This window comes from Mesorhizobium sp. B2-7-1, assembly GCF_006440735.1.
Taxonomy (GTDB): Bacteria; Pseudomonadota; Alphaproteobacteria; order Rhizobiales; family Rhizobiaceae; genus Mesorhizobium.
On record NZ_VFUA01000010.1, the window covers coordinates 56,818 to 108,736 of the forward strand.

General features: G+C 64.9%; 53 protein-coding genes (1 of these 53 cut by a window edge). 44 read left to right on the forward strand and 9 right to left on the reverse strand.

The window, feature by feature from the left end:
- The 7 genes from FJ471_RS06430 to FJ471_RS06460 all read left to right on the forward strand — a co-directional run.
- Positions 1 to 69: the end of a hypothetical protein gene (locus FJ471_RS06430; RefSeq protein WP_140802318.1), read on the forward strand. The gene continues 546 nt to the left of window position 1, outside the view; 69 of the gene's 615 nt are visible here — the last part of the coding sequence; its start codon lies off the left edge, out of view; its stop codon occupies positions 67 to 69.
- Positions 41 to 916, forward strand: coding sequence for an N-acyl homoserine lactonase family protein (locus FJ471_RS06435; protein WP_140802320.1), 876 nt, complete (start codon positions 41 to 43; stop codon positions 914 to 916). The genes FJ471_RS06430 and FJ471_RS06435 overlap by 29 nt, the downstream gene beginning before the upstream one ends.
- Complete coding sequence (locus FJ471_RS06440) at positions 916 to 1,854, forward strand: 3-hydroxyacyl-CoA dehydrogenase (RefSeq protein ID WP_140802321.1); 939 nt, start codon at positions 916 to 918, stop codon at positions 1,852 to 1,854. The genes FJ471_RS06435 and FJ471_RS06440 overlap by 1 nt, the downstream gene beginning before the upstream one ends.
- 13 nt (positions 1,855 to 1,867) lie before the next feature.
- On the forward strand, positions 1,868 to 2,617 hold the full coding sequence (locus FJ471_RS06445) for an SDR family oxidoreductase (protein ID WP_140802323.1): 750 nt from the start codon (positions 1,868 to 1,870) through the stop codon (positions 2,615 to 2,617).
- Positions 2,618 to 2,657: 40 nt separating this feature from the next.
- Positions 2,658 to 3,662 carry a 4-hydroxythreonine-4-phosphate dehydrogenase PdxA gene (pdxA, locus tag FJ471_RS06450; protein WP_140802327.1) on the forward strand — a complete coding sequence of 335 codons (1,005 nt, stop codon included), beginning with the start codon at positions 2,658 to 2,660 and terminating at the stop codon, positions 3,660 to 3,662.
- Positions 3,659 to 4,771: a four-carbon acid sugar kinase family protein gene (locus FJ471_RS06455; RefSeq protein ID WP_140802330.1), complete on the forward strand. Its 1,113-nt coding sequence runs from the start codon at positions 3,659 to 3,661 to the stop codon at positions 4,769 to 4,771. The genes pdxA and FJ471_RS06455 overlap by 4 nt, the downstream gene beginning before the upstream one ends.
- Positions 4,772 to 5,004: 233 nt before the next feature.
- Positions 5,005 to 5,361: a hypothetical protein gene (locus FJ471_RS06460; RefSeq protein ID WP_246684629.1), complete on the forward strand. Its 357-nt coding sequence runs from the start codon at positions 5,005 to 5,007 to the stop codon at positions 5,359 to 5,361.
- A 13-nt stretch (positions 5,362 to 5,374) separates the two neighbouring features.
- On the opposite strand, the gene FJ471_RS06465 is transcribed toward FJ471_RS06460, so the two are convergent.
- A complete protein-coding gene (locus FJ471_RS06465) occupies positions 5,375 to 6,487 on the reverse strand; it encodes a lactonase family protein (protein WP_140802334.1) in 1,113 nt (370 codons plus the stop codon).
- 306 nt (positions 6,488 to 6,793) lie between these two features.
- On the opposite strand from FJ471_RS06465, the gene FJ471_RS06470 reads away from it, so the two are divergent.
- Genes FJ471_RS06470 through FJ471_RS06505 form a run of 8 tightly spaced genes read left to right on the forward strand, consistent with a single transcriptional unit; the run spans position 6,794 to position 14,302 of the window.
- A complete protein-coding gene (locus FJ471_RS06470; protein ID WP_140802337.1) occupies positions 6,794 to 7,345 on the forward strand; it encodes a MaoC family dehydratase in 552 nt (183 codons plus the stop codon).
- 3 nt (positions 7,346 to 7,348) lie between these two features.
- A complete protein-coding gene (locus FJ471_RS06475) occupies positions 7,349 to 8,509 on the forward strand; it encodes a CaiB/BaiF CoA-transferase family protein (RefSeq protein WP_140802339.1) in 1,161 nt (386 codons plus the stop codon).
- Positions 8,510 to 8,529: 20 nt separating this feature from the next.
- The gene (locus FJ471_RS06480; RefSeq protein ID WP_181179208.1) at positions 8,530 to 9,657 is read left to right on the forward strand and encodes an extracellular solute-binding protein; all 1,128 of its coding nucleotides are present in this window, start codon (positions 8,530 to 8,532) and stop codon (positions 9,655 to 9,657) included.
- Positions 9,658 to 9,682: 25 nt separating this feature from the next.
- Positions 9,683 to 10,867 (forward strand): substrate-binding domain-containing protein, encoded by a 1,185-nt coding sequence (locus FJ471_RS06485; RefSeq protein WP_140802341.1) that lies wholly within the window; start codon positions 9,683 to 9,685, stop codon positions 10,865 to 10,867.
- A gap of 58 nt (positions 10,868 to 10,925) precedes the next feature.
- Positions 10,926 to 11,663 carry an ATP-binding cassette domain-containing protein gene (locus FJ471_RS06490; RefSeq protein ID WP_140802342.1) on the forward strand — a complete coding sequence of 246 codons (738 nt, stop codon included), beginning with the start codon at positions 10,926 to 10,928 and terminating at the stop codon, positions 11,661 to 11,663.
- Complete coding sequence (locus FJ471_RS06495; RefSeq protein ID WP_140802343.1) at positions 11,656 to 12,393, forward strand: ATP-binding cassette domain-containing protein; 738 nt, start codon at positions 11,656 to 11,658, stop codon at positions 12,391 to 12,393. Before FJ471_RS06490 ends, FJ471_RS06495 begins: the two co-directional genes overlap by 8 nt.
- On the forward strand, positions 12,390 to 13,331 hold the full coding sequence (locus FJ471_RS06500) for an ABC transporter permease (protein ID WP_140802344.1): 942 nt from the start codon (positions 12,390 to 12,392) through the stop codon (positions 13,329 to 13,331). Before FJ471_RS06495 ends, FJ471_RS06500 begins: the two co-directional genes overlap by 4 nt.
- A 5-nt stretch (positions 13,332 to 13,336) precedes the next feature.
- Complete coding sequence (locus FJ471_RS06505) at positions 13,337 to 14,302, forward strand: ABC transporter permease (protein WP_140802345.1); 966 nt, start codon at positions 13,337 to 13,339, stop codon at positions 14,300 to 14,302.
- Here the strand turns inward: FJ471_RS06505 and FJ471_RS06510 are convergent.
- Together FJ471_RS06510 and FJ471_RS06515 are read right to left on the reverse strand one after the other, a co-directional pair.
- A complete protein-coding gene (locus FJ471_RS06510; protein WP_140802346.1) occupies positions 14,299 to 15,141 on the reverse strand; it encodes an amidohydrolase in 843 nt (280 codons plus the stop codon). The genes FJ471_RS06505 and FJ471_RS06510 overlap by 4 nt on opposite strands.
- 65 nt (positions 15,142 to 15,206) lie before the next feature.
- Entirely contained in the window at positions 15,207 to 15,995 is a 789-nt protein-coding gene (locus tag FJ471_RS06515; protein WP_140802347.1) for an IclR family transcriptional regulator, read from the reverse strand.
- Between the two features lie 167 nt (positions 15,996 to 16,162).
- Here FJ471_RS06515 and FJ471_RS06520 point away from each other — a divergent pair, with 167 nt between their 5' ends.
- The 11 genes from FJ471_RS06520 to FJ471_RS06570 all read left to right on the forward strand — a co-directional run bounded on the left by FJ471_RS06520 (position 16,163) and on the right by FJ471_RS06570 (position 26,264).
- On the forward strand, positions 16,163 to 17,479 hold the full coding sequence (locus FJ471_RS06520; protein WP_140802348.1) for a sugar ABC transporter substrate-binding protein: 1,317 nt from the start codon (positions 16,163 to 16,165) through the stop codon (positions 17,477 to 17,479).
- A gap of 136 nt (positions 17,480 to 17,615) precedes the next feature.
- Positions 17,616 to 18,512: a sugar ABC transporter permease gene (locus FJ471_RS06525; RefSeq protein ID WP_140802384.1), complete on the forward strand. Its 897-nt coding sequence runs from the start codon at positions 17,616 to 17,618 to the stop codon at positions 18,510 to 18,512.
- A gap of 2 nt (positions 18,513 to 18,514) precedes the next feature.
- Positions 18,515 to 19,381 (forward strand): carbohydrate ABC transporter permease, encoded by an 867-nt coding sequence (locus FJ471_RS06530; RefSeq protein WP_140802349.1) that lies wholly within the window; start codon positions 18,515 to 18,517, stop codon positions 19,379 to 19,381.
- 4 nt (positions 19,382 to 19,385) lie between these two features.
- Entirely contained in the window at positions 19,386 to 20,483 is a 1,098-nt protein-coding gene (ugpC, locus tag FJ471_RS06535) for a sn-glycerol-3-phosphate ABC transporter ATP-binding protein UgpC (protein ID WP_140802350.1), read from the forward strand.
- A 1-nt stretch (position 20,484) separates the two neighbouring features.
- Entirely contained in the window at positions 20,485 to 21,597 is a 1,113-nt protein-coding gene (locus FJ471_RS06540; protein ID WP_140802351.1) for a mandelate racemase/muconate lactonizing enzyme family protein, read from the forward strand.
- 10 nt (positions 21,598 to 21,607) lie between these two features.
- Positions 21,608 to 21,937, forward strand: coding sequence for an L-rhamnose mutarotase (locus FJ471_RS06545; RefSeq protein ID WP_140802352.1), 330 nt, complete (start codon positions 21,608 to 21,610; stop codon positions 21,935 to 21,937).
- The gene (locus FJ471_RS06550) at positions 21,930 to 23,003 is read left to right on the forward strand and encodes a Gfo/Idh/MocA family oxidoreductase (protein ID WP_140802353.1); all 1,074 of its coding nucleotides are present in this window, start codon (positions 21,930 to 21,932) and stop codon (positions 23,001 to 23,003) included. The genes FJ471_RS06545 and FJ471_RS06550 overlap by 8 nt, the downstream gene beginning before the upstream one ends.
- 7 nt (positions 23,004 to 23,010) lie before the next feature.
- Complete coding sequence (locus tag FJ471_RS06555) at positions 23,011 to 23,457, forward strand: MaoC/PaaZ C-terminal domain-containing protein (RefSeq protein WP_140802354.1); 447 nt, start codon at positions 23,011 to 23,013, stop codon at positions 23,455 to 23,457.
- A gap of 17 nt (positions 23,458 to 23,474) precedes the next feature.
- Positions 23,475 to 24,206: an SDR family oxidoreductase gene (locus tag FJ471_RS06560; RefSeq protein ID WP_140802355.1), complete on the forward strand. Its 732-nt coding sequence runs from the start codon at positions 23,475 to 23,477 to the stop codon at positions 24,204 to 24,206.
- A gap of 54 nt (positions 24,207 to 24,260) precedes the next feature.
- Positions 24,261 to 25,538 (forward strand): L-fuconate dehydratase, encoded by a 1,278-nt coding sequence (locus FJ471_RS06565; RefSeq protein WP_140802356.1) that lies wholly within the window; start codon positions 24,261 to 24,263, stop codon positions 25,536 to 25,538.
- Between the two features lie 66 nt (positions 25,539 to 25,604).
- Positions 25,605 to 26,264, forward strand: coding sequence for a DUF2161 family putative PD-(D/E)XK-type phosphodiesterase (locus tag FJ471_RS06570; protein WP_140802357.1), 660 nt, complete (start codon positions 25,605 to 25,607; stop codon positions 26,262 to 26,264).
- Between the two features lie 45 nt (positions 26,265 to 26,309).
- Here the strand turns inward: FJ471_RS06570 and dgoD are convergent, their stop codons facing one another.
- Both dgoD and FJ471_RS06580 read right to left on the reverse strand, forming a co-directional pair.
- Positions 26,310 to 27,458 carry a galactonate dehydratase gene (gene dgoD / locus FJ471_RS06575; RefSeq protein ID WP_140802358.1) on the reverse strand — a complete coding sequence of 383 codons (1,149 nt, stop codon included), beginning with the start codon at positions 27,456 to 27,458 and terminating at the stop codon, positions 26,310 to 26,312.
- Positions 27,459 to 27,472: 14 nt separating this feature from the next.
- Entirely contained in the window at positions 27,473 to 28,162 is a 690-nt protein-coding gene (locus FJ471_RS06580; protein ID WP_140802385.1) for a FadR/GntR family transcriptional regulator, read from the reverse strand.
- A 268-nt stretch (positions 28,163 to 28,430) separates the two neighbouring features.
- Between FJ471_RS06580 and FJ471_RS06585 the strand changes: the two genes are divergently transcribed.
- The 6 genes from FJ471_RS06585 to FJ471_RS06610 all read left to right on the forward strand — a co-directional run bounded on the left by FJ471_RS06585 (position 28,431) and on the right by FJ471_RS06610 (position 35,499).
- Complete coding sequence (locus tag FJ471_RS06585) at positions 28,431 to 29,423, forward strand: arabinose ABC transporter substrate-binding protein (RefSeq protein ID WP_140802359.1); 993 nt, start codon at positions 28,431 to 28,433, stop codon at positions 29,421 to 29,423.
- A 69-nt stretch (positions 29,424 to 29,492) separates the two neighbouring features.
- Complete coding sequence (gene araG / locus FJ471_RS06590; RefSeq protein WP_181179210.1) at positions 29,493 to 31,007, forward strand: L-arabinose ABC transporter ATP-binding protein AraG; 1,515 nt, start codon at positions 29,493 to 29,495, stop codon at positions 31,005 to 31,007.
- A gap of 9 nt (positions 31,008 to 31,016) precedes the next feature.
- The gene (gene araH / locus FJ471_RS06595; protein ID WP_140802361.1) at positions 31,017 to 31,967 is read left to right on the forward strand and encodes an L-arabinose ABC transporter permease AraH; all 951 of its coding nucleotides are present in this window, start codon (positions 31,017 to 31,019) and stop codon (positions 31,965 to 31,967) included.
- 103 nt (positions 31,968 to 32,070) lie between these two features.
- Entirely contained in the window at positions 32,071 to 32,850 is a 780-nt protein-coding gene (locus FJ471_RS06600) for an SDR family oxidoreductase (protein ID WP_140802362.1), read from the forward strand.
- Between the two features lie 19 nt (positions 32,851 to 32,869).
- A complete protein-coding gene (gene araD / locus FJ471_RS06605) occupies positions 32,870 to 34,582 on the forward strand; it encodes an L-arabinonate dehydratase (RefSeq protein WP_140802363.1) in 1,713 nt (570 codons plus the stop codon).
- A gap of 11 nt (positions 34,583 to 34,593) precedes the next feature.
- Positions 34,594 to 35,499, forward strand: coding sequence for a dihydrodipicolinate synthase family protein (locus FJ471_RS06610; RefSeq protein ID WP_140802364.1), 906 nt, complete (start codon positions 34,594 to 34,596; stop codon positions 35,497 to 35,499).
- 78 nt (positions 35,500 to 35,577) lie between these two features.
- Here the strand turns inward: FJ471_RS06610 and FJ471_RS06615 are convergent, their stop codons facing one another.
- Complete coding sequence (locus FJ471_RS06615; RefSeq protein ID WP_140802365.1) at positions 35,578 to 36,525, reverse strand: GlxA family transcriptional regulator; 948 nt, start codon at positions 36,523 to 36,525, stop codon at positions 35,578 to 35,580.
- Between the two features lie 86 nt (positions 36,526 to 36,611).
- On the opposite strand from FJ471_RS06615, the gene FJ471_RS06620 reads away from it, so the two are divergent.
- The 11 genes from FJ471_RS06620 (at position 36,612) to FJ471_RS06670 (ending at position 47,622) form a co-directional block, all read left to right on the forward strand.
- Entirely contained in the window at positions 36,612 to 37,316 is a 705-nt protein-coding gene (locus tag FJ471_RS06620) for a DJ-1/PfpI family protein (protein ID WP_140802366.1), read from the forward strand.
- A 122-nt stretch (positions 37,317 to 37,438) separates the two neighbouring features.
- Positions 37,439 to 38,170 carry a FadR/GntR family transcriptional regulator gene (locus tag FJ471_RS06625; RefSeq protein WP_140802367.1) on the forward strand — a complete coding sequence of 244 codons (732 nt, stop codon included), beginning with the start codon at positions 37,439 to 37,441 and terminating at the stop codon, positions 38,168 to 38,170.
- Positions 38,167 to 39,369, forward strand: a complete 1,203-nt coding sequence (locus FJ471_RS06630) for a PLP-dependent transferase (RefSeq protein ID WP_140802368.1) — start codon at positions 38,167 to 38,169, stop codon at positions 39,367 to 39,369. Before FJ471_RS06625 ends, FJ471_RS06630 begins: the two co-directional genes overlap by 4 nt.
- A 25-nt stretch (positions 39,370 to 39,394) precedes the next feature.
- Positions 39,395 to 40,672, forward strand: coding sequence for a sugar ABC transporter substrate-binding protein (locus FJ471_RS06635; RefSeq protein ID WP_140802369.1), 1,278 nt, complete (start codon positions 39,395 to 39,397; stop codon positions 40,670 to 40,672).
- A gap of 231 nt (positions 40,673 to 40,903) precedes the next feature.
- Positions 40,904 to 41,827 (forward strand): sugar ABC transporter permease, encoded by a 924-nt coding sequence (locus FJ471_RS06640; RefSeq protein ID WP_140802370.1) that lies wholly within the window; start codon positions 40,904 to 40,906, stop codon positions 41,825 to 41,827.
- Positions 41,827 to 42,675, forward strand: coding sequence for a carbohydrate ABC transporter permease (locus FJ471_RS06645; protein WP_140802371.1), 849 nt, complete (start codon positions 41,827 to 41,829; stop codon positions 42,673 to 42,675). Before FJ471_RS06640 ends, FJ471_RS06645 begins: the two co-directional genes overlap by 1 nt.
- A gap of 3 nt (positions 42,676 to 42,678) precedes the next feature.
- Entirely contained in the window at positions 42,679 to 43,746 is a 1,068-nt protein-coding gene (gene ugpC / locus FJ471_RS06650; protein ID WP_140802372.1) for a sn-glycerol-3-phosphate ABC transporter ATP-binding protein UgpC, read from the forward strand.
- Between the two features lie 69 nt (positions 43,747 to 43,815).
- Positions 43,816 to 44,301 (forward strand): hypothetical protein, encoded by a 486-nt coding sequence (locus tag FJ471_RS06655; protein WP_140802373.1) that lies wholly within the window; start codon positions 43,816 to 43,818, stop codon positions 44,299 to 44,301.
- A 217-nt stretch (positions 44,302 to 44,518) separates the two neighbouring features.
- A complete protein-coding gene (locus FJ471_RS06660; RefSeq protein ID WP_140802374.1) occupies positions 44,519 to 45,958 on the forward strand; it encodes an aldehyde dehydrogenase family protein in 1,440 nt (479 codons plus the stop codon).
- 19 nt (positions 45,959 to 45,977) lie between these two features.
- Positions 45,978 to 46,553 carry a DUF1349 domain-containing protein gene (locus FJ471_RS06665; RefSeq protein ID WP_140802375.1) on the forward strand — a complete coding sequence of 192 codons (576 nt, stop codon included), beginning with the start codon at positions 45,978 to 45,980 and terminating at the stop codon, positions 46,551 to 46,553.
- Between the two features lie 76 nt (positions 46,554 to 46,629).
- Positions 46,630 to 47,622: a glycosyltransferase family 10 fucosyltransferase gene (locus tag FJ471_RS06670; protein ID WP_140802376.1), complete on the forward strand. Its 993-nt coding sequence runs from the start codon at positions 46,630 to 46,632 to the stop codon at positions 47,620 to 47,622.
- 22 nt (positions 47,623 to 47,644) lie between these two features.
- On the opposite strand, the gene FJ471_RS06675 is transcribed toward FJ471_RS06670, so the two are convergent.
- From FJ471_RS06675 to FJ471_RS06685, 3 genes are all read right to left on the reverse strand, one after another.
- On the reverse strand, positions 47,645 to 49,750 hold the full coding sequence (locus FJ471_RS06675) for a glycosyltransferase (RefSeq protein WP_140802377.1): 2,106 nt from the start codon (positions 49,748 to 49,750) through the stop codon (positions 47,645 to 47,647).
- On the reverse strand, positions 49,747 to 50,412 hold the full coding sequence (locus FJ471_RS06680; protein ID WP_246684630.1) for a bifunctional DNA primase/polymerase: 666 nt from the start codon (positions 50,410 to 50,412) through the stop codon (positions 49,747 to 49,749). Before FJ471_RS06680 ends, FJ471_RS06675 begins: the two co-directional genes overlap by 4 nt.
- Positions 50,413 to 50,554: 142 nt before the next feature.
- Positions 50,555 to 51,334: a helix-turn-helix transcriptional regulator gene (locus FJ471_RS06685; RefSeq protein ID WP_140802378.1), complete on the reverse strand. Its 780-nt coding sequence runs from the start codon at positions 51,332 to 51,334 to the stop codon at positions 50,555 to 50,557.
- A gap of 164 nt (positions 51,335 to 51,498) precedes the next feature.
- Here FJ471_RS06685 and FJ471_RS06690 point away from each other — a divergent pair.
- Positions 51,499 to 51,919: hydantoinase/oxoprolinase N-terminal domain-containing protein (locus FJ471_RS06690; RefSeq protein ID WP_281408507.1), on the forward strand; the 421-nt coding region annotated here is incomplete at its 3' end.

Here is a 51,919-nt window from a genome sequence, read left to right on the forward strand (position 1 = left end):
TGCAGTTGCGCGCAGCGCTGGCGACATCAGGGAGGAAACGATGGGGCAATATTCGATCTGGGTGCTTGAGTACAGCTACGTCACCAACTACCACAAGAGCGGCGTGCTCTACGGCGCCCACAACCAGGGCTACGTCAAGCTTCCCTATTGCTATGCGCTGATCAAGGGCAACGGCCACGTCGCCATGGTCGATGTCGGCTACAACAACAAGGACTACGGCAAGCATCTCGGCGACAAGTTCGGCGTCGAGAACTGGCGCTCGCCCGAGATCGTCCTCGGCGAAATCGGCCTGGCGCCGAAGGATGTCGACACGGTCTTCATCACCCACGCCCATTTCGACCATTTCGGCAATGTCGAGGACTTCCCCAAGGCGACCTTCTACATCCAGGAGAAGGAGATCGCGAAATGGGTCTGGGCGATGTCGCTGCCTGACCGCATGCGCTGGATGAACGTCGCCGTCGACCCGGGCGATATCGTGCGCGGGGTCGATCTTGCCCGCCAGAAGCGGCTGGTGACGCTCGATGGCGCCAGGCAGGACGTGTTGCCGAATGTAGACCTCAATCCCGCCTTCGACAGCCACACCTATGGCTCGATGTGGGTCACCGTGCGCAACGGCAAGGAAGACACCTGGGTGCTGGCGGGCGATCTGGTCTATGTCTTCGACAATATCGAGGGCTCGGGCGCGGCCGTCGATGTCGAGACGCTTTATGTCCCGGTCGGGCTTGCGGTCGGCAGCCAGACCAATCTCGTGCTGGCGACAGAAGAGATGATGAAGCAGGTGAACTACGAGGCGCGCCGCGTCATTCCAATCCATGAAGAACGGCTGAAGGACCGTTTCCCGTCGCGTATCACCAAGGACGGCCTGCGCATCACTGAAATCTGCCTCGCGGACGGCGAGAAGTCGCGGGTGCAGTAATGGAGGCAATCCGCGAGGTCGCTATTGTCGGGGCGGGGCTTGTCGGCCGCGGCTGGGCGATCGTCTTCGCCCGGGCGGGGCATGACGTGGTCATCTACGATGGCAGCGCCGAGATCCGTGCTGCGGTGATCGACAGGATCCGCGCCAGTCTTGCCGACATGCAGGGGGCCGGGCTGGTCGAAGCCATCGATCCCGTCATGCGGCGGCTGTGCGTAGCCGACACGCTGGAGGCCGCGGTCGCCGACGCCGACTATATCCAGGAATCGGTGCTCGAACGGCGTGACGTCAAGCAGGCCGTCTGCCTCGAAATCGACCGCGCCATGCGGCCGGACGCGGTCGTGGGCAGTTCGAGCTCGGGCATTCCCGCCTCGGCTTTCACGGAACAATGCGTCAACCGGGCCCGCTTCCTCGTGGCGCATCCCGTCAACCCTCCGCACCTTATCCCGCTGGTCGAGCTTGTTCCGGCACCTTGGACGGACGCCGAAGTCCTGCCCTGGCTGCGGGCGCAGATGGAACAGGCGGGCCAGGCCGCCATCGTCGTGCGCAAGGAGGTCGACGGTTTTGTCCTCAACCGGCTGCAGGGGGCCTTGCTCAACGAGGCCTGGGCCTTGTTGGAGGAAGGCGTCGCAAGTGCGGCCGACATCGACCTGACCGTGTCGCACGGGCTCGGCTACCGCTGGTCCTTCATGGGACCGTTCGAGACGATCGACCTCAACGCGCCGGGCGGCATCGCGGATTATGCGCGACGCCTGGGACCGCTCTACCACGCGATCGCGCTGGCAAGGCGCGATCCGGCGCCGTGGTCCGAAGCGCTTATCGCCAAGGCCGAAGCCGAGCGTCGCGAAAAGCTAGAGCTATCCCAGCTTGGCGAACGCAGCACCTGGCGCGACCGCAATCTCATGGCGCTGGTCGCCCGCAAGCGACGCACCGGCGTCTGACACGGAGACGGCCATGGCGGCAATGCTGCAAGACAAGGTCGCCCTGGTGACCGGAGGGACCGGCGGTATCGGGGCGCGGATCGTATCCAGGCTGGCGCAGGAAGGGGCCTCGGTCGTCATAGGCTACAACAGCTCGCGGCAGACGGCCGAAGCGCTGGTCTCGACGCTGGCGCCCGGCGATCACATGGTCGCCGAGGCGGCCGTCACCGACAGCGATTGCCTGGCGCGGCTGGCCGGCCAGATCGACAAGAGGTTCGGGCGGCTGGATATCCTGGTCAATTGCGCCGGTATAACCCGCTTCGTCCCGCATCCGGACCTCGACAGCCTGGACGATGCGTTGATCGACCGCATCCTCAGCGTCAACGTGCGTGGCGTCATCGCCACGACAAGGGCGATGCGACCGTTGCTCGACCGCACTGGCGACGGCGTCGTCGTCAACATCTCGTCGATCGCGGGCGTAACCGCCATGGGCAGCAACATCGCCTATTGCGCGTCCAAGGCCGCGGTCGACAACCTGACCAAGTCGCTGGCGCGCGCGCTCGCGCCGAAAATCAGGGTCGTGTCGGTCTCGCCCGGCGTCGTCGACACCGATTTCATCAAAGGCCGCGACGAATCCTGGCGCGATGAACAGGCGAGCCGGACGCCGCTCGGGCGATTGGGCACGCCCGACGATGTCGCCGAGGCGGTCCTGGCGGCCGCGGCGCAGCTTCGCTTCGCGACGGGTGTTGTCATTCCGGTCGACGGCGGGCGGCCTTTGGCGTGATTGTGTCTTCAACGCCCGCACGGCCCCTGGAGAGAGCTGAATGACCGCAACCATTGCCATCACCGTCGGCGATCCGGCGGGCGTCGGGCCAGAGATCGCGCTCAAGGCCGGCCGGCATTTCGCGCCGCAACTCGAAACCGGCGCGTTTCGGCTGCGCATAGTCGGGTCGCTGTCGGTGCTGGGCGAGGCGGCGCGGTCGCTCGGTCTGCCGTTGCCCGCCGTCGCGCAAGCTGACGAGCCGCTCGGCATCTGGCCGATCGAGGGTTCCGCTGTCGCAATCGGCCAGGTCTCCGCGGAAGGCGGCAGGCAGGCCTACGAGGCCGTGGCCGAGGGCGTGCGCCGCACGATGGCGGGCGAGGCGTCGGCGATCGTCACCGCGCCGCTCAATAAGGAATCGCTGCACCTGGCGGGTCATCGATTCCCCGGTCACACCGAACTGCTGGCGGCGCTGACCGGGGCGCGCGACAGCGCGATGATGCTCGCGCACGGAGCCTTCCGCGTCAGCCATGTCACGACGCACATTGCCCTGGAGGATGTGCCGAAGCGGGCGACGGAGCCACGCATGCGCCGGGTTCTCGACCTGACGATCGAAGCCTTGAGGCATCTGGGGATCGCCGCCCCCCGCGTCGCGATCGCAGCGCTCAATCCGCATGCCGGCGAAGGCGGCATTTTCGGCACCCACGACATCCGCGTGACGGAGCCGATCGTCGCTGATTACAGGGCACAGGGCCACGATATCCATGGTCCCGTCCCGGGCGACACCGTCTTCGTCAAGATGCGCGGCGGCGCCTATGACGCGGTCGTGGCCATGTATCACGACCAGGGCCATATCCCGGTGAAGCTGCTCGGCTTCCAGATCGACCCGCGGACCGGCGAATGGCTTGGCCTGAGCGGGGTCAACATCACGCTCGGCCTGCCGATCGTGCGAACCTCCGTAGATCACGGCACCGCCTTCGACATAGCCGGCCGCGGCATCGCCCGGGAAAGCAGCCTCATCGAGGCGATCGACTACGCCTTGTCGCTCACCGCGGAGAAGGCTGCGTGAAGCTTGGCCCGACCGGGCGCGGCGCTAGCAAGCAGGATGTGCTGATCGTCGCCGACGACATTACCGGCGCGCTCGACACGGCCGGCTATTTCGCCACGCCCGAAAACCCGATCCAAATCTGGCTCGATCGGCCGCCCGCCATTTCCGGCGGCAATGCGATCGACCTCGACACGCGTGATCTCGACGAGACAACGGCTTGCGGGCGCGTCGCCGAGATTTTTGCCGGCCGCGAGCGGGGCGTGCTCTCATTCAAGAAGATCGACAGCGTCATGCGCGGCCACCCGATCGCGGAGGCAGTCGCCGTCTTTCGCGCCGGGCGGTTCCGGCGGGCGCTTTTTGCCCCTGCTTTTCCGGCGATGGGCAGGGTGACGGTCGACGGGCGGCAGCTTGTGATCTCGCAGGACGGCAAGGTGCAGGTCGGGCCGGCCTTGGTCGATGCACTGTCAAGCCATGGCATCCCGGCGGCGATGCTGGGCAAAGATGCTGTGCCGGGCGGATTTGTCGTCGCCGACGCTTCCAGCGACGCGGAGCTTGCGGATGCCGTCGCGGCGTTCGGGGAAGGCGACGACGATCTCTATATCGGCGCCGGAGGGCTGGCATCGGTGCTTGCCGGGCGCGCATCTGCCAGCCTGTCGCCGCCGACGCTCGATCTGGCGATTTGCGGAACGAACCATCCGGTGACCCTGCGTCAGATCGCGGCTGTTCCGGGGTTGCGGTCGCTCATGATGGACGGCAGCACTATGCAGCCCGAGCCGCCAGTCATGCTGGTTTCTCCCTCGAATGCGGTCTCGGTTCCTGAAGCGCGCGCCATGATCGAGCGTTCGCTCGCGCGGCTCGTGGCCACCGCGCCGCGTCCGCGAGCCGTGCTGGTGACGGGCGGATGGACCTTGCGGTTGCTGCTCCGCATTTGCGCCGCCTCCCATCTTCTTTGCGAGGGACTGTACGAGCCGGGCGTTGCGATGAGCCGGATGGTCGCGGGCACGTGGGACGGAACGGCGATCGTCTCGAAATCCGGCGGGTTTGGCGACGACAACTTGCTCGTTCGATTGTTCGCGCCGGGTGCAAAGGAAAGCGCCCGAGGAAAGCCCTATGCCGGTGGCGGCAACTAGGCTAAGGGCTTCCTGTCAGAGGGATGCTTATGAATATTCCGATTCTGGATGGGAATCAGGTGCGGAGACGGGTTCGATCCGGACTGGGTGCGCGATCAAACAGTCTCCTCGCGATGCTTGGGTTTTCGGCATTCGCGCTCGTTGCCTGCCAATCGACCCCAGACACACGGCCTGTTGCCGACCCGCAACCCGCTCCAGCCGCTGCTCCCGCTCCGGCCTCGTCGAATTCGGCTATGCTGGACCAGACGGTGACGGTCGTTCCGCCCGGCAAGGGCGTTCCGGCCAAATATGCCGCATTCTCCGGCATATGGGCAGGGCAGCTCAACGGCATGTATGACGGCAAGCTGGCGGTCCTGACCGTGTCCTCGGGCGGGCAGGTGACGGCCAGCTATGCATGGGGCGACCTGGCCGACAATAAGCCGGGCGTCGCCGATGGCTCTGGCAGGATTTCCGGCAACACGTTGAAGCTCGGACGCCTGCCGAACGGCGCGGATATCACCGCCACGATGCCGTCGCCGGGAACGCTCAGCGTTACCTATGCGCTTGCCGGCCAGACCTATGCCGGCTCGTTCGCCCGGGTCGGCCAGTGAGAAAAGCCCGTCGCTAAGATTGAAGCGGGTCCCGCGTGATCCGCACGCACATCGGCGTTCCGATCTCGATGGCGTGGCCGGTGTCGGTCAGCCGGCCGCTCTGCTCGTCGCGGGCGAAGATCGAGATGCGGTCGGCGTTCTGGTTGGCCGAAAACAGATGCTTGCCCGACGGCGTCAGCGCGAGGTTGCGCGGTGTCGCGCCACCGCAAGGCGCGAAGTCGACGAGCTCCAGTTTCCCCGATTGCTGGTCGACGGCGAAGATGACGACGCTGTCATGGCCTCTGTTGGAACCGTAGAGGAAGCGCCCATCGGGCGAGATCTGGATGTCGGCGCAGTGATTATGCGCGCGAGCCTCTCCGGGAACCGCCGGCTTGGTGTCGATTGTCTCGAGCCGCCCCGAGGATGGGTCGAGAGCCAAGGAGACGACCGTCGAGCCCAGCTCGTTCATGACGAAGACGAAGCGGCCGTTCGGGTGCAGCGCCACATGACGCGGCCCGGCGCCGGGCGCAAGCGCCGAGGAAGCGAGCTTCACCAGCGCGCCGTCCGGCTCGACCCGGTAGGAAACCAACTGGTCGATGCCGAGATCGGCGACGATGGCGACGCCGCCCTGGATGGTTTCGGTGACGCTGTGGGCATGCGGCCGCTCCTGCCGCTCGGCATTGGGGCCGGTGCCGGAATGCGCCACGCTCGCCAGCGGCGCGGTCAGGCCACCGTCGGCCGCAAAGCCGAACACGGCGACCGCCTTGTCGGGGCCGCCGCTGCCCATGCCGTAATTCGCCACCAGAAGCTTGCTGCCGTCGCGCGTGATCGTGTTGTGCGCCGTGATGCTGCCAAGCGACGGCTGCTTGTTGATATAGGCGAGTGAGTTGGTGGCGCGCTCGAAGCGATAGGCCGAGACCGTTCCCTCGCGCCAGGCAAAGACTTCCGAATTGGCATAGATGCGGGAGCCATCCGGCGTCACCGACAGGAAGGTCGGATTGTCGACATCGTTGGTCTCGGCGAGTTTCTGCACGGCAAGCGTCGCCTCGTCGAAGGCATAGACGCCGAGGCCGATGCCGCGCGCGCCCTGGAAATAGGGCGCCTCGCGGTTGAGGCTGCCGACAAAGACAAGACAGGCGCTTTGCATCGATCTTCCTCCTAGCAGGTTCCGCAAAGTGTCCCACGGTTTTGCGAAGAGAACCCTGCGAAAAACAACAATCCCTGAGCAGGCATTCGTGGGCTTGCCCGCGACTTCCTGCTCACGGCCGGGGGCTCGTCCGCCCGCGCCGGCTCTCCAAAAATTTCGCCGATCATCGCTTGCAAGGCAATCCCATATGTGAAAATAATATTCACAAAAGAAAACTCACAGGAGGAGAGCGATCATGCATCTCGCCATTCGGCATCGTGCCCGGAACCGATCTGCAGGCCGCGCCGGAAGCTCCCGGAGAGGATCATGAGCGCATTCTCGCCGACCGTCGGTGTCGCCTCGACGCATCCGGCCGACATGCCTGAGGCGCATGCCGAAATCCCGGTCTGGAATTCGGAAAACTGGCTCTACGAGGACTGGCAGCCCGGCCACAAAATCCGCTCGCTCCGCCGCACCATCGCCGAGGGCGAAAGCCATATGTTCAATACGCTGGTGCTGGATATCCATCCCTACGTGCAGGACCAGATGTTCGCCGGGAAGGAAGGCATCTTCGGTCGGCGGCTGGTGGCCGGCGCCTTCGTCTTCTCGGCCGGGCTCGGCCTCGTCGCCACCAACTGCATCAACGCCTTTTCCTACGGCTACGATAAGCTGCGCTTCATCAAGCCGGTCTTCATCGGCGACACCATCTATTCGATCCGCACCAACCTCGACAAAAAGCCGCGCTACCAGGACATGGGCCTGATCCGCGCCAGCTACGAAGTCTTCAAGGGTGAAGGAGAGCTGGTGCTCTACTGCGAGCATCTGCAGACGGTGAAATACAAGAACCCGGCCGATTTCGTCGGCAAGACAGAGAAGTGAACCGTGGCCGCTGACACCGAACTTCCGCTGACCGGCCTCGTCGTCGTCGACATGAGCCAGTTCCTGTCGGGACCTTACTGCTCGCTGCGCCTGCTCGACCTCGGTGCGCGCGTCATCAAGATCGAGCGGCCCGACGGCGGCGACCTGTCGCGCCGGCTTTATCTCAGCGACACCGAGATCGGCGGCGATTCCACCATTTTCCACGCCATCAACCGCGGCAAGGAGAGCCTGGCCGTCGACCTCAAGAACGAGGCCGATCTCGCCATGCTGCGCGCGCTGATCGCCAAGGCCGATGTGCTCATCCAGAATTTCAGGCCGGGCGTCATCGAGCGGCTCGGCCTCGACTATGAGCATGTGAGGACGATCAACCCCCGGCTCGTCTACGCCTCGATCAGCGGCTATGGCGAGGACGGTCCCTGGGTGAAGCGCCCGGGGCAGGACCTGCTCGCCCAGGCTCGTTCGGGCGTGATGTGGCTGAACGGCGACGAGGAGCAGGGGCCGGTGCCGTTCGGCCTGGCCATCGCCGACATGCTGGCGGGCGCGGCCTGCGCCCAAGGCATCCTCGCCAAGCTGGTGCGGCGCGGCATCACCGGCGAGGGCGGTCACGTCGAGACCAGCCTGCTCGAGGCGCTGATCGATTTCCAGTTCGAGGTGCTGACCACGCATCTCAACGACGGCCGCCGCCTGCCGAAGCGTTCGTCCTTCCGCAGCGCGCATGCCTATCTCTCGGCGCCTTACGGCGTCTATCCGGCCAAGGACGGCTACTTGGCGATCGCCATGACGCCGATCCCGAAGATTGCCGATCTGCTCGAATTGCCCGGGCTCGATCCGTTCCGCGACAAGCCCGCGACCTGGTTCACCGCCCGCGACGAGATCAAGGCGATCATCGCCAGGCGCATCGCCGAAAAGACCATCGACGAATGGCTGGCCATACTCGAGCCAGCAGATGTCTGGTGCGCCAAGGTGCTGACCTGGCCGGAACTGATGCAAAGCGACGGCTTCAAGACGCTCGACATGCTGCAGACCGTGACGCGCGAGGACAATGTCTCGATCCTCACCACCCGCACGCCGCTGCGCGTCGACGGCGCGCGCGCCAAGGTCGACCGCGCCGCCCCGCGCATCGGCGAGCACAGCGAAAAGATCCGCGCGGAGTTCGGCCTGTGAGCGGCGTTTCGTTGAAGGGCATGACCTGGAGCCATCCGCGCGGCCACGACCCGATGGTGGCGTGCTCGGCGCTTTGGCAGCAAAAGACCGGCGTCTCGATCGAATGGGAAAAGCGCTCGCTGCAGGACTTCGAGTCCTTCCCGGTGGAAGAACTCGCCCGCGCCTATGATCTGATCGTCATCGACCATCCACATGTCGGTCAGATCACCGCCGAGAAATGCCTGGCGCCGCTCGATGTGCCGGGACGCGAAGCGGAACGCGAGGCGCTGGCCAGGGGAAGCGTCGGCCGATCCTATCCGAGCTACACCTGGCAGGGCCGGCAATGGGCTTTCCCGATCGATGCCGCGACCCAGGTGCAGGCCTGGCGGCCCGACCTGATCGGGACCGCGCCGGCGATCTGGACGGAAGTGCTGGCGCTCGCCGAGCAGGGGCGCGTGCTCCTGCCGCTCCGGCCCCCGCATTCGCTGATGTGCTTCTACACTTTGGCGGCCGATCTCGGCCGGCCCTGCACGGTCGACGGCTCGGCCGACCTTGCCGACGGCGAGACCGGCGAAACCGCCTTCGAGATGCTGCGCGAGATCGCGGCGCTCGTCGATCCCGCATGCCTGACGATGGACCCGATCGCCGTCTTCGAAAAAATGGCCGAGCCCGGTTCGCGCATCGCCTGCGCGCCGCTGATCTACGGTTATGTTCCTTACGCGGTAGCGGGTTTCCGGCCGCATCGCCTCGCCTTTGCCGACATGCCGGTCGCCGGCGGCAATGGCCCGGTCGGCTCGGCGCTCGGCGGAACCGGCATCGCCGTCTCCGCCTTTTCCGCCGCGCGCGAGGCGGCGGTCGACTTCGCCTATTGGATCGCCAGCGGCGACGTGCAGCGCGGGTCCTACGCCACTGCCGGCGGCCAACCCGGCCATGCCGCGGCCTGGGAGGACGATGCCGTCAACGCCGCGACCGGCGACTTCTATCGCGACACGCGCGCGACGCTGGAAGGCGCCTGGGTCCGCCCGCGCCATGACGGCTACATGGCGTTCCAGCAGCGGGCCTCGGACCGCATCAATGAAGGTCTTGCCGGCCGGCAGGGCGCCCGCCGCGTCGTCGCCGACATCAATCGCCTGTTCCGGGAGAGTTTCGCGCCGGCCATCGCCGGTTAGTTCCAGTGCACCAAGGGAGGAAAAAATGACCAGCCTGATACGCGGCATGCTCGCCGCAACTGCCATAGTCTCGATCCCGCTCGCGGCCCATGCCGCCGACGTGAAGTCGGTGATTGACGGCCTGCCCGCCGATCTCAAGGCGCAGTATGACGGCGCCCCGCAGAAAGTTCTGCCCTCGGCCTGGGACAATTTCACGCCGCCGCCCAAGCCGTGGAAGTGGTGCCACTCGGAGAGCTACCAGGGCAATCCGTGGCGCGTGTCGGTCACCAAGGAGCTGAAGCGGCTGGTCGACGGGCTCATCGCAGACGGCACGGTGTCGAGCTTCGAGGTCTCGGATTCGAACAACGACCCGAGTCAGCAGATCAACCAGATCCGCGCCTTCATCGACAAGAAGTGCTCGATCATCACCTCGATCCCAGGCTCGGCGACGGCGCTCGACGACGCCGTGGATGCAGCGGCCAAGGCGGGCATTCCCTTCATCACGGCGGCCGGCTCGATCACCAGCCCCAACGCCATCAATGTCGATTCCAACTATGCCCGCTGGGGCTATGACATGATGACTGCGATCGGCAAGGCCAAGCCCGACGCCAGCGTGCTGGTGGTCGAAGGCATCGCCGGCCATCCGATCGTGGTCCAGGAGAAGCAGGGAGCCGACAAGGCGCTGGCCGAGAACAAGGGCCTCAAGGTCGCGCGCACGGTCAACGGCAACTGGACGGCCAACGTCACCAAGACGGTGGTGCTGCAGGCCATCGCCACCAATCCGGCGCCGATCGACGCGGTGTGGACCACCGGCAGCGAAAGCCGCGTCGTCGCCGAGGCCTTCGCCGAAGCCGGTCGGCCGGCGCCGCTGATCACCGGCTCGATCACCGGCGATGCGCTCGGCTACTGGAAAGCCAATCCCGACAAGTACCGCTTCGAGGGCCATGCCGTGCTGCCCGGCTGGACGGCGCAGACGCTGTTTCGCGTCGGCGAGCGCATGCTCGACGGCCAGAAGCCGAAGCTCAACACGCTGCTGATCCCGATCCCGCCGGTGCATGCCGCCGAGCTCGACAAATGGTATAAGGACTGCATGACGCCGGATGCCGTTTCGGTCTTCCCGGTGCCGCCGACGGACCCGATGCCCGAGGACGTGCTCGACGCCTATTTCGCCAATCCCGCGCCGACCAAGGGCTGGGATTATTCCAAGGTGCCGGACGCCTGCGCCAAGTGATGTCACGTGAAGCCGGCTCTCCTTGAGAGCGCCGGCTTCTCTCTTTTTGGAAAGACACATGCTCGAAGTCCAAGGCGTCTCCAAACGCTATGGCGAAACCGTCGCGCTGGCCGAGGGATCAATCGCCTTCCGTCCTGGCACGATCCATACGATCCTGGGCGAGAACGGCTCGGGCAAGAGCACGCTGGTGAAGCTGTTGTCCGGCATCGTGCAGCCGGATGGCGGCGCAATCCTGCTCGACGGCAAGGCGTTCCCCGGCGCGCAGCCCGCCGCCTTTCAGGCCGCCGGCTTCGCCACGGTTTTCCAGGAGGTGCTGGTCGCGCCCGACCGCTCGGTGGCCGACAACATCCTGCTTGGCCTCGACGGGCTTTGGCGCCGAGGCGTCCCGCGCGGCGAGCGACAGGCCCGGGCGCAGGCGGCGCTCGGCCGCTTCGCGGTGACGCCGATCGATCTCGACCGGCCATGCGGCGAGCTGCCGCTTGCCGCAAGGCAGCTTGTCGTGCTCGCCCGCGCCGTCATCCGCAACCCGCGTGTCCTGATCCTCGACGAGGTGACGGCGGCGCTCGATTTCGCCGACCGCGAGTCGGTGTTCGCGCTGATGCGCGCCATGGCCGGGTCGGGCACGCTGATCCTGTTCATCACGCACCGCATGGACGAGGTGATGGCTTTGTCCGACCGCATATCGATCCTGCGCGCCGGCCGCGTCGTTAAGACAGAAGAGCGCGGCGTATCGACCCCGGTCGAGCTTCTGGCGGCGATGGCGCCGCAGACGGCAGCGGAGCTGGCGCATGGCTGAGGCAAAGGCCCTTCGTGTGCGTGAGCTTGTCATCGCGCCCGGCGTCGATCCGATCAGCCAGGCCATCGCGCCAGGCGAGATCGTCGGTCTTGCCGGCCTCGACGGTCATGGCCAGGAACGCTTCCTGCGCGCTCTGGCCGGGCTGGAGCGGCCGGTCGCGGGCGAGATCGCCGTCGACGGCAAGGCAGGATCGATCACCAGCTTCCGCAAGGCCGTCGCCGGCGGCATCGCCTATCTGCCGCGCGACCGTCGCTCGACAGGCATTTTCCCGACGCAGTCGGTGCTCGACAATTTCGCCATCTCCACCGTGTCGAATGACCGCCGTTTTGGCCTCTTGAGCTTCGCTGCGCGGCGTCGTCGCTACGAGGCTTACCGGCAAAGGCTCAGTATCGTCGCGCCGCGTCCCGACGCGGCCATAACGACATTGTCCGGCGGCAATCAGCAGAAGGTGCTGCTCGCGCGGGCCCTTGCGCTGGAGCCGAATTTTCTCCTGCTCAACGATCCGACGCGCGGTGTCGACGTCGCGACCCGGCACGTGCTCTACGACGTCTTCCGCGACCTCGCCGCCGAGGGCATGGCCCTGGTGATCCTGTCCAGCGAGATCGAGGAGATACTGCTTCTCTGCCACCGGGTGCTGGTGTTCCGCGAGCAGCGCGTGTCGGCTGAGTTCTCGGGCGCGCAGATGACCACCGACACGGTGATCGCGGCCATGTTCGGACGCGCCGCATGAGCCCGGTCCTTCGCAAATTGCGCGGCGTCGGCTTTGCCGTGGTGATGCTGGTCGTCCTGCTCGTGCTCAACGTCGCGCTCAATCCGGCGCGCTTTCAGCCCTCGTCCTGGGGCACGCTGCTCGGGCTGGCCGCACCCCTGATCGGCGCGGCCGTCGCCTCGGCGCCGGTCATCCTGGCGGGACGCGGCGGCATCGACATCTCCGTCGGTCCGCTGATGGGCTTCGTCAACGCCCTGGTCATCCAACTGCTGTTCCTCAATCTTGGCATCTCGTCGCCGCTGGTCATCGTTCCGGCCGCACTGCTGGTCGGTGCGGCGGTCGGCGCCGCCAACGGCGTGCTTGCCACGATCGTTCGCATCCAGCCGATCGTGGCGACGCTCGGCACCTATCTGATCCTCACCGGCGTCACGCTCACCATCCTGCCGGCCCCGATCGGTCCGGCGCCGGACTGGCTGAAGGCCATGGCGGGGCCGCTCTCGATCGTGCCGCTGGCGCTGATCGGCCTCTGCTGGCTGCTCATACGCCGCACACCCTATTACGACCTGCTGATGGCCGTCGGCAGCGACGACCGCGCCGCCTACACGGCTGGCGTGCCGGTGACCAAGGTGCGGCTGATTGCCTATGTCCTGACCGGGATCTTCGCCGCCGGCGCCGGGCTGATGCTCACCTCGCTGATCGGCTCGGCCGACCCTAATATCGGCCCGACCTACACGCTGATTGCGATTGCAGCCGTGGCGCTCGGTGGCGTCAGCCTTGCCGGCGGGCGCGGCGGGCTAGGCGGTGCCGCGATCGGCGCCATCGATATCTTCCTGCTGCAGAGCCTGCTCACCACCTTCAACGTCTCGACCTACGTGCTGCAGATCGCCTATGGCCTGATCCTCGTTATCGCCGTGGTGCTGACGGCGGTGCAGGAACGGCTGTCGAGGCGGAAAGGCTGACCGGGATGACAAGCAACTGGTTCCAGTCCACCAATGCCCGCATCGCCGGCGCCTTCGCGATGGCGTTGCTGTTGCAGATCGTCGGCACGCTGCTCATCCCGGGCTATTCGGCACCCTTTGCCATCCGCGCGCTGCTGGTCATCGCCTCGCTGCTGGCGGTCGCCTCGATCGGCCAGACGCTGGTCGTCATCCTCGGCGGCATCGATCTTTCCATCCCCTTCGTCATCGGCTTCGCCAATGTCGTGGCGGCGCAGCTTTACGGCCAGGGCTGGAACTTCACACTTGTCTGCGTTCTCGTCGGCATCCTTGCCATCGCGATCGGCGCGCTCAACGGGCTGATCTCGCGCGGGCTCAATATCCATCCGCTGATCGTCACGCTCGGCATCGGCATGGTCGTCCAGGGCGCCGTGCTGTTGTGGACCGGGGGTTTCCCTTCCGGCTCGGCGCCGCAGGTCGTGTCCAGCTTCGTCTCGATCGGCGGATCGGTCGGTCCTTTGCCCGTGCCGTTGTTGGTGCCATGCCTCGTGGTACTGACGGCGCTGATCGTGCTGGTGCTGGCCCGCACGCCCTACGGGCGCCGCCTCTATGCGGTCGGCAGCAACCCGGAGGCAGCACCTCTGGCGCTGATCGATCCGCTGCGCATGTGGATCGTCACCTATGCGGCGAGCGCCTTCTTCGCGGCGGTCGCCGGCGTGCTTTTGCTCGGCTTCACCGGCTCGGCCTATGGCGATGTCGGCCAGCCCTATCTCTTCCAGACGATCGCTGCCGTCGTGGTCGGCGGCGCAGCACTCGTCGGCGGCCGCGGCAGCTATCTCGGCACCATCGCCGGCGTTCTGGTGCTGACCGAAATCAACACGCTGCTGATCGGGCTAGGCTTCCGGCCGTCGACGGTGCAGGCCGCGCTCGGCCTTGTCATCCTGCTGCTGGTGTCGCTCTACGGTCGCGAGCGCCACGTCCGCACGACGATTTAACCACCTAACCGCCATAGCCGGCGCGCATTGCCCGAAAGCAGGCGCGCCCGCTCCGACTCGCTCGCGCCGGCCAGCAGCGCATGCGTGGCGGCAATCCAGGTCGTCAGCCCGCCGCCCAGCGTGCAGACCGGCCAGTCGCTGCCCCAGATCACCCGGTCCCAGCCGAACGAGCTTATCGTGTGCTCGACATAGGGCTTGAGCGTCTCGACCGTCCAGGTCGCCGGATCGGCATAGGCGACGACACCGGAGATCTTGGCCGTGACGTTGGGCCGCCTGGCGATGGCTTCCATATGCTCGCGCCACGGATGCTCGGCATTGCCGTTGATGTCGGGCACGCCGCAATGGTCGAGGACGAACTGGACGTCGGGCGCAAGGTCGGCAAGCGCCATCGCCTTCGGGATCTGGTGCGGCAGCACCACCAGGTCGAAGGTCAGGCCGGTGCCGGCCAGCCGCTTGATGTTCTGGCGAAACAACGCCCCTTCCGACAGATCCTCGGGCACGACATGCAGCACGCGGCGGAAACCCTTGACGAACGGGTCGGCCTTGACCGTCTCCAGATAGGCCTCGAAACCGGCCTCCTCCGGCCGGCAGGAAGCGATCGCGCCCTTGAGGAGGCTTCCAGCCCGGCCGGCGACCGACTTCACATAGGCGGTCTCGGTGGCGATGTCGGCGGGGTCGACATCGACTTCCATATGCAGCACCGCTTCGATGCCTGAGCGCCGGGCGTCGGCGGCATATTCCTCATAGGAGAAATCGCGGTTCAGCGCCGGCGCGCCGGCCAGCCACGGATAGCGAAGCGCGCTCTGGTCGATGAGATGCAGGTGCGTGTCGATGATCATGGCAGCGTCTCCTCCCGTTGTGCCAGACAATATCCCGCCTAAAAATCCATTATTCAAATAAGAAATTACTGCGATTGCGGAACATCGGATCCGGCAAGCTGCGACAGTCTGGAGGCGGCGCCTTGCAGATGCCTGATCGTCAGCGTGATGTCCGGCGCCGTGGGCGCGTTGACGAGCGTGATATAGGGGATGGTCAGCGCCGCGATGGCCCTGCCGTCCGGGCCTAGCACCGGCGTCGAGAGATTGTAGACGCCGGCGGTCTGCAGCGACGCCATCATCTCGTAACCGCGATCCCGCACCTGGTCGAGCCGGGCGAAGAACTCCGGCGTCAGGTTGAACTGTTCGGTGCTCTGCAGATGCTCGGCGATCATCATCTTGCGCTCTTCCAGCGAGCGGAAGGCGAGCAGCACATGGCCGGAACCGGTGTCGAACAGGCTGATATGCGAGCCGACGCGGATCGAGATGCCCCAGTAGCGCGGCGCTTCCTGCTGCGCGATGACCACGGCGGCGCCGCGGTCGAACACCACCAATTGGTTCGCCTGCCATGAGGTTTCGGCCAGTTCCCGCATGATCGGCGTCGCGTAGGACACCAGCCGCCGCACCGGCGCGTGCAATTGCGCCAGCCCGAACAGCTTGAGCGTCAGCGAATAGCGGTCGCCGTCGATCTTGGTGACATAGCCGCGCCGCACCAGCCGGTCGAGCATCCGGTAGAACTCGTTCGGGCTGCGGTCGAGCCGCTTGGCGATCTCCGCCTGCGTCAGCCCGCCATCGACGCTGGACAAGAGCTCGAGAATGTCGAGGCCCTTGTCGAGCGCCGGCGCGCGGTAGCGGTCCCCATCTTCTTCCTCTGCCATCTGCCCCTCCAGTGAATTTCGATCTGCATATATGCATGAACTTCATTCGGCTGAAAGCATAATCGCCTTGACCCGGGAATGAAAATGCTATTTGCATATGAATGAAACCTGATCGGCGCGGTTCCGCATCCTGCGGGGCCGTCGCCACAGGCTCATGGGAGGAGAACATGACGAGACTGCTTCTGGCCGCTTCGACGGCTTTGGTCGGACTGATGCTGAGCAATGCTGCGTTTTCGGCCGATCTGCCTGGCAAATTTCCGGGCGTGACGATCGACGTGAAGCTGATCGGCGGCCAGCAATATGAGAAGCTCTACGAGCGCATTCCCGAATGGGAGAAGGCGACCGGCGCCAAGGTCAACATCCTGACCAAGAAGAACGGCTTCGACATCGACAAGGAATTGAAGTCCGACATCGCCTCGGGCAGCACCAACTGGTGCGTCGGCTGGAACCATTCGTCCTTCGCGCCGCAATATACCGGTCTCTACACCGATCTCAGCAAGCTCCTGCCGAAGGAAGAGATCGACGCTTTCGTGCCCTCGACGATCAAGGCCGCGACCATCGATGGCAAGCTTGAGATGCTGCCGCGCGCGCAGTTCGACGTCTCGGCGCTCTACTACCAGAAGAGCCTCTACGAGAACGCCGACAACAAGACCAAGTTCAAGGCCAAATACGGCTACGACCTTGCGCCGCCGGACACCTGGAAAGAGGTCACCGACCAGGCCGAGTTCTTCGCCAACCCGCCCAATTTCTACGGCACCCAGTTCGCCGGCAAGGAAGAGGCGATCAACGGCCGCTTCTACGAGATGGTGGTCGCCGAGGGCGGCGAATATCTCGACAAGGACGGCAAGCCCGTCTTCAACTCCGAGGCTGGCATCCGCGCGCTCGACTGGTTCGTCAACCTCTACAAGGCCAAGGCCGTGCCGGCCGGCACCACCAACTACCTCTGGGACGATCTTGGCCAGGGCTTTGCCTCCGGCACCGTGGCGATCAACCTCGACTGGCCGGGCTGGGCCGGTTTCTTCAACGATCCGAAGTCCTCGAAGGTCGCCGGCAATGTCGGCGTCAAGGTCGCGCCGAAGGGATCCTCCGGCAAGCGCACCGGCTGGTCGGGCTTCCACGGCTTCTCGGTGACCGAGAACTGCGCCAACAAGGAAGCCGCCGCTTCGCTGGTGTGGTGGCTGACCAATGAGGACAGCCAGAAGCTCGAAGCCGCCGCCGGCCCGCTGCCGACCCGCACCGCGGTCTGGGACTGGGACCTGAAGCAGGCCGAGAACGATCCGTACAAGAAGGAGGTTCTCGCTGCCTTCCAGGAGGAAGCCAAGCACGCCTTCGCCGTGCCGCAGACGCCTGAATGGATCGAGATATCCAACGCCGTCTACCCCGAGCTGCAGGCGGCGATCCTTGGCGACAAGACGACCAAGCAGGCCCTGGACGAGGCGGCCGCCAAGGCGACGCAGATCCTTCAGGACGCCGGCAAGTTGTAAGCATTGCTGCCAACATCACCTCCCCCATCGCGAATGGGGGAGGTGATGTATGTCGCCGGTTCGGACTTTCCGTTTCCGGTCGGGGCGTCGCCGGTGGGCGGCCCGAAGTTGAATGAAAAAACCTCACAGGATCCTGATGAAGGGCTTCAAGCCATCCGCGCCGTTCCTGCTGCTGCTTCCGGCCATCATCGTGCTGGCGGCGGTCGTGGTGCTGCCGTTGATCCTGTCGCTCTATTCCAGTTTCACCCCGTTCCGGCTGACCCGGCCCGAGACGTTCTTCGTCTTCGTCGGCTTCAGGAACTATCTCTCGATCCTGTCCAATGCCGATTTCTGGTGGGCCTTCGGCCGTACCGTTTTGTTGCTCACCATCGCGCTCAACCTCGAAATGCTGCTCGGCCTCGGCCTGGCGATGCTGGTCGAGAAGGCGACACGCGGCCAGCGCATCCTGCGCACGCTGATGATGTTTCCGATGATGTTCTCGCCGATTCTGGTCGGCTTCCAGTTCAAGTTCATGTTCAACGACAATATCGGCTTGGTGAACAATGCGCTGCAATCGCTAGGGCTCACGCAGGATGCCATCCCGTGGCTGATCGAAGGCCATCTCGCCTTCATCGCCATCTCGATCGCCGAGATCTGGTCGTCGACTTCGATCTTCGCCATCCTGATCCTGGCCGGGCTGCTCGCCATGCCCAAGGAGCCGATCGAGGCGGCGCGTGTCGATGGCTGCACGCCCTGGCAGACCTTCCGCTACGTGGTCTGGCCCTTCGTCATGCCTTTCGCCTACATCGCCATGACCATCCGCTCGCTCGATGTCGCGCGTGCCTATGACATCGTCAAGATCATGACCGATGGCGGCCCCGCCGGCCGCACGGAGCTTTTGTGGACGCTGGTCGGGCGCACCGCCTACAGCGACGCCCGCATGGGTCTCGCCAACGCCATGGCCTATTTCTCGATCCTGCTGTCGATCGCCTTCACCGTCTATTTCTACAACAAGCTCGCCGCGGCGCGCGCGCAGATCGGCGCGGAGTGGTGACAATGGACGAGAACGCCTCCGCCCGCCTCACCCGCCGCGCGCTGACCGTCGCGCATCGCGTCGGCCTGTTTCTTGCCATGCTCCTCATCGGCCTGCCGGGCATCTGGATCGTGCTGTCGTCGCTGCGGCCAACGGTCGAGATCATGGCCAAGCCGCCGGTCTGGATCCCGCAGGAACTGTCCTTCGACGCCTACATCGCCATGTTCAGCGGTATCGGCAAAGGCGGCATTCCGGTGCTCGACTATTTCCGCAATTCGCTGATCATCTCGGTCACGTCGACGGTGATCGCGGTAGCGATCGGCATGGCCGGCGGCTACGCCTTCGCCCGCTACCGCTTCCGCGGCAAGTCGGGCATGTTCCTCGGCCTGATGCTGACGCGCACCGTGCCCGGCATCGCGCTCTCGCTGCCTTTGTTCTTCCTTTATGTGCGGCTGGGCATCATCGACACCCATATCGGCATGATCCTGGCCTATGTCGCGCTCAACGTGCCCTTCACCATCTGGCTGATCGATGGCTTCTTCCGCCAGGTGCCGAAGGACTTGGCCGAAGCCGCGCAGATCGACGGCTGCACCCGCTGGCAGGCCTTCTGGCAGGTCGAATTCCCGCTGGCGCGACCCGGCATCGCATCGGCCGCGATCTTCGCCTTCCTCACCTGCTGGAACGAGTTCGCGCTGGCCTCGCAGCTTACCCGCTCCGTCAATTCCAAGACGCTGCCCGTCGGGCTGCTCGACTACACGGCCGAGTTCACCATCGACTGGCGCGGCATGTGCGCGCTGGCCGTGGTGATGATCATCCCGGCGCTGACCCTCACCTACATCGTCCAGAAACACCTCGTCGGCGGTCTCACCTCCGGCGCGGTGAAAGGTTGACTTCATGGCAACGGTTTCGCTGAAAAAGCTCTCCAAGCGCTACGGCAATATGGAGATCGTGCACGGCATCGATCTCGAGATCGCCGACCGCGAGTTTATCGCGCTGGTCGGTCCGTCCGGCTGCGGCAAGTCGACGACGCTGCGCATGATCGCTGGGCTGGAGGATATCACTGGCGGCAACATCGATATCGGCGGCCGCATGGTCAACGACCTGCCGCCGCGCTCGCGCAACATCTCCATGGTGTTCCAGTCCTACGCGCTCTACCCGCATATGACGGTGCGCGAGAATCTCGGCTTCTCGCTGAAGATCGCGGGCGTCGCCAAGGGCGATATGGACCGGCGTGTCGCTGAGGCCTCAGCCATCCTCGGCCTCGACGAACTGCTGGAACGCCGTCCCTCGCAGCTCTCCGGCGGCCAGCGCCAGCGCGTCGCCATGGGCCGCGCCATCGTGCGCGATCCGGATGTCTTCCTGTTCGACGAGCCGCTGTCCAACCTCGACGCCAAGCTGCGCACGCAGATGCGCACCGAGATCAAGAAGCTGCATGCCAAGGTGAAGTCGACGGTCATCTACGTCACCCACGACCAGGTCGAGGCGATGACGCTGGCCGACCGCATCGTCATCATGCGTTCAGGCCATATCGAGCAAGTCGGCACGCCGGACGAGGTGTTCAGCCGCCCGGCGACACACTTCGTCGCGGGCTTCATCGGCTCGCCGCCGATGAACCTGCATGAGGCGACGGTGAGCGACGGCAGGCTGGTCTTCAGCGGCGGCGACAGCCTGCCGCTGCCCGGGCAGTTCAAGTCGAAGACGGCGGCCGGCGACAAGGTCGTGTTCGGCATCCGTCCCGATGATTTCTATCCGACCGGCCACGGCCTGAGCTCCGGCGGCGAGACGGAAGTCCACCGCGTCGAGTTGCCGGTCAGCATCACCGAGCCGCTCGGCAACGAAACGCTGGTCTTCGCCGAGTTCAACGGCACCGATTGGGTCTCGCGCATGCTCAATCCCAAGCCGCTGAAGGCCGGCGACAGGATCGGCATGAGCTTCGACCTGAGCCGCGCGCATCTGTTCTCCGCCGAAACCGGCAAATCGCTGAGGAACTGACATGGCAAAAATCGAGAAAATCGAACTGCGCATGGTCGACCTCGTGCCGAAGGTCAAGCGCACGGACGCGATCCAGAGCTTCGTCAGCCAGGAAACCCCGATCGTCACCATCACCGATTCCGACGGCGCGTCGGGCACCGGCTACAGCTATACGATCGGCACCGGCGGCTCGTCGGTGATGCGGCTTCTGGCCGACCATCTCGCGCCGCGCCTGATCGGCCGCGACGCCGACCAGATCGAGGCGATCTGGCACGATCTCGAATTCGCCACCCACGCCACCACCATCGGCGCCATCACCGCGATCGCGCTGGCCGCGATCGACACGGCGCTGTGGGATCTGCGGGCGAGAAAACAGAACCTGCCGCTCTGGAAGCTCGCCGGCGGCGCCAAGGACCGCTGCCCGCTCTACACCACCGAAGGCGGCTGGCTGCATATCGAGACGCAGGCGCTGGTCGATGACGCGCTTGCCGCGAAGGCCAAAGGTTTCACCGGTTCCAAGGTCAAGATCGGCAAGCCGCACGGCTCCGAGGACGTCGCGCGGCTGTCGGCGGTGCGCAAGGCGGTCGGCGACGGCTACGAGATCATGACCGACTGCAACCAGGGCTTTTCCGTCGACGAGGCGATCCGCCGCGCCGAGCGGCTGCGCGAGCTCGACCTCGCCTGGATCGAGGAGCCATTGCCGGCCGACGACATCGACGGCCATGTGCGGCTGTCGAATTCGACCGCGACGCCGATCGCCGTTGGCGAGTCGCTCTATTCGATCAGGCATTTCCGCGAGTACATGCAAAAGGGCGGCGCCAACATCATCCAGGTCGATGTCGGCCGCATCGGCGGCATCACGCCCTGGTTGAAAGTGGCGCATGCGGCGGAAGCCTTCGACATGCCGGTCTGCCCGCATTTCCTTATGGAACTGCATGTCAGCCTCACCTGCGCCATCCAGAACGGCAAATATGTCGAGTATATTCCGCAGCTCGACGAGCTTACTGGTAAGAAGATGCGCATCGAGGATGGCCATGCGCTGGCGCCCAGCGAACCCGGCATCGGCATCGACTGGGACTGGGATGCGGTCAAGGCAAGAAGCATCGCCGAATTCACGACGGCGATCGCGAAATAGGGAGGCGGATATGCAGCGCATGGGAATGGTGCTCGGGCTGAAGCCCGAGAAGGTCGAGGAATATGTCCGGCTTCATGCGGATGTATGGCCGGACGTGCTGACCATGATCTCGGCCTGCAACATCAAGAACTATTCGATCTACCTGAAGCGGCCGGAGAACCTGCTCTTTTCCTATTTCGAATATCACGGCACCGACTACGCAGCCGACATGGCCAAGATGGCGGCCGACCCGAAGACCCAGGAATGGTGGGCGGTCTGCATGCCCTGCCAGGAGCCGCTGCCGACCCGCAAGGAAGGCGAATGGTGGGCGACGATGGACGAGGTCTTCCATCATGACTGATGCCTTCGATGCGGCATCGCTGGCGCAGTCCTGGCCAAAACCTTCGAAGCCGCGCCCGATCGTCACCTTCGGCGCCGGCTCGATCGTCGGCGATGCGCATTTTCCCGCCTACCGCAAGGGCGGTTTTCCAGTTGCCGGTCTTTACGATCCGGACCAGGTCAAGGCGCAAAAACTCGCCGAGACATGGGGCGTGACGGCGTTCCGTTCGGTCGAGGAAGCGGCAGCGGTGAAGGACGCGATCTTCGACCTTGCGACGCCGCCCGGTCGTCACGCCGAGGTGCTGAAGGCTCTGCCCGATGGCGCGGTGGCGCTGATCCAGAAGCCAATGGGCAATTATCTCGGCGAGGCGACGGAAATCCTCGAAATCTGCCGCGCCAAGCGACTGAAGGCCGCAGTCAATTTGCAGCTCCGCTTCGCGCCGATGATGCTGGCGCTGAAGGATGCTATTGCCAAGGGCTGGCTGGGCGAGGTCGTCGATTTCGACGCGCTGCTGGCGCTCGACACGCCCTGGCAGCTGTGGGAGTTCCTGCTCAAGGCGCCGCGCGTCGAGATCGCCATGCATTCGATCCACTATCTCGACCTGATCCGCCAGCTTCTCGGCAATCCGCTGGGCGTGCACGCCAAGACGCTCGGCCATCCCAATCACAAGGTCGCGCAGACCCGCACCAGCGCCATCCTCGACTATGGCGACACGGTGCGTTGCGGGCTTTCGATCAACCACGACCACAAATTCGGGCGCCGCTACCAGGCCTGCGAGTTCCGCATCTGCGGCACCGAGGGCGCTGCCTATGTCAAGCTCGGGCTCAACCTCGACTATCCGCGCGGCGAGCCGGACATCCTGGAAATCCATCCCAAGGGCGGGTCGGACTGGATCAGCGTTCCGCTCGCTGGCGAATGGTTCCCCGATGCCTTCGTCGGGCGCATGGCCAATGTCCAGCGTTTCGCGGCCGGCGAAGACGCGGAACTCGTCAGTTCCGTCGAGGACGCCTGGCACACCATGGCGCTGGTCGAGGCCGCCTATAAATCGAGCGCCGCGCCGGCAACGCCGCTGGCCGCAAAGCCGTAGGCAGGATATGGAACAGACCACCTATTTCGAGGACTACGAGATCGGTTCGTCGCGCCTCACCAGCGGCCGCACCATCACCGAGACGGACTTCGTCGTCCATGCAGGCCACACCGGCGATTTCTTCCCGCATCATATGGACGCCGAGTTCATGAAGACCACGCCCTTCGGCCAGCGCATCGCGCATGGCACGCTGGTCTTCTCGGTCGGCGTCGGCTTGACGGCGAGCGTCATCAATCCCGCCGCCTTCTCCTATGGCTACGACCGGCTGCGCTTCATCAAGCCGGTCTTCATCGGCGACACGATCCGCACGCGCACCACGATCGCGGCCAGGGAAGACGACCCGAAACGGCCAAATGCCGGCCGCGTCATCGAGCGCGTCGAAGTTTTGAACCAGCGCGACGAGGTCGTGCTGGCCGCGGATCACATTTACATCGTCGAGCGACGGCCCGGCTGAAAGACGGAGACAGAAGAATGGCTGACATCACAGGCAAGGTCGTGGTCGTCACGGCGGCCGCGCAAGGCATAGGGCGGGCAAGCGCGCTGGCTTTCGCCAAGGCTGGCGCCGTCGTCCACGCCACCGATATCAACGAGGCGGCGTTGGCCGATCTCGCGAAGACACCCGACATCAAGACGCGAAAACTCGATGTGCTGAACGATGAGGCGGTGAAGGCCGCTTTCGTCGAGATCGGCCGCGTCGACGCGCTGTTCAACTGCGCAGGCTTCGTCCATGCCGGCTCGATCCTGGAGATGAAGGACGAGGATCTCGACTTCGCCATCAATCTCAATGTGCGCGCCATGATCCGCACCATCCGCGCCGTGCTGCCCGGCATGCTGGAGCGCGGCGACGGCTCGATCATCAACATGGCGTCGGTGGCGGGCGCCCCGAAGGGCGTGCCGAACCGTTTTGCTTATGGCGTGACCAAGGCGGCGGTTATCGGCCTGACCAAGTCGATTGCCGCCGACTATGTCGCCAAAGGCATACGCTGCAACGCCATTTGCCCGGGCACCGTCGAGAGCCCCTCGCTTCAGGGCCGCATGCAGGCGCAAGGCGACTATGAGGCCGCCCGCGCGGCCTTCATCGCCCGCCAGCCGATGGGCAGGATCGGCACGCCGGAAGAGATCGCCGATCTCGCCGTCTATCTGGCCGGCGCCACCTACACGACCGGGCAGGCCTATAATATCGACGGCGGCTGGTCGATCTGAGGCGGTTTCGGCCGTCAGCATGAGATAAAGGGCAGGTCAGCTAAGAGGCAGGCAATGACGAAAATCACGGACCTCAGAACCTTCGACCTGCGTTTCCCGACGTCGCAAAGCCTCGACGGCTCGGACGCGATGAATCCGGACCCGGATTATTCGGCCGCCTATGTCATCCTCGACACCGACATTCCCTCGCTGAAAGGCCACGGTCTCACCTTCACCATCGGCCGCGGCAACGAGATCTGCTGCGCGGCGATCGAAGCGCTGCGCCACCTCGTCGTCGGGCTCGATCTCGATTGGGTGAAGGAGGACCCCGGCCGCTTCTGGCATCACGTCACCGGCGACAGCCAGCTGCGCTGGATCGGCCCGGACAAGGGCGCCATGCATCTTGCGGTCGGCGCGGTGGTCAACGCGGTCTGGGACCTGTGGGCCAAGGACGCCGGCAAACCGGTCTGGCGCCTGGTCGCCGAAATGAGCCCGGAAGAAATCGTGCGCATCGTCGACTTCCGCTACCTCACCGACGCCATCACGCCGGCCGAGGCGCTGGCGATCCTGAAGAAGGCCGAGGCCGGCAAAGCCGAGCGCATCGCCACGCTCGAGCGCGAAGGCTATGCCTGCTACACCACCTCGGCCGGCTGGCTTGGCTATCCCGACGACAAATTGCGGCGCCTTTGCCAGGAAGCGGTCGACGACGGCTTCAACCACATCAAGCTGAAGGTTGGCCGCGACCGCGAAGACGATATCCGCCGCCTTAGGATTGCGCGCGAGGTCATCGGCCCGGACCGCTATTTGATGATCGACGCCAACCAGGTCTGGGAAGTCGACCAGGCGATCGACTGGCTGAAGGACCTTGCCTTCGCCAAGCCCTTCTTCATCGAGGAGCCGACCAGCCCCGACGACGTCGCCGGCCACGCCAAGATCCGCAAGGCGGTCGCGCCGATCAAGGTCGCCACCGGCGAGATGTGCCAGAACCGCATCATGTTCAAGCAGTTCATCGCCGGCGGCGCGATCGACGTCGTGCAGATCGATTCCTGTCGCATGGGCGGGCTGAACGAAGTGCTCGCGGTGCTTCTGATCGCGGCCAAGTTCGGCCTGCCGGTCTGGCCGCATGCCGGCGGCGTGGGCCTGTGCGAATATGTCCAGCATCTGTCGATGATCGACTATGTCGCCGTATCCGGCAGCAAGGACGGCCGCGTCATCGAATATGTCGACCACCTGCACGAGCATTTCATCGAACCCTGCGTAATAAGCGACGCTGCCTATATGCCGCCGGCAGCACCCGGCTTTTCGATCGAGATGAAGCCGCAATCGATCGAGGACTACCTGCACCGCGCCTGACATCGGTGCCCGCGACCGCAATGGCGCCGCTGGGCCGACCGGCCGCGAATCGGCTATGCCTGTCGGATGCAGGAAACGTCCCTCTACGAGCCGGTGAAGCGATTCCTCGAGAACATGGATTTCGCCGTCAAGGGCGAGATCGGCGGCTGCGATGTGGTCGGTGTGCGCGCCGGCGAACCGCCGGTGGTCGTCATCTGCGAGCTGAAGCTGCAATTCAACCTCGAGCTCGTCCTGCAGGCCGTCGACCGCGCGGCGGCCTGTGACGAGGTCTGGCTGGCCGCCTATATGTCGGCGCGCGGCAAGGGTCGGGAGCACGACCGCCGCTTCCGCGCGCTCTGCCGCCGTCTCGGCTTCGGCCTGTTGGGCGTCGGCAAGAAAGGCGAGGTGGAGCTGCTGCTCAGTCCCGCCGCCCTGCCGCCGCGCCGCGATCCCAGGCGGCGCTCGCGCCTGGTCGAGGAGCATCACCGCCGCAAGGGCGATCCGTCCGTCGGCGGCAGCACGCGCAAGAAGCCGATCATGACCGCCTACCGCCAGGAGGCGCTTGCCTGCGCCGCGGCCATGGCCGACGGCCCGAAACGGCCGCGCGACCTCAAGATCCTGTCGCCGCGCGCGGCGAGCATCCTGCAACATAATTACTACGGCTGGTTCGCTCGGGCCGAGCGCGGCATCTACGCGCTGACCGAAGCCGGCCTCGCAGCGATCGCACCCGCGGCGGTGGCCCTATAAACTATCGCGTGGCGAAAAATTCGCCGGCTTACCACTTGGCGCCTGTTACCATTCGGCAAACGAGCCGTCCTGGTGGCGCCAGACCGGGTTGCGCCAGCGATGCCCTTCCCTGGCGCGCTCCTTCACATAATCCTCGTCGATCTCGACGCCCAGGCCGGGTCCGTCGGGAATTGCGACATAGCCATCCTCATAGCGGAACACATCCTTGTTGGCGGCGTAGTCGAGCAGGTCGTTGGCGGCATTGTAGTGGATGCCCAGGCTCTGTTCCTGGATGAAGCAATTGTAGCTCACGGCATCGAGTTGCAGGCACGCGGCCAGCGCGATCGGACCGAGCGGACAGTGCGGCGCCACCGCCACGTCATAGGCTTCCGCCATCGCCGCGATCTTGCGGCATTCGGTGATACCGCCGGCATGCGACAGGTCGGGCTGGATGATGTCGACGACAGCTTCCTCGAACACCGGCTTGAAGTCCCAGCGGCTGTAGAGCCGCTCGCCGAGCGCGATCGGCGTCGAGCCGAGCGCTGCGATCTCCTTCAGCGCCTCTCGGTTTTCGGAGAGCACCGGCTCCTCGATGAACATCAGCCGGTAGGGTTCCAACTCCTTGACCAGGATGCGCGCCATCGGCCGGTGCACGCGGCCATGGAAATCCACCGCGATGCCGATATTCGGGCCCACCGCCTCCCGCACCATGGCGACCCGCTCGACCGCGGCATCGATCCTGTCATGGCTGTCGACGATCTGCAGTTCCTCGGTGCCGTTCATCTTGAGCGCCAGGAAGCCGCGCGAAACCATATCCCTGGCGCCGGCCGCGACTTCCGCCGGCCGGTCGCCGCCGATCCAGGAATAGACCTTGATCGTCTCGCGCAGCTTGCCGCCAAGCAGTTCATGCACGGGAACGCCGAGCGCCTTGCCCTTGATGTCCCACAGCGCCTGGTCGATGCCGGCGATCGCGCTCATCAGGATCGGCCCGCCGCGATAGAAGCCGCCGCGATGCATCACCGTCCAATGATCCTCGATCAGACGCGGATCCTTGCCGATCAGATAGTCGGCCAGTTCCTTGATCGCCGCTTCGACCGTCAGCGCCCTGCCTTCGACCACGGGCTCGCCCCAGCCGCTGACGCCGGCATCGGTCTCGATCTTGAGGAAGAGCCAGCGCGGCGGAACGATGTAGGTGGTCAAAGCGGTGATTTTCATGCGGTCGGCCGGTCTCAGTTGTTCTTGAGTTTCTTGGCGCTGACGAGGTCGCGCGCCGCCAGGTCGAGGATTCTGTTTGCCGCGCCGCGCGCCGCTTCGGTGTCGCGCATGCGCAGCGCCTCCACCACTTCACGGTGCGCCGCCACTGCTTCCATGCGCCGGTCGAGCGAAATGGTCGCCGTCGCCTCCAGCGAGAATTTCAGTCCGGTGTCGATCAGATTGCCGATCTGCCGGAAGATCGGGTTGTGGCTGGCGGCATAGAGGATGTGGTGGAAGGCGATGTCGCTGCGCGAGAAGGTGACGAGGTCCTCGCCGGCGCCGGCCATACCGCGCCATGCCGCTTCCAGGTCGGCGATCTCCTGCAGCGTGGCGCGCGCGGCGGCGAGCTCGGCGACGAGCGGCTCGATGGCGCGACGGGTTTCGAGGATCGCGTCGAACAGCTTGTCGTCCAGGGCGTGCGGCGCATGCCAGGCGAGCACTTGCGGATCGATGATGTTCCAGTTGTCCTGGTCGCAGACCACCGTGCCGATGCGCGGCCTGGACAGCACCAGGCCCTTGGCCGCCAGCACTTTCAGCGCCTCGCGGATCACGGTGCGGCTGACGCCATATTCGACGCCAAGGTCGTTCTCGGTCGGCAGTGACGACCCGGCCGGATAGCGGCCGGAGAAGATGTCGGAGGCGAGCGCCTTCGTCACATCCGGCATGACGCGCGGGCGACGCACCGTCTCGCGCTCGTCCGTCGCCTCGTCAGCCTTCTTCGGTGTCTCGTTCACCTCAGCCCCTCCTCCAAGGCAGCGAACCCTGGTTTGCGCGCGCCCGGCCCGGCCTTAGCGGATACCGGTGATTTGCGCCAGCGTTACTGCTCACACTATTTAGATCATTTATCATACCAGATCAATTGACGTGTATGATGAAATTGATTAGAGACGAGAGACCCGGGCTCGGCGCCCGGCCGTTCGCTGGGAGGTAAACATGCGACTTTTGAAAACCGCGCTCGTCGCGGGCGCTCTCGCCGTCTTGTCGGTCACGACAATCGCGTCTGCCTATGCGCAGGACACCAAGATCGGCTTCATCGTCAAACAGCCCGAGGAGCCCTGGTTCCAGGACGAATGGAAATTCGCGGACCAGGCTGCCAAGGAAAAGGGTTTCACCCTCGTCAAGATCGGCGCCGAGGACGGCGAGAAGCTGATGTCGGCGATCGACAATCTCGGCGCCCAGGGCGCTCAAGGGTTCGTCGTCTGCACGCCGGATGTGAAGCTCGGCCCCGGCATCGTCGCCAAGGCGGCCGCCAACAATCTCAAGCTGATGACGGTGGACGACCGCCTCGTCGGCGCCGACGGCAAGCCCCTGGAAGACGTGCCGCATATGGGCATCTCCGCCACCAAGATCGGCGAGGCGGTCGGTCAGGCCATCCTCGACGAGATGAAGGCACGCGGCTGGAAGATGGACGAGGTCGGCGCGATCCGCGTTTCCTACGACCAGCTGCCGACTGCCGTCGACCGCGTCGAGGGCGCAATCTCGGTGCTGAAGGCCGCCGGCTTCAAGGCGGAAGACATCTTCGACGCGCCGCAGGCCAAGACCGACACGGAAGCCGCGCTCAATGCCGCGACCGTGGTGCTCAATGCCCATGCCGATATCAAGAAGTGGATTGCCTTCGGCCTCAACGACGAGGCGGTGCTGGGCGCCGTGCGCGCTTCCGAGAGCGTCGGCATTCCGGCCGACGGCATGATCGGCGTCGGCATCGGCGGCGCGGAATCGGCGATCAACGAGTTCAAGAAACCGGCCGCGACCGGCTTCGTCGGCACGGTGATCATCTCGCCCAAGCGTCACGGCTACGAGACGGCGCTCAACATGTATGACTGGATCGCCAACAACAAGGAACCGGCGAAGCTGACGCTGACCGCCGGCGCGCTGGCCAAGCGCGACGACTATCAGAAGGTGCGCAAGGACCTCGGCATCGAATAGTCCTCCCTGTACAAACAGGCGGCGGCTTTGACGCCGCCGCCTGTTTGGCATGCTCAAGAAGGATCGAGGCTGGTGTCCTTTCTCGAATTCACCAACATCACCAAGACTTATCCAGGCGTCAAAGCCTTGTCGGATGTGTCGTTCGGCGTCGAGAAGGGCGCCGTGCACGGGCTGATGGGCGAGAACGGCGCCGGCAAATCCACCCTCATCAAGATCCTGTCCGGCGACCAGCATGCCGATGCCGGCGAAATAAGCATCGACGGCAAGGTCCAGGCCTATGCCTCGACCAGGAACGCCTTCGACAACGGCGTCATCGTCATCCATCAGGAATTGCAGCTGGTCCCCGAGCTGACCGTCGCCGAAAACCTGAGCCTCGGCCGCTTTCCGGCAAGCGCCGGCGTCATCGCTCGCCGCCGCATGCTCGACGATGTCGGCGCCAAGCTGAAAGCGGCCGGCATCGACATCGACATGCGTCGCAAGGTCAAGACGCTGTCGATCGGCGAACGCCAGATGGTCGAGATCGCCAAGGCGGTGATGCTCGACGCCCGCGTCATCGCGCTCGACGAGCCGACCTCGTCGCTGTCCTCGCGCGAAAGCGAGATCCTGTTTAAGCTGATCGACCGGCTGCGCGGCGAAGGCAAGGTCATCATCTATGTCTCGCATCGCCTCGACGAGGTGTTCCGGCTCTGTGACAGCCTGACGGTGCTGCGCGATGGCAAGCTCGCCGCGCATCACGCATCGCTCAAAGGTGTGACGCGCGATCAGGTCGTCGCCGAAATGGTCGGCCGTGAGATTTCCGACATCTGGGGTTTTCGCCCGCGCAAGACCGGCGAGGTCCGGTTGAAGGTCGATGGTTTGAGCGGCGCCAGGCTGCGGACGCCGGCGAGCTTCGAAGCCCGCGCCGGCGAGATCGTCGGCTTCTTCGGCCTGATCGGCGCCGGACGCTCGGAGCTGATGCGGCTTGTCTTCGGCGCCGATCCGCGTTCGGGCGGCACGATCACGGTCGACGGTAAGGCGATTGCCGCCGCCAGCCCGCATGACGCGATCCGCGCCGGCATCGTGCTCTGCTCGGAGGACCGCAAGCATGACGGCGTCATCCAGGGCCGCTCGATCGAGGAGAACATCAACATCTCTTCCAGGCGCCATCACACGCGCTTCGGCGTGCTCAGAAGAGCCAGCGAGATCGCGACGGCCGAAACCTTCATCAAGAAGCTCAAGGTACGCACGCCTTCGCGCAAGCAGGACATCGTCAACCTCTCCGGCGGCAACCAGCAGAAGGTCATCCTCGGCCGCTGGCTGTCCGAGCAGGGCATACGCGTGCTGATCGTCGACGAGCCGACGCGCGGCATCGACGTCGGCGCCAAATCGGAAATCTACGAGCTGCTCTACCAGCTCGCCGAGGACGGCATGGCCATCGTCGTCGTCTCCTCCGAGCTGCCGGAAGTGATGGGCATCTGCGACCGCATCCTGGTGATGTGCGGCGGGCGCATCAGCGCCGAGCTCGCGCGCGACCAGTTCGCCGAAAAGGCGATCCTGGCCGCAGCGCTTCCCGACAAGAAAACCCCCGACGCGATCGCATCCTGAGGATTTGCAATGACCGATCAGTTGAAGAAGGTCCTGCTCGGCGAACAAGGCCTCGTCGTCATCTTCATCGTCGCTTTCGCGCTGGTGTCGCTGCTCGTGCCGAACTTCCTCACCGACCGCAATATGCTCGGCCTGCTGCAGTCCGTGGTCACCGTCGGCATTGTCGCCTGCACGATGATGTTCTGCCTCGCGGCGCGAGACTTCGACCTGTCGGTCGGCTCCATCGTCGCCTTTGCCGGCATGGTCGCGGTGATGGCCTCGAACGCCACCGGCTCGATCCTGCTTGGCCTTCTCGCGGCAATCGCCTGCGGCGCCGTCGTCGGCTGGGTCAACGGCGTCGTCATCGCCAAATTCCGCATCAACGCCCTGATCACCACCTTGGCCACAATGCAGATCGTGCGCGGTTTCGCGTTGATCTCGTCGGACGGCCGCGCCGTCGGCATCAACAGCCCGGATTTCTACCAGCTTGCCCTGTCGAAGCTGCTCGGCATCCCGACGCCGATCTGGGTGCTGGCGGTGCTCTTCGCCATTTTCGGCTTTGTGTTGAACAGCACCGTTTTCGGCAAGAACACGCTGGCCATCGGCGGCAATCCGGAGGCCTCGCGTCTTGCCGGCGTCAATGTCGACAGGACGCGCATCTGGATCTTCACGCTGCAGGGCGTGGTCTGCGGCATCGCCGGCATCCTGCTTGCCTCGCGCATCACCTCCGGCCAGCCGAATGCGGCGGTAGGATTGGAGCTGTCGGTGATCTCGGCCTGCGTGCTCGGCGGCGTCTCGCTCGCCGGCGGCAGGGCCACGATGTCGGGCGTCATCGTCGGCGTGCTGATCATGGGTATCGCCGAGAATGCGATGAACCTGCTCAACATCCCGGCCTTCTACCAATACATCGTGCGCGGCGTGATCCTGCTTCTGGCGGTCCTGCTCGACAATCTGCGCTCCTCGGCATTGGGGCGGCGCTGAACCGGCATGCCGATGTCGGACCGATGGGGCTGAACAGGCTCGTTCCCGGCTGGACCTTGACGGGCGGGGATCGCCATGGCCGTCTTCGACTGGAGTGACGACGATGACTGAGCGCCTTTCAGGCAAACGCATTTTTCTCACCGGCGCCGCCCAGGGCATCGGCCTCGCCATCGCCGAAGCCTGCCTGGCCGAGGGAGCGGGCGTGTTCATGATCGATCGCGATGGCGGGCTGTTGCGGAATGCCGCGTCCGGCCTGTCGGCGCCTCCCGGCCGTCTCGGGCATTGCGAGGCCGACATAACCGATGCCGCTGCGATCGCGGCGGCCGTCGGCCGCGCGAGCGAGGAAATCGGGCCGGTCAACGCGCTGATCAACAATGCGGGGATGAATGTCTTCTCGACGCCGCTCGACGCGAGCGAAGAGGAGTGGAACCGCAATTTCGACGTCAACGTCAAAGGCGCGTGGAATTGCAGCAAGGCGGTGTTGCCGGGCATGCTGGCAAGCGGCGGCGGTGCGATCCTCAATATCGCCTCGACGCACAGCTTCACCATCATCCCGCACACCTTCCCCTATCCCGTCGCCAAGCACGCGCTGCTCGGCCTGACCAGATCGCTGGCGCTCGAATATGCCGGGCAAGGTGTGCGCGTGAACGCGCTGGCGCCGGGTTATGTCGAAACGCAGAAGGCCGTCGATTACTGGAACAGTTTCCCGGATCCGGTCGCGGCGCGGGCCAGGACGATGGCGCTGCACCCCGGCGGCCGCATCGCCACGGCGCGCGAGATCGCGCTCGCCGCGCTGTTCATGATTTCCGACGAGTGCCCGTTCATGAACGCGGCCTGCCTCGTCGTCGACGGCGGGCTGAGCCAGCTTCAGCATCCAGCCTGAGCATCGCCGAGGACCGAACATGACCAAGAGACGATCGCAGCACTGGTTCGGCGGGTCCGGCAAGGACGCCTTCATCCATCGCAGCTGGATGAAGAACAACGGCCTGCCCGACGATGCGTTCGACGGCCGGCCGGTGATCGGCATCTGCAACACCTTTTCCGAATTCACGCCTTGCCATGTGCATTTTCGCGGCCTGGTCGAGCACATCAAGGCTGGCGTTCTGGAAGCCGGCGGCCTGCCGCTGGAGTTTCCGGTATTCTCCTGCGGCGAATCCAATCTGCGGCCGACGGCGATGCTGTTCCGCAACCTCGCCTCGATGGATGTCGAGGAGGCGATCCGCGGCAATCCGATGGATGGCGTCGTGCTGATGGCGGGTTGCGACAAGACCACGCCGTCGCTGGTGATGGGCGCAGCCTCCTGCGACCTGCCCGCCATCGTCATCTCCGGCGGGCCGATGCTCAACGGCCGGTTCCAGGGCCGTGAGATCGGTTCCGGCACCGACGTGTGGAAATTCTCCGAGGATGTGCGGGCCGGCGTGATGAGCGCGCAGGACTTCGCCAGCGCCGAGAGCGCCATGTCGCGCTCGCCCGGCCATTGCATGACCATGGGCACGGCCTCGACCATGGCTTCGATGGTCGAGGCGCTTGGCCTGGCGCTGCCCGGCAACGCGGCCTATCCGGCGGTCGACGCGCGCCGCAGCCGCATCGCCCGCCTGACGGGCCGGCGCATCGTCGAGATGGTCAACGAGGATCTGCGGCCGTCGGCGATCCTCAACAAGCAGGCTTTCGCCAATGCCATACGCGTCAATGGCGCGATTGGCGGCTCGACCAACGCCGTCGTGCATCTGCTCGCCATCGCCGGCCGGGTCGGCACCGAGCTCAGCCTCGACGATTGGGACAGATATGGCCGCGACGTCCCGACCATCCTCGACCTGATGCCGTCGGGCCGCTTCCTGATGGAGGATTTCTGCTATGCCGGCGGCATACCGGCGGTGATGAAGGAGATCGCCGACCTGCTCGATCTCGAGGCGCTGACGGTCACCGGCAAAAGCGTGCGCGACAACATAGCCGATGCCCGGAATTACAATCCGGAGGTGATCCGCCCGCGCGACAAGGCGCTCACGCCGCCTGGCGGCATCGCGGTGCTGCGCGGCAACCTGGCGCCGGCGGGCGCCATCATCAAACCGTCGGCCGCCTCGCCGGCCTTGACGAGGCATCGCGGCCGCGCCGTCGTTTTCGAGGATATCGACGACTACAAGGCGCGCATCGACGACCCGGAGCTCGATATCGACGAGGCCTCGGTCATGGTGCTGAAGAATTGCGGTCCGAAGGGTTATCCCGGCATGGCCGAGGTCGGCAACATGGCGCTGCCGCAGAAGCTCTTGCAAAAGGGCGTCCGCGACATGGTCCGCATTTCCGACGCCCGCATGTCCGGCACCGCTTTCGGCACGGTGGTGCTGCATGCGGCTCCCGAAGCCGCTGTGGGCGGCCCGCTGGCCTTGGTCAGAAGCGGCGACATCATCGAGCTCGATGTCGGGGCACGCAGGCTGCATCTCGATGTCTCCGAACAGGAACTGGCGGGGCGGCGGCAATCCTGGCGGCCGCCTGAACCGGCGATGCGCGGCGGCTATCAGGGCCTCTATGCCGATCATGTCCTGCAGGCCGACCGTGGCGCCGACCTCGATTTCCTCGTCGGCAGCCGCGGTCACGCCATTCCGCGCGAAAGCCATTGAAGGTGAGCCGGATGGCCAAATTCGCGCCGGATCAAATCCATGGCATCCACGCCATTCTCTACGCGCTGTTCGACGGCCACGAAAAGCTCGACCGCGCGGCCATGCGCAGGCAGGTCGAGATCTGCCTGGCCTGCGGCGTGCATGGCATGGCGGCGCTCGGCCTTGCCTCCGAAGTCGCCAAATTGACCGAGGTTGAGCGCCGCACGGTGATGGACTGGACGGCGCAGGATTGCGCCGGCAAGGTGCCGCTCGCCTTCACCATCTTCGGTTCCTCCGTCGCCGAGCAGGTGGCGCAGCTTCGTCATGCCGAAAGCGTCGGAGCGGATTGGGTGATCCTGCAGCCGCCGCCGGCCGGAACCTATGGCGCGCCGGAATATATCCGCTTCTTCGGCCGTGTCGCCGAGGCGACGGACCTGCCGGTGGCAATCCAGAATGCGCCAGCCTTTTTCGGTCGCGGCCTGACGTCGGAGGAGATACGCGACCTCGTCTCGCTTCACCCCAACATCCGGCTGGTCAAGGGCGAAGGCCCTGTCGTCGACATTGCAGGCCTGATCGAGCACACGGAAGGCCGCGTACCGGTTTTCAATGGGCGAGGCGGGCTGGAACTGATCGACAATCTCCGCATCGGCTGCCGGGGTATGATCCTGGCGCCGGACTGCGTCGATTTCGCCGTTCGTGCCTACGAGGCGTTTCATGCCGGCCGGGAGGATGAAGCCGAGGCAGCCTATGCGGCGATGTTGCCGGCGGCCGTTTTCGTCATGCAGGGCATCGAGAACCTGGTCTGCTACGGCAAGCGCCTGTTCGGCGCCCGTGCCGGCATCGCGATAAACGACCGCGCGCCGGCGATGCGGCCGGGCGCGGCAGGCCTTGCGATGGTGGAGCGCTTCGCGTCCCGTCTGGGCGACTACCCACGCTGAATCAGTGCCCCGGCACACGGGTTCAAACAATCGCATGCCGGCGGCGCCGGATCGCCCGGTCCGCGCCCTGCTGGTGGATCAGAAACGCTCGCGGTAGTCGCGCGGGTTGGTGCCGAGCACGCGCAGAAAGCCGCGCCGCATCGTCTCCTCGGAGCCAAAGCCGCAGCGCCGCGCCGTTTGGCGGACCGTCTGTCCCCGCTCCAGCATCCGCCGCGCCGCCTCGATCCGGATCTCCTCGATGGCGCGGGCAGGCGTGCGCCCGGTTGCCTCCTGATAGCGCCGCGAGAAACTGCGCCGGCTCATATTGGCGTGCTCGGCCAGTTGCTCCAGCGAAAGGTCGCCGCTCAGATTGTCCAGGATCCAGCCATGCAGCCGGTCGAAGCGCCCGTCGCCTTCCTGCAGCTTGAGGGTCTGGCTGAACTGCGCCTGGCCGCCGGGGCGTTTCAGGAAGACGACCAGCTCGCGCGCCACCGCCAGCGCCATGCGCCGGCCAAGGTCGGCCTCGACGAAGGACAGCGCAAGGTCGATGCCCGCTGTCACACCCGCGGAGGTCCACACATTGCCGTCGCGGATGAAGATCGGGTCGGGTTCGAGCCGGACCGCTGGGAAGCGCTTGGCGAACTCCGTGCAGCGTCCCCAATGGGTAACCGCACGGCGGCCGTCGAGCAGGCCGGCCTGCGCCAGCAGCATGGCGCCGCTGCAGACGGAGGCAGTGCGCGTGGCATCGCGCGAGCGGCCGACGATCCACTGCGCCAGCTCAGGGTCTTCACAGGCCGCGTTGACGCCCCATCCGCCAGGCACGATCAGCGTGTCGATAGCGAGCCCGTGCGCCGGCAGCGCTGCTGCCTCCAGCACGAGACCCGACGATGTCCTGACACGCGGCGAAGCGGCGACGACCACGACCTCATAGGCCGGCGCTTCGCCAGCCTGCGTCCTGAAGTCGTTGGCGCTGGCGAACACCTGAAGCGGTCCGCTGACATCGAGGAGCTGGATGTCGGGATAAGCGAGGATTTCGATACGGCGCATGGGTTTGGCCTGAAACGAGGGCTGAATGGCAATCGTGCCAAAGCATGATGGCGTAGGCTGCCAGAAGTCAACCCAAGGAGATTCCCATGTCGCTTCGTTTCGGCATCCTCGTATTTCCCAACGTCCAGCAGCTCGACCTCACCGGGCCTTATGAGGTCATGGCAACGGTCAAGGGCGCCGAGGTGGAATTGATCTGGAAGGATCGCAATCCGGTGACGTCGTCGACGCGTCTTTCCCTCACGCCGACAGCGACCTTCGACGATTGTCCGCCTCTCGACGTGCTGTGCATTCCAGGCGGTGGCGGCGTCAACGCGCTGCTGGAGGACAAGGCGGTTCTCGACTTCGTCTGGGAGCGTGCGGCACAGGCACGCTACATCACCTCGGTGTGCAGCGGCGCCTTGGTGCTCGGCGCGGCCGGCCTGCTCAAGGGCAAGCGGGCGACCACGCACTGGTATGCGCATGATTTTTTGGAGGAGTTCGGCGCGATCCCTGTCGATGCGCGGGTCGTCGAGGATGGCAAGCTGATCACCGCCGGCGGCGTCACCTCGGGCATCGATTTCGGCCTGGCGCTCGTCGCAAGGCTGCTCGGCCAGGCCGAAGCGGAAATCGTGCAGCTCTCGCTCGAATATGCGCCGGCGCCTCCCTTCCGCTCCGGCACGCCCGCCGAGGCTTCGCCTTCTGTCCTGGCGGAGGCAAAGCAGCGGCTTTCTGGTTCGAGGCGGGTGCGCGAGGAAATGTTCGCGCGCTGGCGCCAGGAGGGCGCAGCCACGCCGGCGCGCATCCGCGCCTGAAACGACAGAGCCGGATGGCAGTTGTCCACGCAGTTCGGCTCCGCCTCGTTTCGACTGTTGACACGTCCCCTGTGCTGTGCAGAAATTGGTTGGACCATTGAACCACTTTAGGCGCGACCGGCGTGACCGATTTCCTGCCCCCCATCCAGACGACGGCCCGCGATGACGCGGTGCTGAAGGCGTTGGCGGGGTTCGTTCGGCAAGAGGCCTTGGGCCCCGGTGAAAAACTGCCGACCGAGCGCATCCTGGCCGAACGCCTCAAGGTCAGCCGCAACACGGTGCGCGAGGCCCTGACCCGCTGGGAGGGGCTCGGCCTCGTCGAACGGCGGCAGGGCTCCGGCACCTATCTCAAGGCCGCCGTGTCGCCCGACATGCTGCACATGCCGCTGACATTGGCCGGCGGCAACGACTTCGCCGGGCTGATGTCCACGCTGGAGATCCGCCGCGCGCTGGAGGCGGAGGCCGCGGCCCTTTGCGCCATTCGTGCCGGAAAGGCCGAGATCGCCCAGATCGAGCGCAAGCTCGACATCATGGAAGAGGCCTTCCGGACCCGCGCCGGCATGTCCTCGGACGAGGATTGGGAATTCCACCAGGCGGTCTTCCGGGCCTCGGGCAACCCGCTGTTCGAGCAGATCATCGCCGCCATGTACGAGATGTTCCACCGCTTCTGGGAACATCCGCTCGGCGTGCGCGATTTCGGCCACGCCAGCTTCCCCTACCACCGCACCATCTTCGACCGCATCGCAGCGCGTGACCCCGACGGCGCTCGCGCCGAGGCGCTGAAGCTGATCGCCACCGTCGAGGACGATCTGAAGCGCGGTGCCGCCAACCTCAAACTTTCGGACCGCAGATGAACGAGCAGCCAAACACTTTCGATCCGGCCTCCCTGGCCAGCGACTATCTCGGCGAGGCGGCGACGCTTCTGGCGCATGACGAGCCGTTTCCCGGCGGCGCGGTGGTGCCGCCGATCTACCAGACGTCGCTGTTCACCTTCGCCAACTACGCCGACATGGCCGACACTTTTGCCGGCAGAAGAAAGCAGCCGATCTATTCGCGCGGCGACAATCCGACGGTGATGGAATTCGAAAAGCGCGTGGCGGCGCTCGAAGGCGCCGAAGCCGCGCGCGGCTTCTCCAGCGGCATGGCGGCGATCAGCGCCACCGTGCTCGCCTTCGTCGGCGCCGGCGAGCGCATGGTCGCCGTGCGCAACTGCTATGGCGACGCCTATCGGCTGTTCGAGCGCCTGTTCCCGCGGTTGCACATCAAGGTCGACTATGTCGACGGCGCCGATCCTGATGCGGTCGCCGCGGCACTTCCCGGCGCCAGGCTGCTCTACCTCGAAAGCCCGACCTCGATGATGTTCGAGCTGCAGGACCTGGAGCATCTGACGCGGCTGGCGAAGGAACAGGGCATCGTCACCACCATCGACAATTCCTGGGCCACCCCCGTCTTCCAGAAGCCGATCTCGCACGGCGTCGACCTGGTGCTGCATTCGGCTTCCAAATATCTGAGCGGCCACAGCGACACCGTCGCCGGCGTGGTGGCGGGCTCGGCTGCCCACATCAAGCACATCAACGAGCAGACCTATTCCCAGCTCGGCGGCAAGCTGTCGCCCTTCGAAGGCTGGCTCTTGCTGCGCGGCCTACGCACGCTACCGCTGCGCCTGCCGCATCACATGAAGAGCGGGCTCACCATCGCCGAGCGGCTCAAGGCGCATGGCAAGGTCGAGCGGGTCAACCACCCCGCCTATTCCAACCACCCCGGCAAGAAGACTTTAGCCGGCTATGCCGGGCTGTTCTCCTTCGAGGTCACCGAGGATGTCGACATTCCGGCTTTCGTCGATGCACTGAAATTCTTCCGCATCGGCGTCAGCTGGGGCGGCCATGAAAGCCTGGTCGTGCCGGCAAAAGCCTCGCTCGAGCAGACGCCGGGCATCAATTCGATGGCGCGCTTCGGCGTCAGCCCCCGAACCATCCGCTTCAATGTCGGATTGGAAAATGTCGAGGACCTCTGGGCCGACATAGCCCAGGCCTTCGACAAGTCAAAAAAATAACGGATCGAAAATGGGAGTCCTGAACATGAAAAGACTGACCTTCATGCTCGCCGCCGTCGCCGGCCTGGCGGTTTCCGCCAGCGGCGCGCTGGCCGACACCACCATCAAGCTGGTCGAGGTCATCACCAGCCCGCCGCGCACCGAATTCCTGAAGAAGCAGATCGCGGAATTCGAGACCGCCAATCCGGGCATCAAGGTGGAAGTGGTCTCGCTGCCCTGGGGCCAGGCCTTCGAGAAGTTCCTCACCATGGTGCAGGCCGGCGACACGCCCGACGTCGTCGAGATGCCGGAACGCTGGATGGGCCTCTACGCCAACAATGGTCAGCTCGAGGATCTCGGTCCCTTCATGGCCAAATGGGACGACGCCAAGACGCTCGGCGACCGCGCCAAGCAGTTCGGCTCGACCGTCAACAACACGCAGTTCATGATCCCCTACGGCTACTACGTGAATGCGCTGTTCTGGAACAAGAAGCTGTTCAAGGAAGCCGGCCTCGACGGCCCGCCAGCCACGCTCGACGAATTCGTCGCCGATTCCAAGAAGATCTCGGCCATTCCCGGCAAATACGGCTACTGCCTGCGCGGCGGGCCCGGCGCCTTCAACGGGATGCACATGTTCATGAACATCGCCGCCGGCAAGGGTGGCTATTTCAACGAAGACGGTACCTCGACCATCAATGACGAAGGCTCGGTCAAGGGCCTGCAGATGCTGGCCGACATGTACAAGAGCGGCCTGGCGCCGAAGGACGCCGTGAGCTGGGGCTTCAACGAAACGGTGACCGGCTTCTATTCCGGCACCTGCGCCATGCTCAACCAGGACCCTGACGCGCTGCTCGGCATCGCCGACAAGATGAGCGCCGACGACTTCGCCGTCGCGCCGTTACCCGTCGGCCCGAGCGGCAAATCCTATCCGACGCTGGGCTATGCCGGCTGGGCGATGTTCGCCAACTCCCAGCACAAGGACGAGGCCTGGAAGCTGATGGCGACGCTGCTTTCGCCGAAGGACAATCTGGAATGGGCCAAGGAAGTCGGCGTCGTGCCGATCCACAACGGCGCAGACCAGGACGCCCATTTCAAGACCGAGCAGTTCAAGGGCTGGTTCACCGAGCTCAGCGACAGCTCGAAATATGAAATGGTGACGCCGCCGACGCATCTGGAAAACCTCGGCAACTTCGTCGACCAGGTGGCGATCAAGAATTTCCAGGAAGTTCTGCTCGGCCAGAAGCCGGCCAAGCAGGTGGCCGACGAATGGGCGGCGTTCCTGACCAAGGAACAGCAGGACTGGCTGGCCAAGAACAAGAAGTGACCTTCTTTCCTTCTCTCCCTTTGACGGCGAGAAGGCGTCACGCGATGCATGCCGCCCAAAAGTGCGAAGCGGTTTTGGGACAACGACATGCACGGAAATGCCCGGATGAGGGGCAGCGCCAAGTTCTGCGAGCATAGCGCTGCCCCTCATCTGCCTGCCGGCATCCTCTCCCCGTGAGCGGGGAGAAGGAGGCTGCCGTCTCCGGCACCAACCCTCCAACGCGAGCACCGTATGACCTACGCAGTGTCCGAAGTCCGATCCGTCGCCCGGCCGCGCAAGCAGCGGCTGACAAAGGCCGCGATCGAGCCATGGCTCTATCTTTCGCCGGCTATCGTCCTGCTGGTCCTGGTGCTTCTGGTGCCGCTGATCATCGGCATCAGCTATTCCTTCCGCAAATTCTCGGCCTTCAAGTCGCAATATGTCGGCCTTGCCCAGTACCAGGCGATGTTTTCGGACCAGGTGCTCGGCCAGGCGCTGATCAACACGCTGTGGTGGACGGTCGCCAGCCTGTTCTTTCAGTTCTTCCTCGGGCTGGGTCTGGCGCTGCTGCTCGACAAGCCCTTCTACGGGCGCAAGGTCGTGCAGGCGGTGGTGTTCCTGCCCTGGGCGGTGCCGTCCTTCCTCTCGGGCCTCACCTGGGCCTGGCTGTTCAACCCGATCATCGGGCCGCTGCCGCACTGGCTGTTCGCGCTGGGCTTGAAGGCTGAGCCGACCAATGTGCTTTCCGATCCCGCCACCGCAATGTGGGGACCGATCGTCGCCAACATCTGGTTCGGCATCCCCTTCTTCGCCATCACGCTGCTCGCCGCGCTGAAGTCGATCCCGTCCGAACTGCATGAGGCGGCGGCCATCGACGGCGCCTCGCCCTGGCAGCGCTTCACCAAGGTGACGCTGCCCTTCCTGGCACCGACCATTGTCATCACGGTCATGCTGCGCACCATCTGGATCGCCACTTTCGCCGACCTGATCTTCGTCATGACCGAGGGCGGGCCGGCCGGCTCGACCAGCACGGTGCCGGTCTACATCTATGTCAGTGCCTTCAAATCGCTGGACAAAGGCTATGCGTCGGCGGTGGCGGTGCTGCTTCTGGTGCTGCTCATCGCCTACGCCATCGGGCTGATCGCCATCCGCCGCACGCTGGTGAGGCACGTCTGATGATCGCCGGTCGCTCCAACTCCTCGCGCATTTTCGGCGGCATCGGCCTCTACGCGGCAATAGCCGCTTACGTGATCTTCGCGCTGTTCCCGATCTTCTGGACCCTGAAGATCTCGGTGACGCCCGAGCGCCTCCTCTACTCCGAAGGCATCACCTTCTGGCCGTCGCAGACGACGCTCAAGAATTTTGCCACGGTGTTGGAAGCCTCCGACTTTCCGCGCTATTTCCTCAACAGCGTCATCGTCTCGGTGTCGACGGCGGCGTTCGTCACGATCATCGCCACGCTCGCCGGCTACGCCATGTCGCGCTTCACCTTTCGCGGCAAGGCGACGCTGGCGATCCTGTTGCTGCTGACCCAGACCTTCCCGCTGGTCATGGTCATCCCGCCGATCTACCGCATCATGGGCGATCTCGGCCTGACCAACAGCCTGATCGGGCTGATCATCATCTACACCGCCTTCAACACCGCCTTCGCCACCTTTCTCATGCAGTCCTTCTTCGACGGCATCCCGAAGGACCTGGAGGAGGCGGCGATGATCGACGGCTGCACGCGGGCGCAGGCGATGCGTCGAGTGATCGTGCCGCTGACCTTGCCCGGCATGGGCGCGACGCTAGGCTTCGTCTTCACCGCCGCCTGGAGCGAATTGCTGTTCGCGCTGATGCTGATCTCCAGCGACGAGCAGAAGACCTTTGCCGTCGGCCTGCTCACTTTCATTGGCAAGTTCGCCGTCGACTGGGGGCAGATGATGGCAGCGTCCATCCTGGCACTGATCCCGGTCTGCGTCTTCTTCGCCTTCCTGCAACGCTATCTCGTCACCGGCCTCACCGCCGGCGCGGTCAAAGGATAAAAGATGGCTTCCGTCACGCTGCAAAACGTCGAGAAGGATTACGGCGCGCTGCGCATCCTGCACGGCGTCGATCTGGAAATCGCCGACGGCGAATTCGTCGTGCTGGTCGGCCCTTCGGGCTGCGGCAAGTCCACGCTCTTGCGCATGATCGCCGGCCTCGAAGAGGTCACCGGTGGCGAGATCCATATCGGCGAGCGCCTGGTCAACGACGTCGCGCCGAAGGACCGCGACATCGCCATGGTGTTCCAGTCCTATGCGCTCTACCCGCATATGGATGTCTCCTCGAACATGGGCTTCAGCCTGCTGTTGAAGAAGGCCGAGAAGACGGCGATCGACGACAGGGTGGGCGCCGCCGCCAAGCGGCTCGGCCTCGACCCCTATCTCGGCCGCCTGCCGCGCCAGCTTTCCGGTGGCCAGCGCCAGCGCGTCGCCATGGGCCGCGCCATCGTGCGCGACCCGAAGGTGTTCCTGTTCGACGAGCCGCTCTCCAACCTCGACGCCAAATTGCGCGTCCATATGCGCGCCGAGATCAAGGCGCTGCACCAGCAGCTCAAGACCACTTCGGTCTATGTCACCCACGACCAGGTCGAGGCGATGACCATGGCCGACCGCATCGTCGTCATGCATGACGGTTACGTGCAGCAGGTCGGCCGTCCGCTCGAACTCTACGACCGGCCGGCCAACACCTTCGTCGCCGGCTTCATCGGCTCGCCAGGCATGAATTTCTTGCCGGCTAAGGTGGCCAAGGGCGGCAAGGTCGACGCCGTGCTCGCCGACGGCCAGAAGCTGCGATTGCCGGATGGCCTGCCACTGAGCGATGGCGATGCGCTGACCATCGGTCTTAGGCCCGAGCACATCAAGCTGGTCGACGATGGCGCGCTCAAGGCCAAGGTCGAGGTGGTCGAGCCGCTCGGCCTGTCGACGCAGTTCTATGTCAGGCTGGCCAACCAGCAGATCTGCGTCTTCGTCATGGGCCGCAGTGACGTGAGGCCGGGCGACACCATCCGCCTCGCCGCCGATCCGGCGGCGCTGCATCTCTTCGATCCGAAGAGCGGAAACCGGATCGGCTAGGGCGTCGATGCAGGCCGGAGGACCGTAGGCTAAAATCGTCCCTGTTGATTCGTCTCGACAGGAAATCGCATGAGCAAGGCTCTCGGCACATTCGCACTGGTCACGGTTTTGAGCGCCTTGCTGATGGCGCTGTCACTGGCCGTGGCGAGGCACGGTTATCCCTATGGCGCGTATGGCGTGAAGCGTCTCGACGGCATCGCCGACGCCGGCTCCTTCCTGGCGATCGCCGCCGTGTATTTCTTTGGCGCGACGCTGATGATGATCCTGCCGATCCGCGCCGCCGGCATCGTGCTGACCCATGCCGCCGACGCGATCTTCTGGGCGACGCTCATGCTGTTTTCGACCATCGTCGGCTCGCTGCTCGCCAGATGGGCCTTCGGCCAGCATGAGGTGCTTTGGGCGCTTTTCAACTGGCGTTTCCTGTTCGTCGCGGCGATCGTGGCGGCACACCTCACCATGAACGATCTTCGCCGCAATATCCTGCTCAGAAGCCTGTTCTTCGTCGTCTTCGGCGCGGTCACGCTCGCCTGCCTGTTCTGGTCGTTCTCGACCTGACGCGATCCGGCTTCAGAGCAATTCCAGGAAAAGTGTGGGCGGTTTTCCGTCCGGAATTGCGTCAAACAAGGAGATAGAGCGGTTCGCCGTTTCCCTGAAACGGTGAACGCTCTAGGTTTAAGATCGCGGGTAGACCTCCTCCCGGACAATGACTATATCATTTGTCTGACAATTGACCCGGCCGATGGCCGCCGCGACCAAAATTCAAGGAACCAAGATGACCGTGCACCGCAAGAACCTGATCGATGGCGAGTGGCTTGGCGAGGCCGGCTCGCGCAACATCAACCCGTCGAACACCAACGATGTCGTCGGCGAATATGCTTCGGCCGGGCCGGAGCAGGCCAAGCAGGCCATCGCGGCGGCCAAGGCGGCCTTTCCGGCCTGGTCGCGCTCCGGGCCGCTGGCCCGCCACGCGGTGCTGAAGAAAACCTCCGACGAGATCATGGCGCGCAAGGACGAGATCGGCCGCTCGCTCGCCCGCGAGGAAGGCAAGACGCTGGCCGAGGGCGTCGGCGAGACGATCCGCGCCGCGCAGCTCTTCGATTTCTTCGCCGGCGAGACGCTGCGCCTGTCGGGCGAGATGGTGCCGAGCGTTCGGCCGGGCGTCGGCGTCGAGATGACCCGCGAGGGCGTCGGCGTCGTCGGCATCATCACGCCGTGGAATTTCCCGATTGCCATCCCCGCCTGGAAGATCGCGCCGGCGCTCGCTTACGGCAACACCATCGTCTTCAAGCCGGCCGAGCTCGTTCCCGAAAGCGCCTGGACCATCGTCGATATCCTGCACCGCGCCGGCCTGCCCAAGGGCGTGCTCAACCTCGTCATGGGCAAGGGCTCGGTGGTCGGCCAGGCGATGCTCGACAGCCCCGACGTCAACGCCATCTCCTTCACCGGTTCGGTCGGCACGGGCAAGCGCGTCGCCGCCGCCAGCGTCGAGCACATGCGCAAGTTCCAGCTCGAAATGGGCGGCAAGAACCCGCTCGTCGTGCTCGATGACGCCGATCTGGCCGTCGCCGTCGACTGCGCCGTCAACGGCGCCTATTTCTCGACCGGACAGCGCTGCACCGCGTCCTCGCGTCTCATCGTCACCGACGGCATCCACGACCGTTTCGTCGACGCCATGAAGGAGCGCCTGGACAAGCTCGTCATCGGCGACGCGCTCGACGCCAAGACCCAGATCGGCCCGGTCGTCGACCAGACGCAGCTCAAGCAGGACGAGGACTATATCGCCATCGGCCGCCAGGAGGGCGCCGAGCTCGCCTTCGGCGGCGACCGGCTGGAGCGCGGCACGCCAGGCTTCTATCTGCAGCCGGCGTTGTTTGTCGGCTCGAACAATGCGATGCGCATTTCGCGCGAGGAGATCTTTGGCCCGGTCGCCAACGTCATCCGCGTCAAGGACTATGACGAGGCGCTCAGCGTCGCCAACGACACGCCGTTCGGCCTCACCTCCGGCATCTGCACGACCAGCCTGAAGCATGCGACGCATTTCAAGCGCAATTCCGAAGCCGGCATGGTCATGGTCAACCTGCCGACGGCGGGCGTCGATTTCCATGTGCCGTTCGGTGGCCGCAAGGGCTCGAGCTACGGTCCGCGCGAGCAGGGCCGCTACGCCATGGAGTTCTACACCACGGTGAAGACCGCCTATACATTCGCCGGCTGATCAAGTTCGGGGGAGATCGATGAGCGTGGCCGACATGATATGGCTCAACCCGCCGCCGCACCACACGGTCGGCGACGGCGCGCTCACCTGTCGGACGGGCAAGGAGACCGATTTTTGGCGCGAGACCTTCTATGGTTTCTGGCGCGACAACGGCCATTTCCTCTACCGTCCCGTCGAAGGTGACTTCAGCGCCGAGGTCACCGTCAAGGGCGACTACAAGGTGCTCTACGATCAGGCCGGGCTGATGCTTCGCCTCAGCGAAACGCACTGGATCAAGGCCGGCATCGAATACACCGACGGCCTGGCTTACTTCTCCGTCGTCGTCACCAACGACACCTCCGACTGGTCGCTGGTCGCCATCGCCGCCGGCAAGGACGGCGTCAGGATCCGCCTGACTCGTCACGCCGAGGCGATCCGCATCCAGTATCTGGACGCCTCGGATGGCCACTGGAAGCCGGTGCGGCTGGCCTACTTTCCGATCTCGAAATCGGTCGATGTCGGCATGATGTGCTGCTCGCCGCAGCGCGAAGGTTTTGAGGTGACATTTTCCGGCTTCACGATCGGGCCGGCGATTTCACGGGACCTGCACGACTGAACCCGGCAAAGGCGCTGTTCTTTCGCAATTGCGGGGAAAGGCGTAAGACGGCGCGTCGCCTGATCCGAAGGACCCGATGCCGTCAAATGCTCCGCTGATCCTCTTCTGGACGCGCTGGTTCAATCGACCCGTCGACATCGCGGCCATAGCGCAATGCGCCGTTCCAGTCGAATGGACCAACGACCGGCGCCGGCTTGCCGAGGCCGATGCGGTGGTTTTCCATCTGCCGAATTATCGCGAGATCGGCGACGCTCGCAAATATCCCGGCCAGCTCTGGGTCGCCTGGTCGATGGAGAGCGTCGTCAACTATCCTATGATGGCCGATGCGGCTTTCATGCGGCACTTCGACATCACCATGACCTATGAAACGGGAACGGACATCTGGACGCCTTATCTGCCGGATGCGGACTGGTGGGAAGCGGCGCGGCGTGCGCCGATGCCGCTCAAGTACGAGAGCGCGCCGGCGGTGCATTTCCAGTCGTCGAGCTTCAACAAGAGCGGTCGCGACACATTCATTACCGAACTGTCCCGGCACATCGCGGTCGATTGCTACGGCCGATATCGGCCCAACCGCGAAATCGCGAGCCCCGACCTCGGCCGTCAGACCAAGCTCGAAACCATAGGCCGATACCCTTTCTGCCTTGCGCTGGAGAACTCCATCGCGCCGGACTACGTCACCGAGAAGATGTTCGATCCGCTCGCCGCCGGCACGGTGCCCGTCTATCTCGGCGCGCCCAACGCCGCGGCGTTCGTCCCGGACGGCTCCTATATCGACGCCGCGTCCTTCGGTACGTCGGCCGAGCTCGCCGCCTATCTCCGCTATCTGGCCGAGACGCCGCAAGCATATGAGGCCTATTTCGATTGGCGCTCGAAACCGCTGCCGGAATGTCTGACAAGACAATTGGAACTGACCGCCAGCCGGCCAGAAAACCGTCTCGCCGAATTGGTGCGCCAACGCCTGTCTCTCCGCGCCGGCCCGCCAACGGGGCGGCCTTATTTGCCATTGGGCTTTAAGAGGTTCCTGTCGACGCGGTTACGCCGTTTGTCTGGAAAGTTTCGCGAACGCTGATTGCCGCGGACTAGCTCTGGCGTCATCGGCCGGTAGCGTCCAGTCCCAGGCCATGGCGCACCGCGTCACGGATCGCTTGCGGCCCGAACCGGGACCAGACCGTGTCATGGGCGCAGGCGCGCAAGCCGGCCATACGGTCGGGGTCGGAGCAAAGTTCAATGGCAAGTTCCGCAAGGCCCTCGTCGGTATCGGACAAAAGCAAGTCCTGGCCGTCGGTGAGGTCGAGCCCCTCCGCCGCCAGCGGTGTCGCGATCATCGGAACGCCGTAAGCCATCGCCTCGAGGATCTTGACGCGCGTGCCTCCCCCCATCCGCAGTGGGACGATGCAGAGATGGGCGGCCGACAACAGGAGGCCCACATCGTGCGGATCGGCAACCAATGTGACGCCGTCACGCGTCGGCAGGGCGCGCGCGGCCGCATTGGGCGACCGCCCGGCCAGGATCAGCCTTGCCCTCGGCAGGGCGTGCCGGATGCGCGGCAGGATGGCGCCGGCCAGCCGCTCGGCCGCGTCGACATTCGGCCCGTAGCCGAGATGGCCGACAAAGAGGATCACCGGAAATCCATCGGACAGACCGGGCGGCGCCGGAAGCGTCCGGGGCAGAGCTTCGGCCCGTGGAATGCCATTTGGCACAATATCGACCCGCACCGTATTCGCAGCGATGGTCTTGAACCGCTCCCGGTCCGTCCTCGAACAGACCCAGATGCGGTCGGCGATTTCAGCTGCCTTCCGTTCCAGCCGTCTTATGTCCGGCGAGATGGCAAGCGGGTCGTTGCCAGGCAACATTTGGACGGCAAGGTCGGACTCGACATTCTGCATGTCGAGAATGAGCTGTCCGGTCAGCGGCCGCAAAGGCCGCAACAGTTTGAACAATGGAATGCTTTCGACCACGATCGTGTCCGGGCGGAACGCGCGCACCAGGGCCTCGAGGCGCGCCAACGCAGGTCGCGGAATCCGGACCTCGCCCTTGATCCTGCCCCAGCCCAGTGAACGCGAGCGCTTGTCCGAGCCCGTGGTCAGGCAGGCCATGCGGATGCCGTGCGGGCGCCCCGGGCCTGCCGGAGGCCGCACAGAGGCAAGGCAGACGGGTCCGAATTCCGCCGCCGCCGCCGCATTGCCGAAGGTCCTGAGGTCGGCGCCGGAGACGGGCGGGTAGGCCGGGTCGACGCTGATGATCAATGTGCGCCGAGGCGCCGCCGGATCTGGTAAGGAGGGCCTGCTCTTCGCCAATTGCCCGATACCGATCCTGGCTCGATATTGCAGCGCTTTCCATCTCCGGCCGAGCTCCTTGTGCGCCTTGACAGCGCGCATCATGCCGGCCGCATCCGCGAACATCCGGTGCTTGATGAGCTGGCGGGCAATGCGCTGCGCTATCCAGGCTTTCCGCCACTGCAAGGCCTCCCGCTCGATGCCGGCGGCCGCGAGGCCGTTGAGCTCGCGCGCTATTACGAGGAACGTCTTGCGCGGCGCCGTGATGAAGCGCCGCGCCATCCGGTCCTCGTCATGGTGGTAGAGGAGCACCGGCGTGTCGATCGTGACGGCATCGGTGCGCGCGAGCACCGCGGCCCAATAGCAGGTGTCCTCGTCGAGGCCGATCGTCTCCGGAAAGCGAATGCCCGCTGTCGCCCAATTGGCCACCAGCGCGCTTCCCATGGCGATCGGCCACAGCTCGTTGCGCAGATACCGGCTTGTGTTCAAGCGCCTGTCTGGACCGTAGCCATGGGGCGTCTTGACCTTGTCCGGCCGGCCTTTCGTGCGCCTGATGCTTGCGCCGATCGCCAGCCCGGCGCCGCTCCCGGCAAGGGCGGATCTAAGCGCCGACAGGCTTCCGGGTATCGCCGCATCGTCGGCATCGAGAAAGAAGATGAAATCGCCCCTGGCCCGGGAGATCCCCGCATTGCGCGCCGCGCCCGCGCTGCCCAGTCGCGTGCTTACCACGTCCATGGGCAGGCCGAGGTGTCGGGCGGTCTGCAAGGCGATGTCCGCCGTGCCATCATCCGATCCGTCGTCGATCAGCAAAATCTCGCGGATAAGCGGCTTGTCGGATAGAAGGCTGCCCAGCGCCGTCTCGATCGTTGCAGCCGCATTTCTTGCCGGGATAACGACGCTGATAACCGCTGAGCCGTTCATTGCCGTTCGAAGAAGCCACGCTTGAGCAGGCGGTTGTAGCAATACTTGAGCAGCGACACCGGGCGCAGCGAAAGACTGCCAAGACCATCGACGACCCGCGGCTCGATATCGAACGGCGACTGGCCTTTGACCCAGCTGTAGGAGGAACCGTCCCTGAGCACTGAAGGGGAGCCGACCACATAGCCGCCGAGCGCCTTGACGTGACCGACCCGGCGCAAGCCGAAATGGAGGCTGGAGGAGACCATCGGCTCGCGTGTCCTCAGATAGACGTGAAACCCGCTTGGCGACCTTGCTATCGGCGTCGCGTTCGCGATCGCCTTGTGATCGGCCAGCCAGGCCTGGTAGCCGACGGCGTCGTCGAAATCGAGGATCATCAGGTTGGAAAACCCTCCCAATATGCCGACATTGCCGGCAAAGTCGCGGAACCAGCGCGCGGTGTCGCCGCTCGTCGGCGGCTTCTGCGCCAATTGGAAGGTGATGGAGGTGAAGGCCAGCTCCTTCAGATCCTTGCGCAACGTCCGCAGGTGCAGCGGGTCATACTCCATCGCTGCAAGGTCGAGGTGCTTGCCGCCGGCACGAAGCGGCAAGCAGATATAGCCGCGCTCGAGCAGGCTTATGGCATATTCGGTCAGTCCCCCGGGCTGCATTCGCCAGTACCCCACGGAATTTCCTGCTCGATCCTTTTTGCCGGCGCTATTCTCGTCAAGCACTGGATGGAGAACTGCGCCGGTTGTTCATCACGTTACTGCGATCTATGCAGGCAGAATCCGCGCCCTGATCGCATCGTCGAAGCACCGCTGCTGGCTACACCTCCATCCGGTGTTGGAAGAATTGCAGGAAGAGTTCGCGCTCGGTGGTGATGTCGAGCTTCTCGTAAATGCGGCGGCGGTGGTTCTTCGCCGTGCCGACGGTGATGCCGAGCCGCTCGGCAATGTTGGCGGTCGGATGCCCCGCGAGGATAAGCTGCACCAATTCGCGCTCGCGCGCTGAAAGCTCGGGCCAGAGGCCTTCCGGAATGCTCGGCTTCTGCTGCGGCGAGGCGCCGGGACCGCTCGGCGCCGAAGTGCGGGAAAAGTCTGAGCCGCGCGCCTTGATGTCGAGCGCATGCAGCGCTTCGAACACCGGCAGCCGCTCGGTCAGCAGCGCGATCTCGCTGTCCTTGAACGACACCGTCGAGCGGTCGAGGAAGATGCCGAGGCACCAGTCGCCGCCGTCGGCCAGCATGATGCCGACCTCGTCGCAAATCTCCGATTGCGCCAGGAAGCCGGCTATGTATTGGCCGCGCTTGGCTTCCTCGTCGGCAAGCCCTTTGAGCGGCATGATGCCGAGGCGCCGTTCGCGTCGCCAGGATGCGTAGAAGGGATCGAAGACGTAATAGTTGTCGAGGTAGCGCCGCACCATCTCGTCGGAGAAGCGCCGGTGCTTGACGAATTCCGGCGTCCTGGTCGCCGAATAGCGCGTCACCGTCACCAGGTCATGCGCGATGTCGGCGCCGATCAGGTCGATCAGGCAGTCGACATGCCGGTCGGTGCCGGTGGCGGCGATCGCCTTGGCCAGCGGCGCCCAGATATTGCCCATGCGCATGCCCTTTTCTCGGCGAACCGCGCCGCGCGGTCATTGTGTCTTTAGGCATATGGCGCGATCCGGCTTCGGGAATCTAGCCTGTGGTCATTCTCGATAAGGGAAGGCGACCCGTGGACCAGATCACTACCAACCCAATCGTCATCGGCATCGACGCCGGCGGCACCATGACCGACACGATCCTTGTCGATCAGGACGGCCACTTCAAGATCGGCAAATCGGCGACCACGCCGAAGAACGAGGCCGAAGGCTTCCTCGCTTCAGCGGAGGACGCGGCCGATGCCTGGGGCATCTCGCTGCAGGACCTGTTCTCGGGCGTCAATGTGGTGCTCTATTCCGGCACCGGCATGCTCAACACGCTGTTGTCGCGCACCGGCCGCAAGCTAGGGCTGATCACCACCAAGGGCCTCGAGGACATGATCCTGATGGGCCGCGGTCTGCAGGCCTGGGCCGACTATTCCTATGCCGACCGCCTGCATGCGGTGACCCACCATCATCCCGATCCGCTGGTGCCGCGCGTGATGACGCCCATGTCGAAGGAGGTGCCACCCATATCCGAGCAGATCAGCGAGTCGTTGCCGATCAGCT

What these genes read in the sequence shown, in the direction of transcription:
- pdxA (WP_140802327.1), top strand. Translation starts at nt 2,658, where the DNA reads ATGACCGCAACCATTGCCATCACCGTCGGCGATCCGGCGGGCGTCGGG.
- araH (WP_140802361.1), top strand. Translation starts at nt 31,017, where the DNA reads ATGACCGATCAGTTGAAGAAGGTCCTGCTCGGCGAACAAGGCCTCGTC.
- FJ471_RS06485 (WP_140802341.1), top strand. Translation starts at nt 9,683, where the DNA reads ATGACCAGCCTGATACGCGGCATGCTCGCCGCAACTGCCATAGTCTCG.
- araD (WP_140802363.1), top strand. Translation starts at nt 32,870, where the DNA reads ATGACCAAGAGACGATCGCAGCACTGGTTCGGCGGGTCCGGCAAGGAC.
- FJ471_RS06645 (WP_140802371.1), top strand. Translation starts at nt 41,827, where the DNA reads ATGATCGCCGGTCGCTCCAACTCCTCGCGCATTTTCGGCGGCATCGGC.
- ugpC (WP_140802350.1), top strand. Translation starts at nt 19,386, where the DNA reads ATGGCAACGGTTTCGCTGAAAAAGCTCTCCAAGCGCTACGGCAATATG.
- FJ471_RS06540 (WP_140802351.1), top strand. Translation starts at nt 20,485, where the DNA reads ATGGCAAAAATCGAGAAAATCGAACTGCGCATGGTCGACCTCGTGCCG.
- FJ471_RS06480 (WP_181179208.1), top strand. Translation starts at nt 8,530, where the DNA reads ATGACCTGGAGCCATCCGCGCGGCCACGACCCGATGGTGGCGTGCTCG.
- FJ471_RS06470 (WP_140802337.1), top strand. Translation starts at nt 6,794, where the DNA reads ATGAGCGCATTCTCGCCGACCGTCGGTGTCGCCTCGACGCATCCGGCC.
- FJ471_RS06460 (WP_246684629.1), top strand. Translation starts at nt 5,005, where the DNA reads ATGCTGGACCAGACGGTGACGGTCGTTCCGCCCGGCAAGGGCGTTCCG.
- FJ471_RS06465 (WP_140802334.1), bottom strand. Translation starts at nt 6,487, where the DNA reads ATGCAAAGCGCCTGTCTTGTCTTTGTCGGCAGCCTCAACCGCGAGGCG.
- FJ471_RS06520 (WP_140802348.1), top strand. Translation starts at nt 16,163, where the DNA reads ATGACGAGACTGCTTCTGGCCGCTTCGACGGCTTTGGTCGGACTGATG.
- FJ471_RS06500 (WP_140802344.1), top strand. Translation starts at nt 12,390, where the DNA reads ATGAGCCCGGTCCTTCGCAAATTGCGCGGCGTCGGCTTTGCCGTGGTG.
- FJ471_RS06525 (WP_140802384.1), top strand. Translation starts at nt 17,616, where the DNA reads ATGAAGGGCTTCAAGCCATCCGCGCCGTTCCTGCTGCTGCTTCCGGCC.
- FJ471_RS06635 (WP_140802369.1), top strand. Translation starts at nt 39,395, where the DNA reads ATGAAAAGACTGACCTTCATGCTCGCCGCCGTCGCCGGCCTGGCGGTT.
- FJ471_RS06660 (WP_140802374.1), top strand. Translation starts at nt 44,519, where the DNA reads ATGACCGTGCACCGCAAGAACCTGATCGATGGCGAGTGGCTTGGCGAG.
- FJ471_RS06655 (WP_140802373.1), top strand. Translation starts at nt 43,816, where the DNA reads ATGAGCAAGGCTCTCGGCACATTCGCACTGGTCACGGTTTTGAGCGCC.
- FJ471_RS06490 (WP_140802342.1), top strand. Translation starts at nt 10,926, where the DNA reads ATGCTCGAAGTCCAAGGCGTCTCCAAACGCTATGGCGAAACCGTCGCG.
- FJ471_RS06445 (WP_140802323.1), top strand. Translation starts at nt 1,868, where the DNA reads ATGGCGGCAATGCTGCAAGACAAGGTCGCCCTGGTGACCGGAGGGACC.
- ugpC (WP_140802372.1), top strand. Translation starts at nt 42,679, where the DNA reads ATGGCTTCCGTCACGCTGCAAAACGTCGAGAAGGATTACGGCGCGCTG.
- FJ471_RS06675 (WP_140802377.1), bottom strand. Translation starts at nt 49,750, where the DNA reads ATGAACGGCTCAGCGGTTATCAGCGTCGTTATCCCGGCAAGAAATGCG.
- FJ471_RS06550 (WP_140802353.1), top strand. Translation starts at nt 21,930, where the DNA reads ATGACTGATGCCTTCGATGCGGCATCGCTGGCGCAGTCCTGGCCAAAA.
- FJ471_RS06555 (WP_140802354.1), top strand. Translation starts at nt 23,011, where the DNA reads ATGGAACAGACCACCTATTTCGAGGACTACGAGATCGGTTCGTCGCGC.
- FJ471_RS06585 (WP_140802359.1), top strand. Translation starts at nt 28,431, where the DNA reads ATGCGACTTTTGAAAACCGCGCTCGTCGCGGGCGCTCTCGCCGTCTTG.
- FJ471_RS06435 (WP_140802320.1), top strand. Translation starts at nt 41, where the DNA reads ATGGGGCAATATTCGATCTGGGTGCTTGAGTACAGCTACGTCACCAAC.
- FJ471_RS06670 (WP_140802376.1), top strand. Translation starts at nt 46,630, where the DNA reads ATGCCGTCAAATGCTCCGCTGATCCTCTTCTGGACGCGCTGGTTCAAT.
- FJ471_RS06495 (WP_140802343.1), top strand. Translation starts at nt 11,656, where the DNA reads ATGGCTGAGGCAAAGGCCCTTCGTGTGCGTGAGCTTGTCATCGCGCCC.
- FJ471_RS06570 (WP_140802357.1), top strand. Translation starts at nt 25,605, where the DNA reads ATGCAGGAAACGTCCCTCTACGAGCCGGTGAAGCGATTCCTCGAGAAC.
- FJ471_RS06630 (WP_140802368.1), top strand. Translation starts at nt 38,167, where the DNA reads ATGAACGAGCAGCCAAACACTTTCGATCCGGCCTCCCTGGCCAGCGAC.
- FJ471_RS06440 (WP_140802321.1), top strand. Translation starts at nt 916, where the DNA reads ATGGAGGCAATCCGCGAGGTCGCTATTGTCGGGGCGGGGCTTGTCGGC.
- FJ471_RS06530 (WP_140802349.1), top strand. Translation starts at nt 18,515, where the DNA reads ATGGACGAGAACGCCTCCGCCCGCCTCACCCGCCGCGCGCTGACCGTC.
- FJ471_RS06620 (WP_140802366.1), top strand. Translation starts at nt 36,612, where the DNA reads ATGTCGCTTCGTTTCGGCATCCTCGTATTTCCCAACGTCCAGCAGCTC.
- FJ471_RS06665 (WP_140802375.1), top strand. Translation starts at nt 45,978, where the DNA reads ATGAGCGTGGCCGACATGATATGGCTCAACCCGCCGCCGCACCACACG.
- FJ471_RS06615 (WP_140802365.1), bottom strand. Translation starts at nt 36,525, where the DNA reads ATGCGCCGTATCGAAATCCTCGCTTATCCCGACATCCAGCTCCTCGAT.
- FJ471_RS06545 (WP_140802352.1), top strand. Translation starts at nt 21,608, where the DNA reads ATGCAGCGCATGGGAATGGTGCTCGGGCTGAAGCCCGAGAAGGTCGAG.
- FJ471_RS06505 (WP_140802345.1), top strand. Translation starts at nt 13,337, where the DNA reads ATGACAAGCAACTGGTTCCAGTCCACCAATGCCCGCATCGCCGGCGCC.
- FJ471_RS06640 (WP_140802370.1), top strand. Translation starts at nt 40,904, where the DNA reads ATGACCTACGCAGTGTCCGAAGTCCGATCCGTCGCCCGGCCGCGCAAG.
- FJ471_RS06510 (WP_140802346.1), bottom strand. Translation starts at nt 15,141, where the DNA reads ATGATCATCGACACGCACCTGCATCTCATCGACCAGAGCGCGCTTCGC.
- FJ471_RS06560 (WP_140802355.1), top strand. Translation starts at nt 23,475, where the DNA reads ATGGCTGACATCACAGGCAAGGTCGTGGTCGTCACGGCGGCCGCGCAA.
- FJ471_RS06685 (WP_140802378.1), bottom strand. Translation starts at nt 51,334, where the DNA reads ATGCGCATGGGCAATATCTGGGCGCCGCTGGCCAAGGCGATCGCCGCC.
- FJ471_RS06515 (WP_140802347.1), bottom strand. Translation starts at nt 15,995, where the DNA reads ATGGCAGAGGAAGAAGATGGGGACCGCTACCGCGCGCCGGCGCTCGAC.
- dgoD (WP_140802358.1), bottom strand. Translation starts at nt 27,458, where the DNA reads ATGAAAATCACCGCTTTGACCACCTACATCGTTCCGCCGCGCTGGCTC.
- FJ471_RS06565 (WP_140802356.1), top strand. Translation starts at nt 24,261, where the DNA reads ATGACGAAAATCACGGACCTCAGAACCTTCGACCTGCGTTTCCCGACG.
- FJ471_RS06610 (WP_140802364.1), top strand. Translation starts at nt 34,594, where the DNA reads ATGGCCAAATTCGCGCCGGATCAAATCCATGGCATCCACGCCATTCTC.
- FJ471_RS06600 (WP_140802362.1), top strand. Translation starts at nt 32,071, where the DNA reads ATGACTGAGCGCCTTTCAGGCAAACGCATTTTTCTCACCGGCGCCGCC.
- FJ471_RS06580 (WP_140802385.1), bottom strand. Translation starts at nt 28,162, where the DNA reads ATGCCGGATGTGACGAAGGCGCTCGCCTCCGACATCTTCTCCGGCCGC.